Annotated in this window: 50 protein-coding genes, 1 tRNA gene and 1 pseudogene (2 of these 52 cut by a window edge); 7 read left to right on the forward strand and 45 right to left on the reverse strand. The window is 38.2% G+C overall.

Annotated features, from left to right (window positions below; translation table 11 throughout):
* Window positions 1-821: the 5' portion of a non-hydrolyzing UDP-N-acetylglucosamine 2-epimerase gene (gene wecB, locus C2M30_RS06190; RefSeq protein WP_105171035.1), read on the reverse strand. It extends 292 nt beyond the left edge of the window; 821 of the gene's 1113 nt are visible here — the first part of the coding sequence; its start codon is at window positions 819-821; its stop codon lies beyond the left edge, outside the window.
* 9 nt (window positions 822-830) lie between these two features.
* Window positions 831-2069: a UDP-N-acetyl-D-mannosamine dehydrogenase gene (wecC, locus tag C2M30_RS06195; protein ID WP_105171036.1), complete on the reverse strand. Its 1239-nt coding sequence runs from the start codon at window positions 2067-2069 to the stop codon at window positions 831-833.
* A gap of 166 nt (window positions 2070-2235) precedes the next feature.
* Here wecC and C2M30_RS06200 point away from each other — a divergent pair, with 166 nt between their 5' ends.
* The gene (locus C2M30_RS06200; RefSeq protein ID WP_105171037.1) at window positions 2236-2724 is read left to right on the forward strand and encodes a hypothetical protein; all 489 of its coding nucleotides are present in this window, start codon (window positions 2236-2238) and stop codon (window positions 2722-2724) included.
* 26 nt (window positions 2725-2750) lie between these two features.
* Entirely contained in the window at window positions 2751-4688 is a 1938-nt protein-coding gene (locus C2M30_RS06205) for a hypothetical protein (protein ID WP_105171038.1), read from the forward strand.
* Between the two features lie 49 nt (window positions 4689-4737).
* Here C2M30_RS06205 and C2M30_RS06210 read toward each other — a convergent pair whose 3' ends face one another.
* The 12 genes from C2M30_RS06210 to C2M30_RS06265 all read right to left on the reverse strand — a co-directional run bounded on the left by C2M30_RS06210 (window position 4738) and on the right by C2M30_RS06265 (window position 19582).
* Window positions 4738-7149: a BspA family leucine-rich repeat surface protein gene (locus C2M30_RS06210; protein WP_158683335.1), complete on the reverse strand. Its 2412-nt coding sequence runs from the start codon at window positions 7147-7149 to the stop codon at window positions 4738-4740.
* Between the two features lie 176 nt (window positions 7150-7325).
* On the reverse strand, window positions 7326-7610 hold the full coding sequence (locus C2M30_RS06215; RefSeq protein WP_105171040.1) for a hypothetical protein: 285 nt from the start codon (window positions 7608-7610) through the stop codon (window positions 7326-7328).
* A 27-nt stretch (window positions 7611-7637) separates the two neighbouring features.
* Entirely contained in the window at window positions 7638-10034 is a 2397-nt protein-coding gene (locus C2M30_RS06220; RefSeq protein ID WP_105171041.1) for a heparinase II/III domain-containing protein, read from the reverse strand.
* 14 nt (window positions 10035-10048) lie between these two features.
* Complete coding sequence (locus C2M30_RS06225) at window positions 10049-11260, reverse strand: hypothetical protein (protein WP_105171042.1); 1212 nt, start codon at window positions 11258-11260, stop codon at window positions 10049-10051.
* Complete coding sequence (locus C2M30_RS06230) at window positions 11253-12170, reverse strand: GNVR domain-containing protein (RefSeq protein WP_105171043.1); 918 nt, start codon at window positions 12168-12170, stop codon at window positions 11253-11255. Before C2M30_RS06230 ends, C2M30_RS06225 begins: the two co-directional genes overlap by 8 nt.
* Entirely contained in the window at window positions 12170-14230 is a 2061-nt protein-coding gene (locus tag C2M30_RS06235; protein WP_105171044.1) for a glycosyltransferase, read from the reverse strand. Before C2M30_RS06235 ends, C2M30_RS06230 begins: the two co-directional genes overlap by 1 nt.
* A complete protein-coding gene (locus C2M30_RS06240) occupies window positions 14230-15264 on the reverse strand; it encodes a glycosyltransferase family 4 protein (RefSeq protein ID WP_105171045.1) in 1035 nt (344 codons plus the stop codon). The genes C2M30_RS06235 and C2M30_RS06240 overlap by 1 nt, the downstream gene beginning before the upstream one ends.
* Before the next feature lie 2 nt (window positions 15265-15266).
* Complete coding sequence (locus tag C2M30_RS06245) at window positions 15267-15857, reverse strand: sugar transferase (protein ID WP_105171046.1); 591 nt, start codon at window positions 15855-15857, stop codon at window positions 15267-15269.
* On the reverse strand, window positions 15845-16816 hold the full coding sequence (locus C2M30_RS06250) for a Gfo/Idh/MocA family protein (protein WP_100912563.1): 972 nt from the start codon (window positions 16814-16816) through the stop codon (window positions 15845-15847). Before C2M30_RS06250 ends, C2M30_RS06245 begins: the two co-directional genes overlap by 13 nt.
* 10 nt (window positions 16817-16826) lie before the next feature.
* Window positions 16827-17924, reverse strand: a complete 1098-nt coding sequence (locus tag C2M30_RS06255; RefSeq protein ID WP_105171047.1) for a DegT/DnrJ/EryC1/StrS family aminotransferase — start codon at window positions 17922-17924, stop codon at window positions 16827-16829.
* A 19-nt stretch (window positions 17925-17943) separates the two neighbouring features.
* Window positions 17944-18549, reverse strand: coding sequence for an acyltransferase (locus C2M30_RS06260; protein WP_105171048.1), 606 nt, complete (start codon window positions 18547-18549; stop codon window positions 17944-17946).
* A gap of 1 nt (window position 18550) precedes the next feature.
* Window positions 18551-19582, reverse strand: coding sequence for a DUF354 domain-containing protein (locus C2M30_RS06265; RefSeq protein ID WP_105171049.1), 1032 nt, complete (start codon window positions 19580-19582; stop codon window positions 18551-18553).
* Window positions 19583-19695: 113 nt separating this feature from the next.
* Here C2M30_RS06265 and C2M30_RS06270 point away from each other — a divergent pair, with 113 nt between their 5' ends.
* Genes C2M30_RS06270 through C2M30_RS06285 form a run of 4 tightly spaced genes read left to right on the forward strand, consistent with a single transcriptional unit; the run spans window position 19696 to window position 24824 of the window.
* Complete coding sequence (locus tag C2M30_RS06270; protein ID WP_158683336.1) at window positions 19696-20754, forward strand: hypothetical protein; 1059 nt, start codon at window positions 19696-19698, stop codon at window positions 20752-20754.
* Entirely contained in the window at window positions 20754-22073 is a 1320-nt protein-coding gene (locus C2M30_RS06275) for a flippase (protein ID WP_105171051.1), read from the forward strand. Before C2M30_RS06270 ends, C2M30_RS06275 begins: the two co-directional genes overlap by 1 nt.
* Window positions 22066-22950 carry a hypothetical protein gene (locus tag C2M30_RS06280; RefSeq protein WP_105171052.1) on the forward strand — a complete coding sequence of 295 codons (885 nt, stop codon included), beginning with the start codon at window positions 22066-22068 and terminating at the stop codon, window positions 22948-22950. The genes C2M30_RS06275 and C2M30_RS06280 overlap by 8 nt, the downstream gene beginning before the upstream one ends.
* 2 nt (window positions 22951-22952) lie before the next feature.
* The gene (locus tag C2M30_RS06285) at window positions 22953-24824 is read left to right on the forward strand and encodes a tetratricopeptide repeat protein (RefSeq protein ID WP_105171053.1); all 1872 of its coding nucleotides are present in this window, start codon (window positions 22953-22955) and stop codon (window positions 24822-24824) included.
* Window positions 24825-24864: 40 nt separating this feature from the next.
* Here the strand turns inward: C2M30_RS06285 and C2M30_RS06290 are convergent, their stop codons facing one another.
* From C2M30_RS06290 to C2M30_RS06380, 19 genes and pseudogenes are all read right to left on the reverse strand, one after another.
* Entirely contained in the window at window positions 24865-25407 is a 543-nt protein-coding gene (locus tag C2M30_RS06290; RefSeq protein ID WP_105171054.1) for a hypothetical protein, read from the reverse strand.
* A 63-nt stretch (window positions 25408-25470) separates the two neighbouring features.
* On the reverse strand, window positions 25471-26979 hold the full coding sequence (locus tag C2M30_RS06295) for a hypothetical protein (RefSeq protein ID WP_105171055.1): 1509 nt from the start codon (window positions 26977-26979) through the stop codon (window positions 25471-25473).
* A 385-nt stretch (window positions 26980-27364) separates the two neighbouring features.
* Window positions 27365-29422, reverse strand: coding sequence for a secretin N-terminal domain-containing protein (locus C2M30_RS06300; protein ID WP_105171056.1), 2058 nt, complete (start codon window positions 29420-29422; stop codon window positions 27365-27367).
* Window positions 29419-29907, reverse strand: coding sequence for a hypothetical protein (locus C2M30_RS06305; protein WP_105171057.1), 489 nt, complete (start codon window positions 29905-29907; stop codon window positions 29419-29421). Before C2M30_RS06305 ends, C2M30_RS06300 begins: the two co-directional genes overlap by 4 nt.
* Window positions 29904-30461 carry a hypothetical protein gene (locus C2M30_RS06310; protein ID WP_105171058.1) on the reverse strand — a complete coding sequence of 186 codons (558 nt, stop codon included), beginning with the start codon at window positions 30459-30461 and terminating at the stop codon, window positions 29904-29906. The genes C2M30_RS06305 and C2M30_RS06310 overlap by 4 nt, the downstream gene beginning before the upstream one ends.
* A gap of 1 nt (window position 30462) precedes the next feature.
* On the reverse strand, window positions 30463-31548 hold the full coding sequence (locus tag C2M30_RS06315; protein WP_105171059.1) for a hypothetical protein: 1086 nt from the start codon (window positions 31546-31548) through the stop codon (window positions 30463-30465).
* Window positions 31545-32438 carry a general secretion pathway protein GspK gene (locus C2M30_RS06320; RefSeq protein WP_100912549.1) on the reverse strand — a complete coding sequence of 298 codons (894 nt, stop codon included), beginning with the start codon at window positions 32436-32438 and terminating at the stop codon, window positions 31545-31547. The genes C2M30_RS06315 and C2M30_RS06320 overlap by 4 nt, the downstream gene beginning before the upstream one ends.
* Window positions 32435-33148: a PilW family protein gene (locus C2M30_RS06325; protein WP_010561150.1), complete on the reverse strand. Its 714-nt coding sequence runs from the start codon at window positions 33146-33148 to the stop codon at window positions 32435-32437. The genes C2M30_RS06320 and C2M30_RS06325 overlap by 4 nt, the downstream gene beginning before the upstream one ends.
* Window positions 33142-33549, reverse strand: a complete 408-nt coding sequence (locus tag C2M30_RS06330) for a type II secretion system protein (protein WP_100912548.1) — start codon at window positions 33547-33549, stop codon at window positions 33142-33144. Before C2M30_RS06330 ends, C2M30_RS06325 begins: the two co-directional genes overlap by 7 nt.
* Window positions 33536-33946 carry a type II secretion system protein gene (locus tag C2M30_RS06335; protein WP_100912547.1) on the reverse strand — a complete coding sequence of 137 codons (411 nt, stop codon included), beginning with the start codon at window positions 33944-33946 and terminating at the stop codon, window positions 33536-33538. The genes C2M30_RS06330 and C2M30_RS06335 overlap by 14 nt, the downstream gene beginning before the upstream one ends.
* Window positions 33933-35132, reverse strand: coding sequence for a type II secretion system F family protein (locus C2M30_RS06340; protein WP_105171060.1), 1200 nt, complete (start codon window positions 35130-35132; stop codon window positions 33933-33935). The genes C2M30_RS06335 and C2M30_RS06340 overlap by 14 nt, the downstream gene beginning before the upstream one ends.
* Window positions 35132-36787 carry a GspE/PulE family protein gene (locus C2M30_RS06345; protein ID WP_105171061.1) on the reverse strand — a complete coding sequence of 552 codons (1656 nt, stop codon included), beginning with the start codon at window positions 36785-36787 and terminating at the stop codon, window positions 35132-35134. The genes C2M30_RS06340 and C2M30_RS06345 overlap by 1 nt, the downstream gene beginning before the upstream one ends.
* Window positions 36787-37182: a type II secretion system major pseudopilin GspG gene (gene gspG, locus C2M30_RS06350; protein WP_010561155.1), complete on the reverse strand. Its 396-nt coding sequence runs from the start codon at window positions 37180-37182 to the stop codon at window positions 36787-36789. Before gspG ends, C2M30_RS06345 begins: the two co-directional genes overlap by 1 nt.
* Before the next feature lie 61 nt (window positions 37183-37243).
* Window positions 37244-38398, reverse strand: coding sequence for a polysaccharide pyruvyl transferase family protein (locus C2M30_RS06355; protein ID WP_234004691.1), 1155 nt, complete (start codon window positions 38396-38398; stop codon window positions 37244-37246).
* Between the two features lies 1 nt (window position 38399).
* Entirely contained in the window at window positions 38400-39437 is a 1038-nt protein-coding gene (locus tag C2M30_RS06360; protein WP_105171062.1) for a nitroreductase family protein, read from the reverse strand.
* Between the two features lie 53 nt (window positions 39438-39490).
* Window positions 39491-42141, reverse strand: a pseudogene (locus C2M30_RS06365) (SLBB domain-containing protein).
* A gap of 111 nt (window positions 42142-42252) precedes the next feature.
* Window positions 42253-43029: a DUF481 domain-containing protein gene (locus C2M30_RS06370; RefSeq protein ID WP_105171063.1), complete on the reverse strand. Its 777-nt coding sequence runs from the start codon at window positions 43027-43029 to the stop codon at window positions 42253-42255.
* Window positions 43030-43041: 12 nt separating this feature from the next.
* Window positions 43042-43863, reverse strand: a complete 822-nt coding sequence (locus C2M30_RS06375; RefSeq protein ID WP_105171064.1) for a mechanosensitive ion channel domain-containing protein — start codon at window positions 43861-43863, stop codon at window positions 43042-43044.
* A 73-nt stretch (window positions 43864-43936) separates the two neighbouring features.
* Window positions 43937-44347 carry a YbaN family protein gene (locus C2M30_RS06380; RefSeq protein ID WP_105171065.1) on the reverse strand — a complete coding sequence of 137 codons (411 nt, stop codon included), beginning with the start codon at window positions 44345-44347 and terminating at the stop codon, window positions 43937-43939.
* 113 nt (window positions 44348-44460) lie between these two features.
* On the opposite strand from C2M30_RS06380, the gene C2M30_RS06385 reads away from it, so the two are divergent.
* Window positions 44461-44536 (forward strand) — tRNA-His (locus C2M30_RS06385).
* Between the two features lie 351 nt (window positions 44537-44887).
* On the opposite strand, the gene lpxC is transcribed toward C2M30_RS06385, so the two are convergent.
* The 12 genes from lpxC to C2M30_RS06445 all read right to left on the reverse strand — a co-directional run.
* Complete coding sequence (lpxC, locus tag C2M30_RS06390; protein WP_010561162.1) at window positions 44888-45799, reverse strand: UDP-3-O-acyl-N-acetylglucosamine deacetylase; 912 nt, start codon at window positions 45797-45799, stop codon at window positions 44888-44890.
* 91 nt (window positions 45800-45890) lie between these two features.
* Complete coding sequence (gene ftsZ, locus C2M30_RS06395) at window positions 45891-47114, reverse strand: cell division protein FtsZ (RefSeq protein WP_100912539.1); 1224 nt, start codon at window positions 47112-47114, stop codon at window positions 45891-45893.
* Window positions 47115-47162: 48 nt separating this feature from the next.
* Window positions 47163-48395, reverse strand: coding sequence for a cell division protein FtsA (gene ftsA, locus C2M30_RS06400; protein ID WP_010561164.1), 1233 nt, complete (start codon window positions 48393-48395; stop codon window positions 47163-47165).
* 7 nt (window positions 48396-48402) lie between these two features.
* A complete protein-coding gene (locus C2M30_RS06405) occupies window positions 48403-49191 on the reverse strand; it encodes a cell division protein FtsQ/DivIB (protein WP_105171066.1) in 789 nt (262 codons plus the stop codon).
* Window positions 49192-50106: a D-alanine--D-alanine ligase gene (locus C2M30_RS06410; RefSeq protein WP_105171067.1), complete on the reverse strand. Its 915-nt coding sequence runs from the start codon at window positions 50104-50106 to the stop codon at window positions 49192-49194.
* The gene (gene murC / locus C2M30_RS06415) at window positions 50103-51512 is read right to left on the reverse strand and encodes a UDP-N-acetylmuramate--L-alanine ligase (RefSeq protein WP_234004699.1); all 1410 of its coding nucleotides are present in this window, start codon (window positions 51510-51512) and stop codon (window positions 50103-50105) included. The genes C2M30_RS06410 and murC overlap by 4 nt, the downstream gene beginning before the upstream one ends.
* A gap of 34 nt (window positions 51513-51546) precedes the next feature.
* Window positions 51547-52605, reverse strand: a complete 1059-nt coding sequence (gene murG / locus C2M30_RS06420; RefSeq protein ID WP_105171068.1) for an undecaprenyldiphospho-muramoylpentapeptide beta-N-acetylglucosaminyltransferase — start codon at window positions 52603-52605, stop codon at window positions 51547-51549.
* A complete protein-coding gene (ftsW, locus tag C2M30_RS06425) occupies window positions 52602-53774 on the reverse strand; it encodes a cell division protein FtsW (protein ID WP_105171069.1) in 1173 nt (390 codons plus the stop codon). Before ftsW ends, murG begins: the two co-directional genes overlap by 4 nt.
* A complete protein-coding gene (gene murD, locus C2M30_RS06430; protein WP_105171070.1) occupies window positions 53771-55078 on the reverse strand; it encodes a UDP-N-acetylmuramoyl-L-alanine--D-glutamate ligase in 1308 nt (435 codons plus the stop codon). The genes ftsW and murD overlap by 4 nt, the downstream gene beginning before the upstream one ends.
* Window positions 55079-56161, reverse strand: a complete 1083-nt coding sequence (gene mraY / locus C2M30_RS06435; RefSeq protein ID WP_105171071.1) for a phospho-N-acetylmuramoyl-pentapeptide-transferase — start codon at window positions 56159-56161, stop codon at window positions 55079-55081.
* Entirely contained in the window at window positions 56155-57540 is a 1386-nt protein-coding gene (locus C2M30_RS06440) for a UDP-N-acetylmuramoyl-tripeptide--D-alanyl-D-alanine ligase (protein WP_100912533.1), read from the reverse strand. Before C2M30_RS06440 ends, mraY begins: the two co-directional genes overlap by 7 nt.
* On the reverse strand, window positions 57537-57671 hold the 3' portion of the coding sequence (locus tag C2M30_RS06445; RefSeq protein ID WP_105171072.1) for a UDP-N-acetylmuramoyl-L-alanyl-D-glutamate--2,6-diaminopimelate ligase. The gene runs 1326 nt beyond the window's last position; only the last 135 of its 1461 coding nucleotides appear in the window; its start codon lies off the right edge, out of view — the gene reads right to left on this strand; its stop codon occupies window positions 57537-57539. Before C2M30_RS06445 ends, C2M30_RS06440 begins: the two co-directional genes overlap by 4 nt.

Below are 57671 nucleotides of genomic sequence, written 5' to 3' on the forward strand. Positions count from 1 at the left end.
GGTAAATATTCTTGCGGTTCAATCAACATAACATTTGTATGTTCTGCTAAAAGACGATTTACCGGCTCTTGTACATTCGGGTTTAAATGCACTGGATATACAAAGTTATGCTCAGGATATTTATCCGCAAGCGTTGCTATCGCTTGGCAAATGCGCTCAAAACCACCACCGAAACTTTCACGGCGATGACCAGTGATTAACACATAAGGTTTAGCGTTAAAATCTGAGAATTTGGTATCAAACTCAGCTTTGATATCCTCGTTTGTAAGCACATCATTTTTAATTTGTAATAATGCATCAATTACTGTGTTACCTGTAACCACTATATTTTCAGGTTTAACATGTTCACGCAGTAAGTTATTTGCGGACCCTTGTGTTGGTGCAAAGTGTTTTTCTGCAATAACCCCTGTAATTGTGCGGTTTGCCTCTTCAGGCCAAGGGCTATACAAATTACCTGTGCGCAAACCAGCTTCCACATGACCGACTTTTGTTTGTTGATAAAACGCAGCTAACGATGTTGCTAGCGTTGTTGTTGTATCACCATGAACTAATATCCAGTCCGGCTTAAATTCAGCAATAACAGGTTTTAAACCAAGTAAAATCTTACTGGTGATATCAGTAAGGTCTTGCCCCGGCTTCATAATATTCAAGTCATAATCCGGCGTTATTTTAAAAAGCTCAAGTACTTGATCAAGCATTTCACGGTGTTGCGCTGTTACACACACTTTGCTTTCAATTTTTGTTTCGTTTTCAAGTGCTTTAACTAATGGCGCCATTTTTATCGCTTCAGGGCGCGTACCAAATACGGTTAATACTTTCATAATAATTACTTAAACAATACCACGACTATCAATAACCACTTTCGCGGCCCATTTTTCAGAATCTACATTTTTAAACTCTGAGTGATCAACTAAGATAGCCATTACCTTTGCCTCTTCAAATGCTTGCTCTACTGAAACGAGCTTTGCATTAGTACCTTCAAATACATTAGGTAAAGCGTCAATATTTGGCTCTACTACAAGAACCTCAAGACCTTCTTGCTTTGCTAACTTTACAGCAATATCAAGTGCAGGGCTTTCACGTAAATCATCAATATCAGCTTTAAACGCCAAGCCAAAACACGCTACTACTGGGCGTTTAAATTCATCTGCTTCTTTAGTAATTTGGTTAAAAACGTATTCAGGTTTAGCATCGTTTACTAAACGCGCCTGCTTGATAAGCTTTGCTTCATCTGGCGCAGAGCTCACAATAAACCAAGGGTCTACTGCAATGCAGTGGCCGCCCACACCTGGGCCTGGATTCAAAATATTTACACGCGGATGACGATTAGCAAGCTTGATTAGCTCCCACACATTAATATCTAACTTGTCACAAATAAGCGAAAGCTCGTTTGCAAATGCAATATTGACATCACGGAATGAATTTTCAGTTAGCTTTGCCATTTCTGCGGTGCGAGCATTAGTGATTAAACACTCACCTTTAACAAACGTCTTATAAAGAGCAACCGCTTTTTCAGAACACGCAGGCGACATACCACCAATTACACGATCATTCTCAACGAGCTCGCGAAGTACATGACCTGGTAAAACACGCTCAGGGCAATGGGCAATATTAATATCAGGGTTACTTGCGTTTTGCTGCGGGAAAGACAAATCAGGACGCGCTTCAGCTAACCATTTAGCCATTTCTTCAGTCGCACCAACTGGCGAGGTTGATTCAAGAATAACGAGGTTACCCTTTTCTAATACTGGCGCAATAGTTTTAGCCGCTGATTCAATATACGAAAGATCCGCTTTATAATCATCTTTAAAAGGCGTTGGTACTGCCACCATAAATGCATCCGCTTTTTCGGCGGTTAAAGTGGCTTTTAAATTACCGCTATTTACAACAGAACGTACAACAATATCTAAGTCAGGCTCTACAATATGAACATTACCTTCGTTAATTGTTTTAACAGCATGCTCACTCACATCTAAACCGATAACTTTTAAACCACGCGAAGCAATTACTGCTGCAGTTGGCAAACCAATATAACCTAAGCCAACTACCGATATTGTTTTGAATTCCACTATAACTAATCCTGTAAAAATAATGAGGAGAGTTTACACGATTCTTCGTAGCGAATAAAACAGTGCTAGCAAGTGATATTGGATTTGTTTAAAAAAATTTTTATGGAAGAATAAAAACGACTTAAATATTACACTAAATCAAGGATGGTTTATGAAAGCCTGATTATTGATACTTCTTTTCTATTGCCTAAATACCTTTGCAAACTCATCTATCAATATTGAGCACACAGCTTCAATTATTGATGATGGTTCTATTGCTAAAAGTATCGCTGGTTTTGATGACGTAATTGCGCTAAAAAACAATTTAGTGATTGCTCATAACATCGCTACATCTTCTCTTTTTCTTGTCCATAGAAATAACAACCAATGGCAAGTCAAAGAACAAATACCTGGACTTTTTGACTACTATGAGGCTGCAAAATTACAAAAATTCACTGATGATAAAGTGGGTTTAATCACGCGAAATGGAATCTTTCACACCTTATCTTACGATGGTAATAATCAATTAAAAACTGAGCAATTTGACCTAAGCACTCTGATTTCTGACAACGCTAACTCACCAATATCTGTCGCTGACTTTCGCATTACACAAAGTCATATCTATTTGCTATCAATGCGTGGCACCTTAATTGATAAACTCTACATTTTTCGATAGTTCCAAACACCCTCAACATTTCAGCAGTGCTCGATTGGAAAATTCCTATTGAATACGGTTTTGTTTCTAACTTAGCCGTTGTTAACAACAATGTATGGCTTGCCGCTGATAATACCCTTGTTGAGCTCACCTTTATAGATAACCAAGTTTCGCAAAAGCAGTTATTTTCGCTAAATAACGATGAGCAAGCTCACAAAATTACTGCTACAGAAAACTTAGTTTTGGCATCAAGAATAAAAAATCATAACCAATCAGGCTATTTTTATATTGATTTAAAGGCAAATACCCCTAAGCTGTTACGCAATGACAACCCTCAATTCAATAGCCCTAATCAAAATGACTTTATTAGTTTCAATCACTTATACAAGTGTAACTTTCTTGCGGTTTATTACAACGCACTAATTCACATTGATTTTAGCGATATTCACTCTCCACTATCGACTGCCGCTTACAAAACACCTGAAAGTAAATTTAGCAACATATCATTTGATGATAACCGAATTTACGCAGCTGAAATGAAACAGGGTTTTAGCGTCTACACACCAGACTCACTCGAAACGGGCCCAATTGAAACCATTGATTTTCCGAGTGTCACATTTAGAAATATTAACGTTACCGGAAACCATATGTTTTTGAATAAGGTATCACCATCCGAAAACAATTCGGTTGTTGTTAATTTAAGCGAACTCACAAATTTGAATGAGTCACAAAAAGATGCTCTTGAAGGTCTAACACAGCTATATCAATCAAATAGCTGTATTGCAAAGGATGACAAGCACTACTATTCAGTTGAAAATCAAAGTATTAATGTTACAAGCATCAATAACCTTTCGAATTCCGCAAGCTACCCCTTTTTCTTTACTGACGCTGTACAATTCGGACATCAAAATCATAATACATGCTTAATTACAGATGATTTTCTTGTGGTTGTTGACTGGCGAAGTCGAGTGACTTTTTTCGAACTTTCACAATTTGATTTAAGTAAAGAAACAACTTATTCAGCTAGCAAGCTTATTTTCCTGCCTAGTGAGCAAATTACATTACTTGCATTTAGCGGGGAATATTTAGTTGCAGCTTCTCGTCGAGGAACCGTTTTTGTATTAACTAGAGGTTCAGACCGCTGGCAAGCGTATACAGAATTAGACCTGTCTGACTATCACGCAGCAACTAACGACTTTTTCGTTCTTAATGATATTGATATTTATGACAACAAGTTACTGCTAACTGATAATGGGCATGGCAATGTTTTAATTTTCTCGCTAACGGATAACTTTAAATATGAAGGCTATTTATCAGGCAAAACGTTTAACGAACAAAGTACATCTGCCCACAGTACAACAACATGGAAAGATTACATAATCACTTCTGGATACAGAGGATTTTCAATTCATAAAAAGACCAATAGTGGATTTGAAAAAGTAAAAGAAATTACCTTTACTACATCTGTATTGGATATTGTGAGTGCTGAAGATACTCTATTTGGCATTGATGATTCATCATCGTTACAAGTATTTAAACTATCGGAAGCCGATGACAATGACGCTGACGGCCTAACAAATAGAGAAGACCTTGATGATGATAATGATCGCTTTATTGATATTCGTGATGCTTTCCCTTTAGATAGCTCCGAGCACCAAGACAGCGATAATGATGGCATTGGTAATAATGCTGATACTGATGATGATAACGACGGTGTTACCGATGATAATGATGCTTTCCCACTAGATACATTAGAACATACCGATACCGACAACGATGGTATTGGTAATAATGCTGATACGGATGATGACAATGACGGTGTATTAGATGTAAACGATGCTTACCCGTTAGATGTGACAAAATGGCACCTAGAAACGGCACCAACTCTTTCTGAAAAATCATCAGGCATCCTTTTTATATCGTTATTACTTATGACTTTTCTTACTATAATTAAACGGCTTAACTTAAACATAGTAAACTCATAGATTGTCGTTAAAAAATAAAAGCGTGGCTTACTCATCCACGCTTTTTATTTTACTGTGCTGGCTTTTTACCCTTATCGACAATTTTCCACAAGAAATATTCAACTAATTTTTGCCTACCTGATTCACCAGCTTGTGTATAAAACTGCGGAATATCCAATGTTACTTCGTTACGTAAACCTAACTGGCTCCACTCTTGAAGAAGGCGATCATAATTTTCAACTGAGAAAAACGTATTCTCAGATAAAAAACCACGCATATCCCTTACATAAGTTACGTCCCAATTACTAATATCTTGGTTAAACTGCGAACCTTTAAACATGTATCCTAGATAATGCGCTTGGCCTAAATGCCAACTATCTAAAGGTTGATTAAAAGACGCTCCTTCGAACATAGAGCTTAGATATTTCAAATTTTCAGTGTTCCAGCTATTAAGCGGTTGATTAAATTTGCTTCCTTTGAACATACCGTGCATGGTATAAACTTTCGCGACATTCCATTGTGATATATCATTATTAAACTGACTATTAGCAAATGTGTGTATCATTTCAGTTACGTTCGAAACATCCCAAGCATTTAAGCTTTGTGAAAACTCTGAATTGTAAAAAGTGTTTTTAAGTGATTCAACACTCGATACATCCCAACTCCCGATGGGTTGATTGAATTTTGAAAATGCAAACGTCGACTCCAATGATGTAACTTTAGACACATTCCAAGAGCTTATTGATTGATTAAACTGACTTTTGAAAAACATAAAGCGTATATCTTTGAGACTAGCTGTATTCCAGGTATCAATAACTTGATTAAATCTACTACTTTCAAACATATGCTTCATCGACTCTACACGACTCACATCCCAACCGCTAATATCTTGATCAAATTCACTGCCTTTAAATAAGTTTTCCATTGTAATGACATTGCTAGTGTTCCAGTCGCCGATGTACTGATTAAAGTTACTACCCTCGAACACTCCCTTCATGGATACGACATTCCCGACGTCCCATCTACTAATATCTTGATTAAAGTCACTATTTTTGAAGAGTTCGTCCATATTGGATACACTTGATACATCCCATAAGCTCAAATCAGTCGTAACTTTTGTGCCGCTAAACAAACCTTTCATATTGACAATATTTGACACATTCCAATTACTTAAATCAGGAGTGCTATCATTGCCAGCAAACATGTAAGATATATCAGTCAAACTTGTCAACTGCCAATAAGTTAACAATTCACCTGCTGAAAGCTTGCTTCTACTAAACATTCCGGACATATTCGCTACACTCGACACATCCCAATTTGTAATTGGCTGATTAAAAGCTGCTTCTCTAAACATATCCCTCATACTGACGACACGAGATACATCCCATTGATCAATTTCAGTATTAAACTGACTTTTGGCAAACATACCAGTCATATCCGTAACACTTTGGGTACTCCACTTTGCAATATCTTGATTAAACTTACTCCCAAAGAACATATAAGACATATCCTCAACACTCGACACATCCCAATTTTCCAGTGATGAATTAAACTCACTACCTAAAAACATACCCCTCATATTCATGACAGCGCCAACGTTCCAAGTAGATAGTCCATAATTAAATGCACTGTCAGAAAACATAAATGCCATCGAGACTACTGAGCGCACATCCCATGAAGATATATTATGGTTGAAAGCAGCACCACTAAACATTCCATTCATATTTGTAACACTTGATACGTCCCATCCGGATAAGTCTTGATTAAACTTATTTGATTTTTTTGACAGTAAACCTGTAATGTAAATATCGGTTCTTTCACCTGAAAACATAAATGACATGTCATTTACTTGAGATACATCCCAATTGCCAATAGGTTGATTAAACTGTGAATGGAAAAACATATAAGACATGTTAGTAACATTAGATACGTCCCAATCACTTATATCTTGATTAAAGACTGACAGATCAAAACCATATTTACCACCAGCAAACATGTGTGACATTGTTGTCACATTAGAAACATTCCACTTACTGATATCATTGTTAAACTGACTAGTAGAAAACATGTAAGCCATGTTGGTTACATTTGATACATCCCAAGAATTTAAAGGCTGATTGAACTCACTCGCTTCAAACATGCCTTCCATATTTGTTACTCTGGAGACATCCCAACTTACAATATCTTGATTAAATTTTGTCTTGGCATGGCCTATTCCTTCATATTGCGGGCGAGTTCCGGCAAACATAAACGCCATATTTTTCACATTACTGACATCCCAATCTGCGATATTTCTGTTAAAAGCACTACTGTTAAACATGTACGACATATCTTCAATAGAAGACATATTCCAATGATTAATATCTATCTGAGCTTGCGATCCAATAAACATTTTACTTGTACTTTTTACACTCGATAAGTTTGGAGTATCTGTAGCAATAATTTTAAAATTTGAACTCGTATGCCAGAAAGACTCTGTCATATCACGCCATTCAATATCCCCCCATTGATCGACGCTCTGGATTTGATTACAGGCAACACAATATGGGCCAACCATACCGCTTAGATGCTCATACTTTAATTTAAAGTGAGGGAACGTACCATAAATAGATACTTCATAGGTACCCGCAGACTTATATACATGGCGAATTGTCTGACTTACATTTTTATCTGTAGTGCCATCCCCCCAATCAATATCATATAAATATTCATACTCTGGGTTAGTTTCAATTTCAATGTATAATTCCCCACTTTCGGTATTTCTATGAGACTCTTGTAACTGCCAAGTAGTTTAAAAGGACTCGTCGTTCTATCAATATCCCCCCCAGTATCCACAGCTCCTTGAGCCGGTGTAGAGGTTTCAGTTCCGCTTCCACACGCCACTAAAAACATCACAAAAAAAAGCACTACAAGGTAGTGCTTTTTATTATTTACAATATTCATATCACCTCAAATCCATTTGTATAATTTTCATTCAACAATATTAACTTTTTGATTAATCTTGTCAACTTGGTAAATCGTATTATTTACTCTCATATTTACATATTCTGATTCATTTTCAACAACACTAAAATGCTCTATCTTTCCTTTTTGCGAAAATAAATTTGCTTTTTGGTAATAAGTACCAAGGCTTTCACAACGTTTTACATATGCAGGCTCAGCTGTATTGTAAGACTCAGAAACCCAACCTAACTTTGGAATATTGTTTTCATCAAAACTTCCCTTTACAAGCTTACACGTTTTTGTATTAGGCAATGTTAAATGTGTAAACTCTTTTGCTCCAACCTTGATAAGAGATCCGTTAGCTGATGAAATCTCAGCATGCTTGTTATAATGCCAATACTCCTCAACACGAAAAGAGGCATCTTGCGACTCCACCCAATCAAGTACTAACACCCATTCCTCAGGATAAGTCGAAAATATGACTGTACGTTTATGGTTCACCTCATCAGGGTTGGGTTGTACCCCTGAGAAATAGTAATAACCGTCCATTTTCTCAACCTGCGTTAGTATTGCATCAAACTCATTCGATTCTAAGCGATTAATAACGAGTGAGTTATGAGCTGAAATAGACCAGAAATTTCGCCGACCTGAATTTCCATAATTAAAAGGCCCTCCAGAATCAACTAGCAGTTGCGTGCCCGCAAGCTGCACTAAAAGATTTAAATTATCGAAATGCCCATGAACAATTCTCTTTGGTCCCGCATCAAAAAAAACTTTATTCAACTCACCTGAATTATTTCTACTCTTAGCAATCACTAAGCCTTCATTATCAGAAACAAACAGGTTATCTAGCGCATCTTGTCCATACTCTTTAAACTGTTCAAAAGTTTCATTTAATTCATTAAACAGCTCATAATATCGATTAACATATCCACGCCAATACTTATTTGAATATGAATCCCCAATTGCTGGTGTATATCCTTCATCATTTAATAAATATGCGGAAAATAAAATAGCTTTATCTAACGTTTCGATTAAGGTTTGAGAAGGTTCAATTTTAAGATTGTTTAACTGCAGCTTTGCTTCAAGCAACATAGAAATACCTATAAAATGATATTCAGAAGCCTGCTCAACATTCTGGCCACTACGTGCATCAAACATCAGCACAGAAGCTTTATTGACCCGTGACAAACTACTTTCACCGATCTTTTTAAATTTGTCTTTATATGAAAAAACTGAGTATAAATTTAGGCCCGACTTGGCTTGAATTAAACCGTGATTATCATCGTCATAAGTAGGATCATCTAAATACTGCTGGAGCATAACGGCATCTTTGTCGAACAATGAATTTAACGCATTATTAGCATCAACTGATAAATACTCGCGCATTTCTAAATATAGGTAAAGAAGGTGATTAACTCTTAAAGCGACAGCATCTTCACGATATGCGGTTTTTAAATCTAACGCACCGAGAGCAAACTTTTGATCATAGCTGATAATTACTTCATTTAGTTTGTCAAGCAGCTCAGTATCACCCGTCTCTTTATACAATTGCGCAATTGGCGTTAGCCAACCCAAACTATGATAAAAAAGCTTCCAACTTACATTGTGATACGGATCTTCTTCCCACGTATGAGTTTCAGGTAATTTCCACTTACCCAGATTTAGCCAATGAAAATCTATGATTCCCTGTTGTGCGTTATCCAGATATTCTTGTCTTGTAAATATAGAACGTTGTGGCCAATTCAGTTGTGCCATTTTAGGCTTAGAATAAAAACGTGTCTCAAATTGCAAAGGTTTTTCGGAGCCTAGTAAGTTGACTTTGACTATTGCTTTTTCATTGCGATAAAAACTAGTGTTTTCAGCAACATTAAAAGTGATTTTATAAACGCCCGAGAGGTACTCTACTCCCAATAAATTAAGCTCAACTGATTGTTCAACATCGCTCAGGGCTAGCTCTGCTTTTAGAGATTCAATCAATTCGCTTTTGTCTACAATAGCGTTAAACCCTAACCCTACTTCAACTGATTCACCCGCTATAATTATGCTAGGTGGATTGAGAATTTCTTGAATCGCCAGGCTTTCAATCTCAAGCTTGACTGAAGCAACTTGCTTTTTATCCGCATAAAGTACACAATAGTCGAATTCATCATGGCCGCTAAAATCCTCGTTCAGCGAAACTGCAATTTGGTTATTTTCAATAGTTAAATCGAATCCATTTAGAGTTGAATTTTCGGGTAAGCACAATTGGAACTCGCTAACCTCCAAAACATCATTTTCAAGTACATCCAAAAGAACCTTGGCGTTTGTTGAAACAACATTAAAAAGATCATCGTTAATAACAGTTTTATCATTAAAACTCTTGTCACCACATCCACATAAAAATAAAAATAAAAATAATATTAAAATCTTAAACCTTTGCACCGAATAATATCCCTCTAAGCTTGCTTAAATATAACTTGCCCTAAATGATTAGCTAATAATACGACGGCATATATTACTAATGTGTATATAACTATTGGATCAAGCATACCCGTATGAATTGAAATTAAAAACAATGAAAAAACAATCAGAAATGGCGCCCCCGAAAAAATAGAGCTCCTGGTTAAGAAGCGATGACTGCCTAACGCTATCAGAAAGCCACTAATAAAACTAAGTATGTAGGCACCTAAAGCCCCAAATTCTAAGTAATACTGCCCTATGATTGATGATGTGGTGGTTGATTCTTGCCAATTAGTTCTTCCCAGCCAAAAGGATAAAAGTGTACGACTATGTGTTTGCTCTCCTGGTAGCATGGTCGAGAAACCAGCCCATGTAAATTGGCCATATTGCAGGCCGACATCCGGTGAAATCATTGTAATTCCTTTTACAACACTCGCACCTTCAGCAAAAACTAATACTGATGGCGCTAAAATAAACCATTCAGGAGGTAAATCAAGATTTCCTAACAATCTAACAATAGCTTCGGGATCCTCTTGAAACCTTAGAAGTGGATAGATGGTTACAATACTGGCCATTAATAAAACTGCGAACAGCTTCGCGGAGTTTGACAGCTTAAAACGATTAAACTTCCAATTTAATATAAAGAACATGAGTAGGGTAAGCACTAATGGTGTCCGATAGCCCATAGTTAACATCATTAGTAGTACGAAAAAAGTAACGATTAACAGATATCGTTTAGGTACACGATAAAAAATAAAAGGGTATAAGATCCAAACCAAACCAATTAGATATGTAAAAACACCTGAAACTTCTGTTCGCTCAGAAATATTTAATACAGGTAGGCCATGCATAGCAATTAACAAAAGATAACTAGCAAATGCAATAGATAGTAGCAATACGAGTACTAAGTTAGTTAATGGGTTAAATTTCCCACCACTTTCTTGTATGTGAAACTTAGTGGCTGCTAAGCGACGCTCACTGTCAATAACCTTACAAATTAAGTTGGCTAAAACCACACCACTCAGTAATAGAAGCACACACAAATTATACATTGTTAGCTGAAACAAGGTCATGTTTCGAGCAAACACCCATCCAATATAAAAATAAGCTATAAATGCAGCTACATAGATTCGTACCAAAGGGTTAGAAAATTTCAGTACGAAACATGCGCCTAGAATTAACAATAAGCAAATAGTTTGCTCAAGCATTTTTAACTATACCGATAAACTTTCTGATGAATACAAAAGCAATGCTCAAAACAAAAGCAAAGAAAGTCGACACAATAACAATAATCGCACGTTTAGGAGAAGCTTTCTCTTCTGGCATGTATGCACTATCTCTAATTTCATAGCCATAAATACTTTTAACATTTGCCAGCATCAATTTTTGATGTTGCTCTCTCAATAGCTCAGCAAACACTACTCGCAGTTCGGAGATAGCTATCTCTTTTCTATTATTGGATAAATAGTCTAAGCTTTTTTGAGCTTCGAGTTTATCTTGCTCTCTTAGGTACTCACTTAAGTGCTCTAGTAATTTTTCTAGCCATAGTTTCGATATTTCTGGCGAATAAAAGGTTAAAGAAACCGTTAATAAATCAGTCTTTTTATTTCTAGCAACATTAATCATTTCGGAGAACTTAGTGTAAGTTTCTTCTAATGATGGTTCTGATTGCCTCAACCCCTCAGGCTTTCTGACCCATTTTTTGCTATCTATATCGTATATTTCAGGGTTAAACAGTAACTCATTGCTACTCATATCCCACCCCTCTACTGCGAAAATTTCAACTTTAATATCTTCTTTTTCTATAAACGACTTTAAAAAGTTGCGAGACTTAAGTGTATCCATAAGCAGGTTAACATCACTCTTCCCCCCAAGAGATATACCAGCCATATTCGCTAAGCCACCAAATTGTCCGGCTATAGCTCCAAGCCCCCCTTTGTTGTCTTCTGTAGAAGCGACAATTTTTGCATCTGATTTATATTTATTAGGGATCTGCAAAGATAGAAAAATTGAAAGAGCAGCCCCTATAAACGTAATAATTACGATGCTTTTATAACTATCAATCAAAATTGTGACAAACTTTGCTAAATCACTAGAAACTGTTTTCTTGTTATCCATTAGCTGTTATGTACCTTGTTAAACCTATCTAAAGCAATTCTTTTTGCTCTAAAATTCCTAAAAATAAAGCCACCACAAATTGCTGGTAGCACCCAATATAAATTAGAATTATCTATAATGTGCAAAGAAAGCAGCATTAGAACCACAACCGAAATTGTCAAAACGAATAAGTTCAACTGTGCAACGGTTGCTTCTTCACCGTGTAAACTTAACGAGGTTAAATTTGCAAATCCATATTGCGAGCAGATAAATACAAACATGATCATCACTGGAATCGAAACAGCCATTTGCCAACTAATTCCAAGAATAATCAAATAAAGAGCTGTAAAGGCTAACCCACCAATGCAACTTAACCAGATAATCTTGCTGTAGGCTTTATTAATTTTTGCCAGTTGTACCCAATTAAGCTGGTCATTTGCCATGATTTTCATTGATTTGTTTGCATAAGTTCTTGGAATTAACATAGCAATCGAAAAACACGAAATAGCTAAAGCAACATAAGAAGCAGTTTCAGGTTCAAAAATTTCTTTTGAGATAAATGGAAAGCAAAAAACGGCAAAAATGCTAGCTGTTGTTGAAACAGCAATATTTGCGACGCTTCTTAATGGAATATGTTTTCTTTCCATACTACTTGAAGCATTGTCCAGTATCATCACTGTTACTAAGCCAATCAAACAAGCAACAACATAAACAAAATAAGGTGCATTTGGATGTTCAAAACCGTTTAAACTCATAAGCAACGGTATAGCAAGGCAAGCTAAAGCAATTAAACATTCTGAAATTGCCAAAATAACAAAACCATGATTGGCGATGCGTTTAAAGCGATAGATATAATAAAAGTGCAATATCCAGACTAGCATTAGTGTGAAATAGATATTTGCAATTATTCCAGCAAAAAACAGACAGACTAAAATTGCACTTGAGCTAAACAGCCCTAACATGGACTGTTTTAAAACGCTTTTAAAACTTCCCAAGTACTCTTGCTTTAATACAAAAAAGCCAAAACTCTGACTAAACGCTGTATTAAGCAGCATTAAAATAAAGAAGTCGCTGCCAAATGACGCAGTATTCCCAGCGCCTAAAAAGAAAATACACGAAGAAAGTAAAATAACTCTTGAAGCACCAGGTCCACCTGTTGCGAGCAGCGGTGCAAAAATAGTCAAAAGCCAGTTAAGCTTGGCATTTTCTACTTTGCCATGCGCCATATACTGCAATCGATGTTTAGAAAGAGATTCTAATGATTGTGAAAAAGCATGACGCATTTTCAAATTAGATAAGCCGTATTTACTTGATGTAAGGAGTTCTAAAAACGAAATTTTATCGCCTTTTATTTTCTTACGATAAAAAGAGAAGTTCTCCCTATTTCGTTTCGACATTATCGCGTAATGTTTATTTTCAAACAAATCAATCGCTCGCAACTTATTTTGCACGGACGATATACGCTCTAAACCGCGATCATCATTTACAATGTAGAGTTCTTTACCCAAGCGGTACGCATCACCAAATTTTGCAATCAAACGCACCCATAGATCATGATCTTGTAGTGCAGGTAAGTTAGCATCAAAGCCATTAACCGATATAACACGTTCTCTTTTTACTAGAATTTGATTAGAGCATTGATTTAAATCTAACGCATTAGATAGCGATATTACTTTGCTTTTCGCAAACAATGACTTTTTATGGGTGCCATAATCCCAAAAGTAACCACTGCAAACAAAAGCATACTTATCGTCATACACGTTAAGTAAATCTTCTAAACGACTTGGCAAAAACACATCATCATCATCTAAGCCTGTTACTAAGTCGGTATCAAGGCTTTCAATTGCTTTATTACGAGAAGCACAAGCACCAATAGACTGCTCATTTCGAATAAAAGAGATTTTAGGGTTGTTTAAATTACTTAAATATTCGAAAGTACCATCGGTTGATCCATCATCAACAACACAAATCTTAAAATTCTGATAGCTTTGCAACAACACAGAATCTATCGCCTTTTTCAAAAGCTCTAGGCGATTCTTTGACGGTATATAGATGCCCACACTTAGCAATTTATGAGTCATTATTTAGCCACCAAATTGCGATATATTGCTTCTATCTCAAAGCAAATCGATTCTAATCTGTATTTATTTGAAATAGCTAAAGCATTCTCAGACAGCTTTTGATACTCATGCGACTCAGCCGATAATACCGAATTAAGTGCCTTTATAAACGCTGAAATTAACTCTGATTCACTACTTTGTTCAATTAAATAAGCAGAACCTTTCAACTGCTCTTCCGACCCATGGGTTTTAGTTGCAATTACCGGAGTCCCACACGCCATAGCCTCTGTCATAACAAGGCCAAATGATTCATTACGCGATAAACTTATGAGTAAGCGACTTTGGGTCAAGTGCTTTGCAACTTCATCTGCGGGTAGTGCCCCCGTTACATTGAGGTTTTTATAAGTCTTGCTGAGTGTTAAAAAGCGCGTTAAATGAGGCCCCATACCAATCACAATAAAGCTTTTTTCGGGGCATGCTTTGACCAATGCTTCTAATCGATCGGTTCCTTTGTTGTGATCCAAACAACCAACAAAAGCAACGTCATATTGCTTTGCGATATCTGTTTTTTGAAAATAAATAGACTCATCAAAGCCTGCGCTTAAAATAGAGTAAGAAATATTTTGAGCATAAAAGCTTTGCTGCAAGCGCTTTGAGGTGAATATCCAGTGATCGACAATACCAATCAGCTTTTTATAAGTTTGACTTGGGCTTTGATAACAATAAATATCTCCACCATGACAAGTTACGACCACTTTAACGTGTTTATTACGTAACAACTTATACAACCATGCAGATAAGATGGTTGGGTAATAATAATGGATATGGATTAAATCGATTTTTTTAGGGTTTAAAACAACACTAATAAAAAAGCTAAAGAAAAAAAATGGATATTTAAATAATCGGTGAAAAAACGAGTCACCATTCCAACGCATATAAAAATAGTCGAGATTACTAATATCATGCTTAAGGCGTTTTACTTGATTATTAACAAATAAACCCAAAACAGGGGCACTTTTTTTCGGCCCCATATTTGATACAACTAACACATTCATATTTAATAAACGTTTTTCATTTTAAATGTGTAGGTAACGGTTTTAAAAATAAGTGAAATATAATGCTTAATAGTCTGCTTATTTACCCAAAGTACATCATTTGCAACGATTTCATCCATAGGTAAGTCGCTACGACCATTAATTTGTGCAAGCCCTGTAATTCCAGGTTTAGCATCTAACCTTTTAAACCACTCCTTTGGTAATTTCTCATACTCTTCAGGCACCCAAGGTCGAGGCCCGACAATTGACATATCACCAACAAGCACGTTCCATAATTGGGGTAACTCGTCTAAGCTAGTTTTTCGTAAAAACGAACCAAGTGGTGTAATCCTTGGGGCATTCTTATACTTGATAGTAAACTCATTGACCTTTTCAAGCTCACTATCATCAACTACTACTTCATTAAGCATACTGCGAAACTTGTAGATAGTTATAACTTTACCACCAAGACCAAGTCTTTTTTGTGCAAAAAAAACAGGTCGCCCCATTTTAATTGCAACCAGCATTGCTAAAACTAGAAGTACTGGAAAAAACAACGATAAAGCTAAAAAAGCAAAGATTATGTCACATAATCGAATTGCTAATTTTTGCATTGCGCCTGCACTCCAATTGCAATTTTTAATGCTTCAATTCCATCCTGTGCAGTCACTCTTGGTGCTCTACCAAAAAGAATTGCTTCAGCAAAATCGGTATGCTCAGCCATTAGCGGCTCAACATTCGGAACAAAAACACGTTCAACTAAGCTTTCTTGCTTATATTTAATATCGCTATTGGAAGACACGTATGCACCTTGAGCATAACGATTCACTTCAATCTCTTTGCGTAGAAAGTCGACATTAATAAAACAGTTTTCACAAGAAATTAAGATTGTGCGCTGCTTTGTCTGTGACGCTTTACTAGCTGTGATATCACAAACAACCCCATTTGCACCTTTAAAAATTGCAGTAACATAGTCTGAGTTGTTAGTATAGAAATTGCCGCCAACGGCACCAACTAACTCTAACTGACCGGGCACAAGGCAATTCACATTATCAATGTCGTGGATCATTAAATCTAAAACAACATCAACATCATTGGCACGACTTGTATTATAAGATAAACGATTAGCTTTAATCGCTAAAATTTCTTTATCTTCAAGGATTTTTTGTAACTCAGGATAAACTGGGTTGTAGCGTTCCACGTGCCCCACAGCTAAGGTTAAATGACGCTCTTCCGCAATAGCTTTTAACTCTTCTGCTTCGGAAACCTCGACAGTTATTGGCTTTTCAATTAAGCAGTGTTTATCTTGCAAAAGAATTTGCTTAGCAAGTTCAAAGTGCAAAGTTGTAGGTGCTGCTAAAACAACAGCATCAACTTGCTCTAGAAAGGTTTGGAAATCATTAAAATATTTACAACCAAATTCTTTCGCAACGTTACTGCCTTGTTGCTCATTCGGATCATATAAACCAATACATTCAACAAGAGGATTCGCTACCGCTACCCGCACATGATTACGGCCCATTGAACCCGCACCAGCAACACCAATGCGAACTGTTTTTTTAGGTGAATTCATTTTCTTATACCTATTTTGCTAGGGTATTTAATACACTACAAACTTTTAAGACATTTTCTTCTGTAAGTGCAGGGTGAACAGGTAATGATAAGACTTTTCTTGATAAAGCGCGAGCGTTTTCGTCACCGACATTAACGCTTTTATCATTGTAGAATACTTGCTCAGTGATACTAAATGGATAAACAATTGCTGAGCCAATTTGATTTTCCGCTAATAAAGCCTGTACTTCAGCACGTTCAACACCTTCAATTACAACTGTATACTGATGATATACATGCTTAAATCCATTTGGCTCTATTGGCGTTTTAATATACGGGTTACCTGAGAGTTCTTTATCGTAAATAGCTGCATTTCGGCGACGCACATCATTCATACCATCCAGCTTTTTAAGCTGCTCCAAACCAATGGCAGCTGCAATATTGGTCATACGATAGTTGTACCCTAAAACATCATGCTCATATTGATCAACTCGACCGTGATTTAAATACTTACGACCAAGTGCAGCAACTGACTCATCTTTAAATAACGTAATGCCACCTTCCGAAGTAGTCATATTCTTTGTTGGGTAAAAACTAAAACATGATGCATCACCAAAGCTACCAGCTTTTTGTTCATTAACTAACGCACCATGGCTTTGTGCGCAATCTTCAATAACTTTTAAACTGTATTTCTTAGCAATTTGTTGCAGGCGGTTCATATCACATGCTAAACCAAAGATATGGACAACCATAATAGCTTTAATTGATTCGTCATAATTAGACTCCAGATACGCTTCTAACTTATCCAAATCTAACGTAAAGGTTTGCGGATCAATATCGACAAAAACAGGAACTGAACGATTAAATAAAATTGAGTTACTTGACGCAATAAAGGTAAACGGGGTTGTTAAAACTTTATCACCCTCACCAATACCAAGTGCTAAAAGCGCAATATGTAGTGCGGTTGTACCATTACATGAAGCTGCGCCAAAAGGCATGCCAATGTAATCTGCAAATTTTTGTTCAAAATCGGCTACTACTGCACCTGTTGCAATCATCCCCGATTTCATTACATCAACAACGGCATTAATTTCTTCTTCACCCATTTCAGGCTTAGCCATATTAATCATAAAAAACTCACTTAATAATTTAAAAAACTGGTAAAACTTTAATAACGCTTAAAGGAAGAGATAAAACTTCTTGCGTTGATGGCTCGATAAACTCAATACATTGCTTTTCTTTATCAACGTTAGATATGTGTTCTGACAACACTCGCTCGCCATTTTTATAAACAAAGCCAACTACTTTGGCCGGATTGCCCACAACTAAGGCATGTGCAGGAATAGTTTTATTAACCACAGCACCAGAGCCAATCATGGCGTACTCACCGACCTCAATGCCACACACCAAAGTCGCACCTGCACCAATCGACGCACCTTTTTTAATTAATGTTGGTGTCACTTTCCAATCAGGGTTTACTGCACGCGGTCGAAAGTCATTGGTAAAAATTGCTGAAGGGCCAACAAATACATCATCTTCAATAGTAACGCCATTATAAACAGAAACGTTGTTTTGAATTTTAACGTTTGCACCTATCGAAACTTCAAAATCAATATAAACGTTTTTAGACAGAATCGTGTTTTCACCTATTTGCGCATTTTCACGAACTTGCACTAAGTTCCAAACCTTTACATTGTCTGCCAACTGCGCTTTTGGACTTACCTCAGCAGTTTGGTGAATAAAAGCTGTTGTCATTTTATCCTGCCTGTTTTAATTCATTGATATGTGACATAAAGTCAGAAATTGCCTGTTGATTTGCAGCGTTTCTAACGGTTTCTTTTTTCTTTATATCTAAATTTTTAATCTGTAATTCATTATTTAACGCAATCAACAGCCCTTCTTTTTCAAGCTGTTTGTCTACGTTTGGTAATTCACCCGAAAACAAAGTATAGGCTGGCGTATTTAAACAAGCGGCTTCTCTGTTCATGCTGCCTCCACCACTAATAACGGCGTCAGCACAATTAACTAACTGAAGACCATCTAGTACGCGTTGCGAAAACTTAAAATTAGGGAATTTGCTTTCTAAAGCTACTTTTTGCGATTCTACACGAGGCAACACCAACACTGTCACATCTATTTCACATAAGCGTGTTAAACATAAATCAAAAAATGATTCATCGTTATTATGATAAAGCGCAAGAGTTGGTGGCGGTCTTACAACAACAAGCGGCTTACGCATTTCATTTTCTGAAAGAGCAAACGCCTCTTGAATAACTGAAGAATAATTTGCTGTTTTTTGAAAGTCAGCTAAACAAATATCTTCTTTTAGACCGCTGTAACGGCGAATTTGCTTAGCACCGAACTTTAATGCATTTTGCTGTGGAAACGCAGTAGGTAAACTTACAATACTGGCGAGTCGAAACGCGATATGATTTGCTGGCTGGCCTTCAAAATCCATGCTTGTTAGGCTAGGAATACCAAGTAGTTTGGCTGCTGCTAATTGAAAATAAGAGTTATGAGAAAGAGCAACATCGAACTTTTTGTTTTTAGCATAGCGAAAAAGAGCCGCTGTTCTGGCAATTAGACTAAACACTTTAGCTAGTTTATTTTTACCACCATGTCCATCAATTAAGGTAGCGTCTAAGTTATGCTTCTTTACAAGCTGTGCTGTTTGCGCAAAATTCCTATAAGTGACCTCTACCTCAACGCCTTCTTGTTTAAGCCTTTTAATTATTGGTAAAAAGAAAACAACATGTGGCGAGTTTACAAGATCAATCCAAACTCTCATACATACCTTTAATAGCGCTTAAAATCATTACAAATCGGCGCAAAGTATACACGCTTATGTAACATATAAGCAATAATACATAGGCTCTAAAGAATAAAGCTAATGCAGAAAGATTGTGGTACATCAAAGCTTTCTGTAATAAGAAAATAAGGTTAAAATTTGATTTTAATTCTAAACCAATCACAATTCCGGGTTACAAATTGAAACAATTTTATCAATACCTCCCTAAAAGAATAAAAAAATGTTTATCTGTAACTAAACTTTTTATTAAATCTCCCTCATTAACCCTAAGAGTAAAAAAACAATACCAGTGTTCTTCCCCTATTTATTTACTTTCGTTTCCACGTTCAGGCTCTAGCTGGGTAGGTTCAATCATAGGGCATGGCAAATATACTAGATACCTTAGAGAGCCGATAACAACTGCGTTTTATTATCATAAATCAATGAGCGCTTCCGTGTTCAGCAGAAATAAGTGTGAAAATTGGCCTTTGTATTACAGTTTACTAAAAAAAGCTTTTTCAACCGAACTAACATTTTTGAACTCCGCTGTACCAGAGCCAAGCCAGTGGACAAGTAATAATGTAAAACTCCCTATTATCATAAAAGAAGTTAATCCTTTGATCATCGATGAGCTTGCTCAACTCGATATTAAGCTTGTCTACCTTACGCGACACCCTTTTTCAATTGCCAAAAGTTATGAAGCACTTGGCTGGGATAAACCAAACCAATTCGAAACCCGGTTCACCGATAATGAGATATCTAATTTGTTAACCCTAGAACCCGACTTAGTCAAACAGGATTTTTTCTACCAAATTGGTTTTTTACAAGGGTTCATAGAAAAAAAGTTTCATGAATTAGCATTAGGAGAGGCTATTGTATATGAAGAACTTTTAGCATCTCCATTAAATCAGTTTAAACGTATATTTGACACGTTAGATCTGAAGTTTAGCAGCGAAGTAGAGTTCAATCTAATGACGTCTATATCCGGAAAAGAGCAAAGCCAAGCAGGTCAATTCGATCTCGTTAGAAATATAGAAAATATCAAAAGAATATCAATAAAACCCGAACTGTTAAGCAGTTACAATTCAACAATGGCAGGTTATTGCTCAGCATTAAAAGGTATGGAGAAGAAAGCTATTTATTCTAACAACAAATATGTTGAGTTTGATTAATGAGTGATCTCAAAAAAAGTATAACTAATACAATATTGCTTTTTTGTGAAAAGTGGCTCTTACTGGCCTTAAATTTTATAACAGTTATTTTGTTGACGCGTTATTTAGCTATAGAACTGGTAGGTACATATTCATCTGTCCTTGCCTTCGCAAGCCTTTTATTACCCTTCACCACGTTAGGGCTGAACAATTTATCTTCAAAATACTTTATAAAGTACCCGAATTCTAAACACTTTTATTTTTGTGCTGCATTACGGATACGGCTTTTTGGTGCCATATTCGCAGCACTTGTTGGTATCGTGCTTGGCTTTTTTGTCTATGGGGCGTCCTATGAGCTTCAATTGGTTTCAATTTTATTGTTTTTCCAGATGTTCAACATCTTTAACCTTGTCGAGTATTTATTCATGTCACAACAGCAGGTATGGAAAACAATGCCATATCGAGTGGCTATTAGGATAACTATTAAGTTTATGTTTTTAATCGCGCTTATTTATAAGTACAGTTTAACATCACTTATCTTTATTTTAGGTAGTGAATACCTACTTATAGCGTTAGCATACTGGCTCATTTATACAAACAACAACATAGACCAAGAACAAAACTTCAGAACAACGTATACGCCAACAATCAAACGATTTTTTCATAAATCAAAGTGGTTGTTTTTAAGCTCATTTGCAATGATCTTATACTTAAAGATAGACCAAGTAATGCTCAGTCAAATGATTGGTATGGAGCAAACAGCTCAATATGCAGTAGCAGCTAAGCTGTCTGAATTTTGGTATATTTTCCCCGTATTGCTTGCTAATGCGTTTAACCCTTTACTGACAAATAACTACACAAAGCAAAGGGCTACATATGACAAACATTGTAAATTGCTGCTTTCAGCACTATTTTTAAGTGCTATTGTCATCGCATCAACCACTACTTTAGTTGCAGAACCACTCATTGAGTTTTTGTTTGGTGAAAGTTACAAACAAAGCGCATCAATATTAACGATTCATATCTGGGCTTGTATTTTCGTATTCCAAAGAGCGATATTTAGTAAGTGGTTAATCTTATCCAATAATTATAAATATAGCCTTTGGACACACTTTATAGGTGCAGCCATAAACATCTTATTGAATCTACTGCTTATCCCAACCTTAGGTGGTGTCGGAGCGGCAATCGCAAGTGTTACGAGCTACACGTTTGCAGGATTCATTTCATTATTCATATTTAGGCAAACACGCCCATTTGCTTACTTGATGACAGCAGCAATGATAAACTGCGTGCCAAATTGCATTTCATTACTCTCAATAAAAAACAAACCTTATGCGTAATTTATTAAAAAGCAGCATTTTAAAAGTAGCACACAGTGCTGGGTACGAACTCAAAATAAGTAGGATTACTAAATCACAGCAGCAAAATCGCATTGCATTTATCCACCTTGCCAAGTGTGGTGGTATCTCTATAGACAACGCTATGCGTTCAAAATTCGCACAACCCGGTGAAAGAAAAATTATCCGCTCACCTTTAATTGCAACGAGCTTATATAAGTTTGAACGTTCAATCTCTAACTTAACTGATGCTTGCGATTTTAGCGAATTGCACATAGATACACTACAAGACGCATTACTTTACCATTTAAATCAAGATTGGAATTATGTGAGTGGCCACCTTGCAGTGAATAGCAAGTTGTTAAAACACTATTCAAAAAAGTATGATTTTATAACTGTACTGCGCAACCCAAAAGCGCGTTTTAAATCTAATTACATATTCAACAAAATGACTAATCATTTATCTGCAATGCCTCCATATGCTAATTCAATGCAAGATGTAATCAACGAAGCAAATGAAATAGTGTTTGGACGTAGAGGCTGGCAAATGGCCAATATGCAGACATCATACATAACTGGTTACTTTCCTAAAGATGAACACGACGCAGCGTCTCAACAAATACTTTTTAGGGAAAATATTGACCAATTTAAAGTTGTGGGCATACTGGAAGAGTTATACAAGTTTAAACAAGCTTGTTTTGAACGATATAAGGTCAAGCTTGACATTAAAAAACGTAATCAAACAGACTCAAACCTGACAAAAGAACAGTCCTCAATAAAGATGACACTTGAAGATTATTTCTCATCTTCAAAAGTCGAAAGTAAACTTGATAGTTTGTGTCAATTTGAAATGGAAAATTACAACTATGTGAAAGAGTAAATATGGATAATAAATTACAAAAAGCGATACAACTTTTTCAATCGAAGAAATATACTAAGAGCCTATCAGTATTAAAAAAAATCAATGCAAGCAAACCAACATACACCTCATTAGAACTAGAGGGTGTGTGTTTGATCGAACTCAAAAGCATAAAGCTTGCCACAATAAAGTTTGAGAAAAGCTTATCGCTTTCATCAAACTTAGCAGAAAAAACAAATGCAATTAACAACCTTGCCGCGGCTTACCTCAGACTACAAAACTGGGCATTAGCTGCAAAATATCTCGAAGAAGTCATCGCGTTAGAACATGCTAGCTCAGCTTTCGAAGCGCGATTTAATTTGGTTAAGTGCTACTACAACCTAAGCAATTATGAACGTCTACACTTTCATGCTGATAAATTAAAAACAGTATCCGGCTTTGATACAGAAGCATATTGCTTTAAGGTGATCGCCCTACTCTGTTTAGGCCTTTACCAAGAAACAATTGATACATTAAACTTTATGTATCAGCACATTACAAATTACCCTATCGAAAAACTAATACTCATCACTCAATTGGTCAAAGAAAATTTAACTTCGACAGAATTAGATAGGCACATTTCTATCATCGAACAAGCTTTTGGCAATCAAACTTGGGTTAAAAAGTTAAAGCAACCAAGTTCTACAACAAAACAAAAATCAATCGACTACCAATTTCCACATATAAAGACCTCATCTCCAGAAATACATAGCGTACTAACTAATATATGCGAAAAAACGATCGCGTTAGGTGGAAAATTCGTTAAAGGCCTAACTCTAATAGAAAACAGTGGTCAACTTAGTATCGAGTTACAAAATTCGGATAAATTGCAACAAGAGGCTATAGCAATCTCAGTTCCTTTAACTTCCATTCCACTGCTAGATGATTTTATTTTTACTCTAAACGGAGATAACCTAAATGCATCTCCAAAAGCCCTACAATTAAACCCACACGCCAATGAGCTAATGCAGCTATTCATTTCCCTTTACAATTTAACAGATAAAATAGCTCACTGGAGGCAGACCAACCCGTTAATTAATCTGAACCTATCAGATCCAATTATTAATTTGTTCACTTTACCTATTAGTAAAAGTCACGCTATTCAACATTTATCAAAATTAAGTGGCGATGAACTTACAATCAAAACTTTTTTTGGTTCAAGAGAGTTTAACTATGAGCAAAAACACTTAGAAGGCGCAAAAATAAAGGTTAGTGAGAATAGACAGGGGCTTTTAGGCATAATTGACCTTTTAAATCATAATGCCAACGCACCGGGTTATAAGCCTTCCTATAATGAGCGTGCAATACAAGTAAAGAGCTTCACTGATAATAATAATCAACTATGTGTTAAGTATAATAGCAACGACCCGCTCACTACCTATTTTGTCTATGGATACATTGACCAGTCATCGATGAAAGCGATTTCAATCCCTTTGACGGCTACGCTCTCCAATGGATACAAAATATTCATTGATAACTTACCAAAAATGAATGATAGCAATAAATTAGATGACAATATCAAAGATTTAGAAGAGCTCTACCCTGAGTATATTGAATCTAATAATAGTAATTTAGCTCTATCTCGTGTTGTGTTTCCTGATTACAATAACAGAAACTCACTTACTCGGGTTTTAACTCACATACTCAATAAGTATATAAATAGAGATACTTCGGAATATAATATTAAGCAGATTGATGATTTGGTAAATCAACTAATTTCACATATAAAGATAGCAAATCTCGCACATTGGCAAGAAGTAAAGAATTTACTAATTCACAGTCAAAAGAAATTAAAACAATATGATGAGTTATTAAAACTATGCGAAATGAATATAACGTTGTATGAAAGCTATTAATCAATAGGGCAATTTAAATAATGGGCAATACGCCCATTATTTAAATTGGAAACTGAACTGACTTTTTAAGTCTTGAAAATTCTTCTTCAATTTCTTTTTTAGCGTTCTCATGACCGCTAACAGCAAAAACATACAGAGTATTTTGTGTTTTATTTAACACCGCAAGATTATAAATCAGCTGTTTGTTACCAGCTCTCTCTCCTGAAAAGCGATACTCTAATGATTGATGTTTGCCATCAAATAGCTCATTGTCATTTGGAAATACTGTAATCTTTAAATCTTTATGTCCTGTAGCTAACAAGCCTTTCCTAGCAGTACCAATGAAATTATTCCACTCCTGTTCACTACCAGTGTATTCAGTACCAATAAGCTTCTGACAGGTAACATTGGTTGCAACTTTGATGTTACCAAATGTTTGTACATCTAATTGCTGAGACATCTCAAGAGATATATTCTCATTTAATTTATGAGTTTCATGTTTTACTTGAGGCGGATTCGCAAACTCAACATTAACTAAGCATGCATTTGCCAACACATTAAAAGAAAATAAAGCGCTAATTGTGGTAGCAAGTATTTTTTTCATATTATCTCCCAAAAAATAAACCCGGCACTAGGCCGGGTTTATATTAGCAATATTAATTAAAAATTAAAGTGCTGTTTTAGACTTAACGATTTTACCGTCAACTTTGTACTGAGAGTTAGAAACCTCAGAACGACCTTGGCTGTTTTGCGAGAACGCGTAAGCAGCAACGTCTTGAGCGTATGCATCAATGTTGAAAGTAACGCTTAGCTTAAGAACTGTAGTGTCGTCAATACCTAGCGCATCTTTGATTTGCTTAGGCTTAACTTTAGTTACAGTGTTACCAGCTAGGTCGATACCTAGGTCAACTGGACCGTACTCGTTACCCTTGTCATCGATAGCTGAGATGATTACGTCTGCAACTTCATCAGCTTCGTTAGCCATGTGGATGTTAGACTGAGTATCAGCGTGGTTAACTACGTAGTAAGGAACGTTGATGATAGTTGCATCAATCTTCCATTCACCACCAGCAACGTCTTTGAAGATAACGTCGTTAAATTCTGCAGCTGGAACACCAATGTTAGAAGCGTCGATAGTTACAGAAACGTTAGTTGGAGTAGTTACCGGAATAGCGTCTGTAGAAGCAGCAGGGCGAGTAAAGTCAATTTTACCTGTGTAAGATTGCTTAGTGCTATCTTCTAAAGTTGTATCTAGAAGTAGTTGGCCTAAACCTACAGCAACAGGTGAAGTACCTGTAGACATTTCAACGTATGCAGGGAAAGAACCGTATACACCAGTACCGATAGCTAGTTCAGAAGCTGCAACTTCACCAGTAGTAACTGTTTTGAAGTTACCTGAGTATAGAACGTCTGCGCTAGTAAGCATAAGAGCAGCACCTAGAGTCTCGTCGTTCACGAAAGTCCATACTGACTGGTCTGTAGAACCATCAACAAAAGTTGTTAGGTCGTCACGGTCGATGATGCCATCGAACTTTTTGCTTACTTCAAATGCGAACTGGCTAACTTCAGTAGCGATTTTGCCCATACCGTCTTCGATAGGAGTTTCAAGATCAGCTTGAACTGAAGAGTAAGTTACATAAGACTCACCTAATACAGTAGCTAGAGTAGCTGTAGTTGCACCAGCTTCTTCTGTAGAACCGATAATTACGCGGAATGCTGAGTCAGCAACTAGTGGGTTACCTAGGTTAACGTCAAAAGAGATAGCGTCAACTAAACCTTTTTTGTCATCACGTACTTGAACAGCAACGTTATCGAACGTGAATGAACCTGTACCATAGTCGAACTGTAGCGCGTAGTGTGATGCGTCTGCTGCATCTGTACCTACAAAGCCACATAAACCGTTACCAGTTGACGGGTCAGTAGCTACTGGACCTGTACAAGTTGATAAATCACCTAGTGATACAGCTTTATCGAAAGATAAAGTGATACGTGATGCAGCTGGGTGGTTCTTGTCAACGATAACGTCGAAAGAAAGTTGAGTAGCACCAGCAGTAACTTTAGCTGCAATACCTTCTTTAGAAAGTTTAAGCACGTTTGTCGTGCTGATAGATGCAGCGCTAGCGCCGAATGAAGTAGCGATAGCAGTAGCTAGTAACGCCTTTTTGTAAAATTTCATTATTTCCATTCTCCAAGTTTCATGAAACTGGTCTAAAGCGGAGTTGCTTCAAACCAAGAACTTTTAAGGATTCGGCAAGGAGTTTACCGAATCCTTGCAATTTAAGGGCTCAAACCCACATTGTCAAGTCATAGAGTTATTATTTTAATGATTTAACGTATTATTTTTACACAAAATATATTATGTCTCATCATTTCTACTGACTTGTTCTACTTACGCATTGTTATTTTTAGAAAAATAGTTTATTACAACTTTAATTCCATTTTATACCGCGATTATGACAAGTTTGTTAACAGAGCACAATCACGAAAATCTAATAAACTAGTAAGCCTGCAAAAGTTAACCCGACTTTGATACTTTTTCAAGTATTTATGTAGATTTTTTGTTAAAAACTAACATTCTCTAAACCACTCAAGAAAGATGACTTTACGCGATTCCAATCTTCTAAGTTATGTACAATTTTTGGCGTCACTAAAACCACCAACTCTGTTTTATCTTGATTATTCGAATCTGTTCTGAATAAGTGCCCTAAAACAGGAATACTGCCCAACAAAGGAACCGCATTTGAGTTAGTAGAATTATTTTCACTAATCAAACCACCAAGTATCACAGTTTGCCCGTCACCAGCCACAACTTCTGTAGATATTTTTCTTTCAAAAATTGACGGACTTCCGTTTATACTTGAGCCATCAGGCGATTCATTAGAAATATCCTGTTGAATCTCCATAATTATTGTACCTTGCGCATTCACCGTTGGTACTACCGTTAAATTAACACCTGTTTTTCGATATTCTATTTGTGTTGTTTCTCTATCACCACTAATTGGGTCACTGGTAGTACTGCCAATGGTCGGGATATTATCACCCACACTAATATTTGCAGATACGCCATCACGTACCAATAGCGTAGGGCGAGATAAAACATTAACTAATCCATCTTTTTGATTGAGGTTAACAGCAAAATTACCGTTTAAACCAACAATTGAATATGAAAAGCCGCTTTCTCCACTAAAAGAAACTGTATTTGTCCTATTTCCGGAAGAACTGTTTTTAATAGCGTACTCTACCCCTTTTGAAAAGCTCCCTGTCAGCTTTACCTCGGCAATAATAACTTCTAGCATTACTTGCTTTGGCATAATATCTAGCTGCTTAATAATTGGTTGCAATTCTTGATAAAAGCGGCCTTCACCATAAAAAATTAAGGAGTTCGTTCTGTCATCAACTACCAAGCGGATATTATCACCTTCTATTGATGTCGTTTTACTCGGAACCTTGCTTGAAGTTTTAGTTTGACCTCTATCACTTGCTGATGTTCTCTCTTCCCTAGTTGCACCAGCCGGAGCTGCCCCCCCAATTAAAGGTGCTAAGCTCGCACCTAAGTCCATAGCTCGTGCAAATTTTGGATGATAAATAAAGAAGCTTTGATCGGTACCTGTTGCGGGTTTGTCTAAGGTATTTCTCCAATAAGCAACTCTATCAACAATCTCGTCAGAGTTTGCAAACACTGCAACTTTACCTAAGTGCTCTATCGGTACAAATGCTACATTTTTGCTTGCGCGTAGCCCTTCCCCAACCTCAATACCTTCTTCCGAAAGGATCGCTTTTGCTTTCTCAATAAATGTTTTGCTATCGATGTATTGGAATGTCAATAACGCCGAGGATTTGTTGTAAATCATAGAGCTATCAAACATAACCAGCAAAGAAAGTGCACGTTGCACTTTTTCTTTGTCACCTTTTAATGTAACTAGTGATTGCCCTCGATCATGAAAAACTTCAACACCTGTCAAATCTTGAATTACTTTTCGTAACGACGTGCTCAGGTCAAAATCCAGTTTGACCAACTGCAACACATGACCTGATACGTTGGGAACACTGCTTTGTGTTCGGCCAAAACCAAACGCCGTGTTACTTTGCGCACCATCAGCAAGCATATGTAAATAATAAATACCATCTCGAAACGACACGTCTATTTTAGTTTGAGATAAAATCTGTTGTGTCAATGAAAATAGCTTTGCGCCCGTTACTTGCTCATTTAGATTTAACGTCACTGGTGAAGTTAACGCTTTTACTTGAGGCTCAACTAAATAAGATACGTTTAATGTTTCGCCAAAAACATAATTGATAAAATCATTTACAGGTAATGCATTTGCTGAAATATGAAATTTCTTTTCTTCCCCAAAACGAGCTGCTAAGTCTATACCTAACGTTATGTCTTTATCATTTTCACTTAATCGGTTTAAAACCTCTGTACCACCTAACTTCTCCACAGATTCAGTAGTGATAACATCTTTAGTATTTTCTACATTACTTGATTCTAAATACGATTTTCCAATTTCAGTTTTTTCTTGTTGCAACCCTGCATTGGGATTAGTTAATGCACACCCTGATAATGCTAATAACACAGATAGTGATACTAAGCTTTTTTTAACTGAAACTGGATTCATGATTTTTTACGCTCAAATAATTTAAATTCTTTCACACTATCTCCCACTGCAACAAGGATGCGGTCATTATACACTTCTTTTAATTTCACACTTGGTGCAATATCCATATTTAATTCAACCTTTTTAAGTGGATGACTCGGAGACTTAAGTAGTATATACGGACTCTTCCCCGCATTTACCACAGCAAGCAAACTATATTCAATTCCATTTATATTTAAGGTTGGCACCTTGGTTTTAGGCTTACTTACTGTTGGTTTAGCTTGTGGTTTGGGGTTTCTTCTTTCTTCAAGCTCTTTATCGAACTTTTTTTTAGCCTCTTTCCAAGACCTTTCTAGCGCTAACTCTTCTGGCAAAGACGCTAACTTACCAAGCCCAGTATCAAAAGAAACTTCTCGAGCTTCTTCTTTAACAGCATCTTCAGGCAAAATATCATTAATTGCGATAAAACAAGATACAAGAGTCACGATCAGAGTAAAGATCTTCATAAAACTACCTTTGACTGCCACAGTTTCAATTCTAGAGTACCTCTCAACTGTTCATTTGGTCGTGAGTTTATTTTTTTACCACCATAGACATAATCACCAATACGAATAACAGGAGTAGCTGCTTCAATATTTCTAGTAGCACTAATGATACAACTTGGGTTAGCGTTGTATCTTACTTCAATTCGCCATTCAGTAATCTCTTCATTCAGCGGTTGATTACCTTTCCAAGTAATAGCACTAAACTCACATCCTGATTGCGCTAATATTGATTCGATTTTTTCCTGTGCCAGTAGTTTTAGTTGTGATTCAGACTCAGCTTTAAAGAAAAGTGCTTCGGCCTTTTTCTTTGCTACCATCACCTTAACTTCATTCATCTCGATTGCATTTGTTTGAGCAATCACAGCCTCTGTTTTTGCGACGCGCTTAGTTGTAAGAAATAGTTTCTGTTGCTCAACTGTTATCGCTTCATACAATGGAACTGTAATTTCATTTGCAACAAGTAGAGCAACCAAAACAATGAGATAATGTTTATATTTTTTTAATACTTCTTGCATTTCAGCTTTTTAACCTAACATGAATCACACTATAATCTCGTTGACGCGACTTACGTACAGTACCAAAAAACTCTGCGCTTTCAACATACTCTAAACTGCTTACATGCTTTAATACATTCGAAGCATTATCAGACATGCCTCGTAACGTTACAATGCCGTCTCTCTTTGAAAATTGCTGCAAATCCATTCCTGCATTAATTGCTTCATGCACTAAGCTCCAGTCAGGATGAACTAACGGAGCAGAAACAATACGCTTGTTGACTACATCAATAAATTCGCTGTTAAAGTCAATCGCTGCTTTTCGGTTTAGTAATGAAGAAACATCGTCACCATAACTTTTAACTTGTTGCTCTAACTGGTCAACCTTAAACAGTGTGTAGCCGTAAATTACACTATACAACAGCGTAACTGCTACTAATGGCGCTATGTACAACGCATGTAATTGCGCAAGAGGAATATGTTTTTTAACTTCGAAGTGACATATTTTTGTTAATTTATCAAATGGTATTGTAAGTAATGTATTAAAAATAAACGGCAAGTAGTCACTACCTACAATGTCAGTTTGTACATTCTCATTACTAACGCCAACACTCAAACAAAATAATTCAGGTGTAGACATTAAACTCGTTTTATAAGCATAAAATGGACGGTCTACATTCAAGAAGAACATCTCACCTACAGGCGTGGCTAAGTTGTACAAACCTTTTGTATCCGCGTTTGCTAATATTTCTGCTTCGGGAATTAAACATAATGCGGAGTTTTGAACTTCGCTATCAATTACCCTAATCTCAGTCCGGCGCACATCAAAGCCTTCCTGCTCACTGTTTTTCATTACGACATGAATGACTGCATGCGCCGAACTTTCACGATCTAACTTTAAAATATCAAGCAGTTCTTTCTTACCTATCGCTGGGTAAGTAATCGTTTGAACATCACAGTACTTATTGCTGACAATAATCAGCTTTGGTTTAAAACTATTTAAATCAACCTGATCAGATAAAGGCGCTATACTACCCGCATAGTAACCTATCGATTTAACAAGGCGTTTTTTAATTGCCTCTGATTTAATCACTGCACCTATATTCACAACTTATTCCATACTAAATCGGTAATCGTTACGGGGTTATTAATATCACGACGTTTGAGCTCGATTATAAAGCTTTTTTGTAACATAATTCCATTTTCACTTGCTGTTAAAGCAACTTTGAATTTGAATCCATTCGCAAATGAAACAAAACCCTCTTGCTCTATCCCAGACATTTCCTCAAATTGTCGCCTACTTAAATTTCCTTCTCGCCTTTGTTTAATTATTCGGTTGGCTCCACTTTCGTCATAAGCAATCGCTTTAATTATTGCTTCGGGAGAATTCATTGGATTAAAAAAAGGCGTAGGCTCCACGGTAAAATACTTATTCCATTGCTCAACAGTTAAGATATCACTCTCTCTAACATGCTGAAGTTCATTAACTGATTGCAGATAACCATTTCTAGGGCCTACTTTTGATAAGCCTTGATAGTATTCTTTTTCAGCGCCATAAGGTTTAAGGCTATCATCTTTATCTGTCCAATCTAGCAGGCTATCAATAAATATATTTATTCTATTCTCAGCAACTCCAAGCTGTTGAAATAGTTTTGTTAGATGATTACTGTCAAATGTATTTAAACTATATAGCCCACTCACATCTTGAATTTGAACAGTTATACCCTCAACTTCAAACGGCTCAAAATAAAAATTCCATATTCTTGCAAGGTCATTGTCACTTTTCTTGTTTTGATAGTTAAAGTTAGATAACAACGCGTTAAAAACCAAAGCTTCAGCCGTCTCTAATTTCAGTCTCAACTGATGTACTTTTTGAACATCTCTTGCAACATTAATTTGTGCCTTAAGTGTTTGTCCAATAAACACGCTGAGCATAATTAAAATAACCGAAATTATTAGCACTTGAACTAACGCGATTCCGCAATTCCGTCTCATCATGCATCCTCTCGCAAATACCTAAACAATTTACGATGGGCGTGTTCAGGCAAAGCAATCTCAAAATTCGAAAGTACACCTTCGTCATGTTCAATGATGACTGCTAGCTTTAAAGGAAGTGTACGAACAACTTCTAGTTTGTGAGATTCATACCATTCGGGTGATACTTTTGTGTTTTCTAAATTTGTTGCATCAGCTAGTGGGTCATCATAGTAGCCTGCCGCTTTACTAAGTAAATCAAAACCGAAGTATTTAAATTGACCACTTTTTAAATTATCTAAAAGAATTACCCTATGTTGCCAATCCATAGTATCGGACTGTTTTAACAATAATTGGTTAGCTAAATTTTTCTCTCTGTACGTTAATGCGAGCACCCCGTTTATTGTTTCAAATGAAAGCATTACGACCGATTTTGTATCCGAAAAAATCGGAGACTCAGTAACAAACATCGCAAAGTCACGTTGTGCATGAAAATAGATTGCGGGCTGATTATTGTCGCTTTCGATCACGTAAGGGCTTATCGACTCAAGCATGCGTGCTAGTGAATTAAATGCTAAGCCTTTTTGAGTTTGCTGCCAAAATAAGTCTGTTCGTTTTTGCCAACTAGAAGTATACAAACTATAACCAAAATACCCCGAGTACATAACAAGCATCAGTAAGCTACTCGCTATCATTAACTCAATTAATGTAAACCCTTTGTTGTGCTTCACCATGTTGCAGCCTTAAATGTGAAGTCTTGGATTTTATCCCCAAGCTTTGCTTCAACTGTTACATCGTATATCCCATAAACATTTGGATATTCTGCGCCAGAAATCGAATCGGGTGGCGGGCTATTAAATACAACTCGCTGCGCTTGCCAGTTGTACTCAACCCCGAAAATAATAATTTGACCATTTGCATCAGCAGCTTTAGTTACCTTAACTTTATCTTTTAACTGACTCTTAATGGCACTTATTGCAGTAGGATGAACTTGGTACATTCGAGCTGTTTCAGAAGCTTTGTTTGCAAGTAATGTTGAGCCTTTAAATATATCCGCAATTATCGCCAATGAAGTAAATAGTATAATTGCCGCTATCAGTACCTCTATGAGCGTAAAACCCTTAACGCATTTCATCAGTGTTGAACGTCTCAAATAAAGATGTTAATAAAATATTCCCACGCTCACCTTCTAGCAAAACGTTATTCGGTGTAATAATCGCCGTTGTACTGACTTGGTAATTTTGTTTCACAAATGAAAGCTGCTCAAAATTGATCACTTTAGTGCTGTCATTGCTTAAAATTTTCAATTGCTTGTCCAATGCATGAATAGTAATTGGTTGGCCTCGATAGTACGCCTGGTAGCTTAACGACTTAAAAACTTGTCTAACTTTTTGAGTTTCAACTAAGCGCTCTTGTTGATCTACATTTTTAACCACCAGGCCGCCAGTTAATGCCAATAATGTTGCCACAATCGCCATTACCACCATTAACTCGATTAATGAGAAGCCTTTGTGCAAACTAAAATGCCACATCGTTTATTGATACCATGCTCATTAACATCGTTATTACTATCCCTCCAACGAAGCCCCCCATGAACATCAGCATCAAAGGCTCAAGCAAAGTCGTAAACTTTTTAATGGCTTGTTCCAAATCTTGACGTGAACGACTAGCGACCTCTGAAAAAACCCGTGGCAGTCTGCCCGTTTCTTCACCAACTTTTATAATGGATAAAAAGAAGTCTGAAAATATACGTGTCTTAGCTAGTACTTGGCTTAACTGTTTTCCTGATTTTAATTGCTTACTCGCTAGCCGTGCATCCCTAATTAATTCGGGATGTTTAAGCGTTCCAGTCGAAAGAGATAATGTAGCATCCAGTTGAAGTCCTGCTTCCAACATCATAGCCATAGACTGAGAAAAACGAATTCGCTCGGATGTTAGAATTATGCTTTTCACTCCAGGAATTTTACTACCCGTTAAATAAAACCACTCTTTCACTTCTGGTTTTTTTAGTCCGTAAACAAGAGCAATCAAACTTGCTACAACTCCGCCTACGATAAAAAGCTGATAATCAATAAAAAAGTTACTAACGTTTATGATCATTTGGGTATACCAAGGTGCCTGCTCAAGATCTGTGAAAATCCCTGACATTTTTGGAACAATAAACGTCAGCACAAAATAAACAGCCATTATACAGACAAAGAAGATAACGCTTGGATACGTGAGAGCAGTCACAATTTGAGAGCGAAGATCTTTTTGAAATTTTAAATCAGCTGATAGTCTTGCTAAAACCTGCGCCAAGTTGCCTGATGACTCACCAATGCGAATTAAAGAAACATACAGCGGACCAAACAATTCTTCATGCTGAGCAAACGCTTCACTTAAAGAAGTACCTTTTTTGAGTGATGTGGCTATTTGATTCAATAGCCGAGTAAGTGCTGGGTGCACATTAGATTGACGTATAATATCGATCCCTTTGTCCACTCGTACACCGCTTTCCAATAACAAAGATAATTCACTTGTAAAAAACTCAAGTTGATCCAAAGATACTTTGTTACCGAAAAGAGACTCTAATGATAAGCCTTCAGAGACCTCTTTGATAGAAATTGGTGTAAGGCCATCTTTTGCTAATTTTTTTTGAGCTTCTAACTTTGACGTTGCACTAATAACACCTTGGTGACGACTTCCCGATTTATCTATCGCGCTGTAATCAAACTCCATTAACCTGCAACCCTTAAGACTTCGTCAATTGTCGTCACACCAGTCACTACTTTGTAAAAACCATCTTCAAGCAAATTCCTACGTTTCAAGTGGGAGTTGTGAGCCTGTGCTTTAGGTATAAACTGCTCATCTTTCGAAATTGCTTTAATTTCATCATCACAGCGAAGGTATTCATTAATTGCAATACGGCCTTTGTATCCAGTATTGTTACAATGCTCGCACCCAATCGCCTTTTTGATGTTTAGCTCTGTAATGCCAGCATTTGAGGCTACTTGAACTAAAGGGTAATTTTCCATTAGTTCTGTTTGATTATCATCAGGTGCAGCACAATGCGGGCACAGTCGTCTTGCCAGACGTTGTGCAACTACTGAAACAAGCGCTGCATTTAATAAAAATTCTTCTACTCCGAGGTCTAATAAGCGCGTGTACGCACTTGCAGCATCATTAGTATGTACAGTGCTAAAAACAAGGTGACCAGTCAATGCTGATTGAAGTGCTATTTGAGCAGTCTCTTTATCTCGAATTTCACCAACCATTATTATGTCAGGGTCTTGACGAACAATTGAGCGCAACCCTGCAGCAAAATCAAAACCAATTTCGCTATTCACCTGAACTTGGTTTACCCCCTCGAGTTGATATTCAACAGGGTCTTCTAAAGTTATAATTTTAACATCTTCATTGTTAAGTTCATTTAAAAACGTATACAAGGTTGTGGTTTTACCTGAACCTGTAGGACCGGTAAGTAAAATTACACCTGTCGTCTTTTTCAAATCTTGTCCAATCAACTTCTGCGTGTCCGCTGACAACCCTAAAACTGACATATCGTACCGAATAGAGTCTTTACGTAGAAAACGAAGTACAACACTTTCCCCTTCATTTAGAGGAAGAGCAGATACGCGTATATCAAGCTCTTGATTCGCAACGCGCATCTCAATCTTTCCATCTTGTGGACGGCGCTTTTCCGCGATATCCATACCCGAAAGGATTTTTAAACGTGTCGTGATCGGTAGTTGCATTTTTGGCGCAAGTGACTCAACTTCATGCAATACACCATCTATACGGTATCTTACTCTCAAGCGACCTTTATGAGGCTCTAAATGCATATCTGAGGCATTTCGAGCAAGGGCTTTTGTAATAAGTGAATTTAGTAAATTAACGGTAGGCGCTTCAGATGCAAGCTCCCTAAGACGCGCTTCTTCATCACCACTAAGCTCTTCCTCTTCTTGCGAAATGTTTGACGCATTTTGAATTTCGAAAAAGAATCTTTGTAACTGCGCTTCGGTTGCTACAAATAGTTCAACCTCTTTCGCCGAATCATTTAATAAGCTAATTAGGGATAAAGATAGTGGATCTTTACAAGCAACGGTCCAGTTATTCTCAAGTGTCGACAACAATACACAATCAAGCTCTTTTAATTTCTCATGTATCGAAAATTCAATATCCGGAATTGTCCAATCACCCCAAATCGTCTCGTCAAATTTCTGATAATTTAGAAGTTTTGCATAAAAAGGACATAAATCATCTTCTGTTAAACTTCCCATACTAACAAGAATTTGCTCTAGTCTTCCTGGATAACGCTTTTGGTAGGACTTCGCCTTTTCAATGTCAGACGAACTAATTGAAAAATCCTCAATTAAAATTTCCACTGAGTTCATCATTGGTGAATAACATCCTCATTTTCGTCAGTTCCACCTTCTTGCCCATCTAAACCATAACTTTTAATACTATAGGGATTACCATTTGAGCCTGGTACATCATATACATAAGGATTACCCCACGGGTCCATTGGGATTGCTTTAGGTAAATAAGGACCGTCCCATCCTCTTTTTGCACTTGCACGTAATTCTTCTAAATTTGCAGGAATTGAACCGACATCTAAACGATAAGTATCTATTGCGGCCTCAAACATTTGCATCTGAGCTACAGCTGCTTTCTTCTTTGATGAGCCCACTTTAGAAAATAACTTTGGAGCAACTAAAGAGCCTAGTAAACCCAAAATAATCAAAACAATCATTAGCTCCATCAAGCTAAAACCACGCATTTTTTTCATTTCAATACTCCCATAAATTCGACTTGGCAGTTTATCAAGGCACATAGCCTATGTCGATAAATCACGATTTGATGATTGCAACAACTTGTTGCCACATTTTTTTATTCTGTTCTTTCACTTGCTCTGCATGCAATAAACAAACATTTGTTTGATTAGTCAAATCATTTAAAAAGTGGTTCAGTTTATTTGTTAACTCTTGCCTTTCAAGTCCGAAGTCAATGACATTTTCGGATAGCCCATATTCCCCATAGAGCATTTCGTATTTATGACTCCAACTAGTAGCCAAACATGGAACACCCTGACAAAGAGCGCTTACACAGCCATGAAACCGACTACTTACGACAGCATCACAACTTCCTATTAGGGCTTTAATTTCGGTTGAGTTTAAACCGTCTATCAAAGCAATTTGTTCACTGTTGACAGCTTCTAATATTGCGTTGCAAATATCCCTATCTTCTTTGCCCTCATGGTTTAGTACTTTGACAAAAAAGCCGTTATCGATAAAAAAATTTGCCGTATCAATCCAAAAATCATAATACGATTTCTTTTGCTGTTCTGCATTCGCGTGATTAAATTTAGACACCACTTTATTATTAGGAATTAAACAAACAGTCTGCTGCTCTGTTGTATTAAATTGTTGCACTTCAAGCAGTGCTGTAAAGTCAGGACTTTGAAACAATTTATTGCTTTTATTTAATTTTTCACATTCAGCAAAAGAAGTATCGTCTCTTGCAAAAGTAAGGGCTGTATCATTTATCAGCACCTCAGCAAATTCTTTTAACTCTTCACGCTGAAAAGGCCCTAATGCTTGAGGTAATACAATATAAGGCTTGCCAAGTGCTTTAAATCGTTTAATTTCTTTAGCAGTATTTCGAAGATCTGCCATTGGCCACTGGTCGCCATAGGCAAAACCACTGGCATTAAGAATAACATCCACATCGGCCTCTGTTACGATGCCATAGCGCTTCAGAAAATTACGAATTTTCGTTGGTAACTTTGCAAAAATACCTGTCAAATCTAATTTGCCACGTCGAAAGCTAAGCTTTTGCCACGCCCCTAACTTGGCTCGTTTAACGTACGGCAAATTACGACCTGGCGAAAGCGTTAGATGGTATTCACCAAGGTGAACATCGAGCTGCTGTAATATTGCCTCTAGCATTAATTCAGCACCTTTATTAGAGAACTGAACACCTTTAATCTCAATATTTAACAACAACTTATTCCTTTATATATTTTATTAAGTGTTCTGCTGATTTCTTTTCTGAGAACGGAATTCCACCCGAAGGCTTTGCATAACCTACCGCAATAAACATAACTACACGTTTATATTGCGGAAGCTTCAGTAATTTGCAGATTTTTTTGTCCGACTTTTCGAGTTCAGGCCAATTAATTGCGCATGATGATAAACCAAGTGTCTCAGCTGCGAGCATTAATTGCATGCTGGCTAATCCCGAGTCAATGTAAATAACATGTCTATCACGATCCATTGGATAATAGGATTGATCACCGACAACAGCAATTAAGCAGGGAATGTTATCTGAAAAACCAACTGTTCCCCCAGGCAATTTTGCAACTTGCTTTCTAAATTTGTCACCTTCAATAACTAAAAACTCAAACGGTTGTCGATTACACGCACTAGGAGCTTGAGAAGCGATTGCAACCATCTTCGTTAATTTTTCTTTTTCAACTGAAGCATTTAGAAACCATCTAGTGGAACGACGAGCTTTCGAAAGGTTTAAAAACTCATCATAACCAACAGTGTGATGCTGACGCTTTTCACTTGTATATGGCTTACAAACAGCGCTATTTCGTATCTCAATAGAATTAAATCGGCAACTTGCACTGGCGACTATTTTGTTCGTTACCGAAACTACTTCAAAGTACTCAGACAAGACTGAATATGCCCAATTTAATTCACTTTTTGAGAACGTTTTGCGTTGGCAAGCTACCAGATATGCTTCAACTGTCTCCGCTATATATTCAAGTGCAAATATCTCACGGCGAGGCTCCATAATTAAGCCTTTTTCCAACCGATGAATATTTCGACGAAGTAGCGAACTTGTTTCTTGCTGCACCCCTTTATTACTAAAATATTGAATTTTGGCTTTTAATAATGCTTGCTGCTCAAAACCAAAAGCGGAGTCAAAAAAACAATAATATAATCGTGATAAGAGAGGGGATTTTGAAGCCAAAGGCCAAAGCAATTTTTGATTTATCAAAATAGCTTGCTTCACAATTTTCTTAATTGCTTTCAAGAATAAACTCCGATAACCAATAGAGCTCAGGCATAACCTGAGCCCTTTTTAAGTTATAATGCTGAGATAGCTGCCGCAGCAAGACCTAACTGATAAACAATTTGAGATGCCGTACTCCAAAGGGTTAGCTGATTCATGTATTCCGCATCTAGTGGCACAACAATAGTATCACCTGGCTCTAGTTTATTCTTATTATTGTTAACTGCAAACCAGCTCGAGCCACTAGGTATATAAACCGAACCATTGGCTTTTATAACATAAATACGATCATCATCAGCTCTTTGTTTTAAACCACCACTATACTCAAGATAATCATCAACCGATAAATTATCGCTATATAAGTGAGATGTAGACACGTTTACTTCACCAATCACACTTACCGTACTTTGTTTAGCAGGAATATATAGTGCATCACCATTTTCTAACTCTAAAGCAACTGTTCCAGATTGAACTTTCGGTAAATCAATAACTAAACGCCCTAACGCTTGAACTTTAGCAAGATCCTTTAATAACTTATCGGTATCATCATAACTTAGAGACGCATCCGTAACTGAGTTAGAGAAACTCTTTGATGCAATTTCACGACGTAAGTCATCTGATAATTTTTGTAGTTGAGCACGCTCTTTTGTACGTATTGACTCACGAGTGAAGATAGCACCATTTTCAGCGGCAAAATCAGTTAGTCCACCTGCTCGCTGTAATACATTCTCTAGTGTTTCGCCGCGCTTAATTGAATATGTACCAGGGAAGCGCACTTCTCCATATAGACTAACCGTTCTCTCTCAGACCAATTTGGCGTAGGGAAAATATTAAGTGAATCTTTGCTTTGTAATGTGAACCTTTCTGGTTTGTCTATAGCCTCAGATAAATTAACAGCGATGTGCTCAACACTTGTATTCTCACCTTTAACAACACGCGTAACCTCTGCATTTTGCATATATGCTGATTCAAGCAAGCCACCTGCAGCATTTACTGCAAGCTTAACTGAGGCGTTTGATACTAATGGATAAACCCCTGGATAACGAACACGACCATTAACAGCAATTAATGCAGTATCTTCAAATGCTGACGCTTGTTTTTGTAGCTTTAAAACTACTGGTGCGAGCAATTTCTTTCGACTAAATACTGAATACTCATCGTCTTCCAACTCTTCAGTTTGGCCAGTCAATAGTTTAGTTAAGTTATCTAATTGCGTTGCTTCCTCTTCCTCAAGCTCTTCGGTTTCTTCGCCAATAAACTCCAAAAATTTGCGATTTTCGAATTTTTGCCATTGCTCTACTTTTGCTTGATGTGCGATCTCTTTCTCACTCAAAGCGAGTTCAGTTAACAACCGCTTTTCTTCGGCTTTTTCTTCAAAGCGACTGAATACAATAATAATATCACGCGGATTTAACTCAAAATTGCTCTGGTTATTCTCTAACGCATCAACTAATGAGAATTGAAGTAATTCGATATCACCACGAATGTTCTTCTCTCTTACGATTAACGAGTAATCAAAATCAGCAATAGGTAAAACATCAGATTTCAAAGATGTAATTAAGTCAGAAACTCGGTTACCTTGTGTCCATTGATAATTACCAGGATGAGAAACTGCTCCCATAATAGTCACAGCATTTTCTAATTGCTCGCTTGAGCCTTGCACTTTAATAACATCACCATCATGCGGTTGATAATTAATTTCAGTGTTTGAGAAATCCTTTGTTAATACAGTTTTAAAACTATTACCCGCATAACGTTCGATGACTGTTTTTTGTGGAAATGCTTCAGCCTTAAAACCACCGGCTAAACGAATTAAGTCTTTTGCTGTTTCGTTTTGTTTTAGTTCAAAAATAGCGGGGCGCTTTACTAAACCAGAAACAGTTACTTGCTTACCAACTGATGGGATAAAAACAACGTCACCAGATTGTAGTATGATATCATTTGAGCTATCACCTTTCGTAAGAAGATCATATAAATCCAATGCGGCCACAACCTTACCGCGACGCTTCACTTGAATATTACGAAGAGAACCAATTTCGGTAATACCACCACTAACAAATAATGCATGAGTTACTGATGCAAGGGAAGAAACACTGTAAGATCCTGGCTTGTACGCTTCACCTAAAACAAGAATGCGCATAGAGCGTAAGCGCCCCATTGAAACAAACGCTTGAACGCCAATAATTTCTTGTTCAATTTTAGCTTTTACTAGCTTCTTAACTTCAGAGAACTGCAAGCCAGCTACGTTAACAGGGCTAAGCTTTGGAATTGTTAAACGTCCTTCACGGTCGACTTCTACTTCAAAACTATCACTATCTTTGCCATAAAAGTTAATTTGAAATTCGTCACCGGGACCAACAATGTAGGAATCAGGTATCGCCGCATTTTCACTTGGCATAAATGACATAGGTTCGCCCGCAAACAACTCATAACCAAATGGCTTTAATTCTTCCATTTGCGGCTTGAATTTTTCTTCCTCTGTTTTTTCTTCTTCCTCAGAACGAGGTTGTACTAACAAGCTTTCATCTTGCAGCGCCTCTTCGACTTCTTTACTTGATTTATCAAGTTGTTTTAAATCGATCCCATATTGCTTAGCAAGTGCTTTTTGTTGCGATTTTGGCAGCTTTTTAAATTGCTCAATTTGCTGCGGTGACGGAGTCATAGCATATGACGGCTGGCTAAATGATACGACTAACAAGCAAAGAAATAGCTTTAGATAACGCACAGGATCCCTTTAAAAATTTCAGTTCAAATACAACCCTTAATTCTACCTGAGTTCATACACAAAAAAAAAGAGCGTTAAACGCTCTTTTACAATTTAGTTTAAGCCTACAACTTAAAAGCTATACACCAAGGTCAATACTGTCTCAGTGTCTGTATTTACTTTATCAGCATCAACTTCTGAGTTGTGAGTTACGTTAAAGCCAACTTTCATTTGCAATGAGCCGTTGATTTTAGTCAGTAATGCCGTTTCAGAAATGCTTTTGGTATTGGTACTACCTGATTCAACTTTAACGCGTTGGGTAAACTTAGCGTTATCGCTGATCGTCCAGCTAAAGTCAGCTTTCGCTAGTGCAATCCATTCATCATCGCGCTCACCTGCTTTAGGGCGACCATCTTTGAAAAGCTCTTGGTTTTTCTCTGAATACTGGAAATATTTGTAACCCGGACCAAAGTCAAAACCAAGTGTCATATTTGACTCATCAATCAAACGAAAACCATAACCGCCTGAAAGCACTGTTTCGTGACGATATGCACCAAAGTAATCGCTATCGTGCGTTAAGCCAACGAATAAATGAGAGTGTTTTTCACCAAGATTGTAGTTACCTTGAACCGCTGCGCCGTATTTTTCGTTAGTACGTTGTGTATCTTTTAAACCACTATCAAGCGTCACTTCATCTTCTTTATAAAGTGCGTTTAACTTGTATTCATTTGTCCATTTACCAATATCATGTTTTGCATTTGCACCGAACTTAAACGTGGTCGTTTCGGTATTACCACTGGTAATAATGGCACCAAGCTCGCTACTTGCTTCCCATGTTTTATCTTCGTCAGCAATCGCTTGATTCGTAAATGCAATTGCTACAACTGACGCTAAATATCTTAATTTCATTATCTCAGCCTATTACTCGCTAATTTTATTTAAATGAACATCCATTTGAGGGAAAGGAATAGAAATACCCGCTTCATCTAATGCAAGCTTGAAGTTTTCTTGAAGGTAAAAATAAACTGCCCAATAATCTTCAGTTTTTGCCCAAGAGCGCGTTACAAAGTTAACGCTTGAATCACCTAAAGTATGAACACCGATGAAAAATGCAGGATCTTTAAGTACTTTATCATTTGATTTGATTACTTTTTCAAGCACTTCACGCGTTTGCTTTAGACATGAGTCGTAGCTAACACCAACCATAATATCAACACGGCGCGTTGCTTGACGGCTGTAGTTTACAATAGCGCCACCCATAATTGCCGAGTTTGGTACTATGATTGTTTTATTATCAGGTGTTAACAGTTCTGTTGAAAAAATCTCGATTTTAGAAACACTACCTGAATGACCCGCAGCATCAATAAACTCACCTGATTTAAATGGACGCAGAATAATAATAAGCACGCCTGATGCAAAGTTTGAAAGAGAGCCTTGTAACGCTAAACCAACCGCTAAACCCGCTGCACCCAAAATTGCAATAAACGATGTTGTTTCAATACCAACTTGAGAAAGTGCCATTAGTACTGTCGCCGCAAATACAAGTGCGTACACAATATTTGCTAAAAACGAACCAACCGCTTTATCTACTTTTTTCTTTTCGATCGCTTTTTTGGTTAATTTTTCACATACTTTTGCTACGCGAATGCCCACGAGTAAAATGACAATCGCGACTACAGTTTGTAAGCCGTAATGTAAAAGTAAATCAGAGTTTTCGTTCAACCATTTAGCTGCAGAATCCATGAGTATTCCTTTTGTCGTTGATTTAGGTAATTTTAAGAATTATAAAGATTTTTGAAATTTACGTCACTTCTTTTCACAGTTTAAGCGGATCTTTAACTTGATTGTCACCTGGTTTTGAAGGTCTACTCCAAATAAACAACAAAACGCTTACAATACTGATCACAACAATCGCTTTGAGCCATATTGGGAAGGCAAGAAAGTGCAATGGGTAGGAAACGAGCAACAACATGGAGCTAGTCGCGATTACTTTAATTTTTGTTCTTATTACACCATGCGCTTCCCAATCCGTTATTAATTGACCGAATATTCGATGATTCAATAGCCATGAATGCATTCGCGTTGACGATTTAGAAAAGCAAAATGCCGATAACAATACAAAAGGAGTGGTCGGTAGTAACGGAAGAAAAACCCCAAGCACTCCCAGCAATAAACTGACCAAACCTATTACTAACCAAACTGAACGAATAACAGTCTTTTTTAACACTACAAAATCGCAAACTAAATTTATTTAGCTAAAAGCATAACATAAGTCTTCACACGGGCATGTTTTTTATGTATTATGCGCGCCACACGAAATAAGGTGTTTCAAATTTTGTGGCGGCTGTAGCTCAGTTGGTAGAGCCCTGGATTGTGATTCCGGTTGTCGCGAGTTCAAGTCTCGTCAGTCGCCCCACTTCTTCTTAAAAATTCCTTTTTAACTTCAAAAATATAACAACTAGCTATACAAAATGTATGTGCTTAGCAAGTTACCTTCTTTCGTTTCTAATTAAATTAGTTAATACACGATAAGTTTGTCTCGAACGTTCACTTTTGAAGCCTAACGCCAACGTCATTAGCATTATAAAGATTGATATCTTCAGCATAGAAAAAGCATATTTGCTCATTGTTTATTAGCGGCTTTTAACAAATTAACAGCGTTTTGCGTACTAGAATGCACACACATGACGAGACTAGAAAACATTATTTTAGGCAATAAAAAACGCGACTTAAGTCGCGTTTTATAATTTGATTAATTTTGAAAAAACTAAGCTGTTGCAGTTTCTAAACCTGGCGCAGCCATAGTGACAGACTCTTCAAATGTTGCCCATTCCCAAGCTGATTCAGTCGCCATCAACTTACGAAGTAGCTTATTATTCAGATCATGGCCTGATTTATATGCAGTTACTTTACCAAGTAAGTTATGACCCGTCATAAACAAGTCACCAACACAATCTAAAATCTTGTGTTTTACAAACTCATCAGGGTAGCGCAATCCATCAGGGTTAAGAACTTTAAAGTCATCAAGTACAACAGCATTATCCATGCTGCCACCAAGTGCTAAGTTGTTAGCGTGCATGTATTCGATATCACGCATAAAGCCAAATGTACGTGCTCGGCTAATTTGCTCGATAAAGTTCTTAGCTGTAATGTCTAAACCAATACGTTGGCGACTTTCATTAATTGCTGGGTGGTTAAACGCAATTTCAAAGTCGATATGAAAACCATCATATGGTTCAATCTCAGCCCACTTATCACCGTCTTCAACACGAACTGTTTCGGTAATGCGAATAAAACGTTTAGCTGCATTTTGTTCTTCGATGCCAGCCTTTTGAATAAGGTAAATAAATGGTAATGAACTACCATCCATAATTGGCACTTCAGGGCTATCTAATTCTACAATCAGATTGTCTAAGCCTAATGCTGCAATTGCAGCGATTAAATGCTCAGTAGTCGATAAGCGAACGCCATCTTTGTTAATTAAGCATGTACATAATTGAGTATCGCCCACGGCCTCAGGTGTTGTTTCAAAATCAACAACAGGATCAAGGTCTACCCGGCGAAATACAATACCCGTATTCGCACTAGCAGGTCGGAGAGTGATAGAAACCTTTTCACCCTTATGCAATCCAACACCTACGGCACTGACTTTTTCAGTTATGGTACGCTGCTTAATCATAGGCTATCCACTTATTCGTTAAAATCGGCCGGCTATCTTACCACAGATAAGACCAGCTTGCCAAATTATGTCTATTTTTCAAACAATCTTATTAATCAGCTTGATTACGTAAGAAAGTTGGTACGTCAAAATAATCTGCTTTGTCTTGCTTTTTGTCTAATGGCGCGCTTTCTTTGACTTCGTTTTGAACACTTGGTTCAACAGTCTCAGGCGTTTCTACACTGCCCGACTGTGCAAAACTTGGTACAAATACACCTGGTGTTGCAGTTGCGTTGCTCGGAGCGCTTGTTGCTTGCGCGGTATCAGAGCCAGACACTTTTTTGATATCTGCACCTACAATCCCAAACTGAGGCTTGCGTTCACCGCCAAGGCCAGTCGCAACAACAGTCACACGTAACTCTTCAGACATATCAGGGTCGATAACCGCACCCACAACAACCGTCGCATTTTCTGATGCTAATGCCTTAACGTGGTTACCAACTGTTTCAAATTCTTCAATCGCAATGTCCATACCCGCGGTAATGTTAACAAGAATGCCTTTCGCACCTGTTAAATCAACATCTTCAAGTAACGGGCTTGAAATTGCAGCTTCTGCAGCTTCTTGCGCACGATCAGGGCCTTTCGCTGACGCTGTGCCCATCATTGCAGTTCCCATCGCAGACATAACAGTACGTACGTCGGCGAAATCCACATTGATCAGACCTGAGCGAGTAATCAACTCAGCGATACCTTGTACGGCACCAAATAACACATCGTTCGCTTTAGCGAATGCGTCTAATAATGTCGTACCTTTGCCTAAAACTTTAAGCAATTTATTGTTAGGAATTGTAATAAGTGAATCAACGTGTTGAGACAACTCATTAATGCCATCTTCTGCTGCCGATGCACGCTTTTTACCTTCAAATTCAAAAGGTCGTGTTACTACTGCAACAGTTAAAATGCCCATTTCTTTAGCAATACGCGCCACAACAGGTGCAGCACCTGTACCTGTACCACCGCCCATACCGGCAGCAATAAAGATCATATCAGCGCCTTCAAGGCCGTTACGAATCGTTTCTGCATCTTCTTCTGCAGAATCACGACCCACCTCAGGGTTTGCCCCAGCACCTAAACCTTGCGTAATTTGCGTACCTAGCTGCACTGTTACATCAGCTGATGATTTACGCAGTGCTTGCGCATCGGTATTGGCCGCAATAAATTTTACGCCTTCAATTTGCTTTTTAACCATGTGCTCAACAGCGTTACCACCGCCACCGCCGACACCGATTACTTTAATTACGGCTTCTTCACCGTGCTGTTCCATTAAATCAAACATGTTTAACTCTCCGACTAACTACCTTATGAAAATTCACAAGGCAAAAGCTTAAAACTCCCCTTGAAACCATTTTGTTAAACGGTTCCACCAATTTCCATTACCAGATTCTGTGGTGCGGCTGCTCTGGCTATGCTGCATAGTTCGACCATACTGCAACAACCCAACTGACGTTGCGAATGACGGATCATTCACATAATCAGTAAGTCCAGCTATCCCTACTGGTTGACCAACGCGCACTGGCATTTGGAAAATTTCTTCTGCTACTTCAACAACACCTTGCATCTTGGCGGTACCGCCTGTCAGCACGATGCCTGCAGCTATTTGTTCTTCTAAACCTGAGCGACGAATCTCTTTCATCGCCAACTCAAAAATCTCTCTCATGCGCGGCTCTACAACTTCAGAAAGTGTGTGGCGCGACATAATACGTGCAGGTCTACCACCTACACTTGGTACTTCAATACTGTCTTCTTGACTTGCTAAGCGACTTAGTGCGCTGGCATATTGTACTTTAATTGCTTCAGCATGCGAGATAGGCGTGCGAAATATTTTCGCAATATCGCCAGTTACTTGATTTCCCGCAACTGGTAGCACCGCCGAGTGGCGCAAAGAGCCTTGCGTGTATATGGTAATGTCCATAGTGCCACCACCAATATCAACCACAGCAACACCAAGCTCACGCTCATCTTCAGTTAAAACTGAATCGCCCGACGCCAGCGCCGAGAAAATAAATTGATCAACACGTAGGCCACAACGCTCAACACATTTTTCTATGTTTTTCGCCATATCGTTTGAGCACGTAATAATATGCGCTCGCGCTTCCATACGTACACCACTCATACCAAGAGGATTACGAATGCCTTCTTGCATATCAACGGTGTATTCTTGTGGTAACGCGTGCAGCATCTTGCGTTCAGCTGAAATAGGGACGGATTTAGCGATATGAATAACATTATCGATGTCGTCATGGGTGATTTCAGCGTTGTTAATCGCCACTACACCATTTTCATTTTGACACTGAATATGTTTTCCAGAGATGCCTAGGTACACCGAGCTAATGCGACAATCCGCCATTAATTCAGCTTCATCTAAAGCGCGCTGAATCGACTCAGACACTAAATTAAGATCGTTAACACCACCTTTATCCATGCCTTTCGCGTTTTGACTGCCAACGCCTACAATGCTCAGCTGATTATCAGGTGTTACCTCACCGACAACAGCAACAACTTTAGACGTTCCTACGTCTAAGCCGATAATGAGATTACGTTCAACTGCCTTGGTCATACCCTAGTTATACCTTATTATTTTTAGTTTGCTCTTGCACTGGCTGAAGCCAGCTCACAGCTAATCCCGTATCATACCTTAAATCTATCGACTCTACCTCTTTATCCGACGAGTTTTTTATCTCTGGATATAAATCGATAAACCGCTGCACTCTAAGCGCAATATCTTTGCGTCCTAGGTTTAATTTAACACCACTATTTAGCCATAATTTCCATGAAAAACGCTCTGACAGCGCAAGGCTACTTAACCCGATTTCATGTAGCGCTAATAATTCTTTAAATGTTTTAAAGGTTTTCCACGCTTCATTTTCACTGCCTTCAGGCCCATACAACATAGGTAACTTGTTAAAAAACTGCTCTGCCGGTGCCTGAAAGATGTCGCCATGGGTATTTAGCAATAAATCTTGATTCCAAATTGCAACAGCCTGATGCTCAGTAACATAGACACGTAGTGTGTCTGGCCACTGTTTACGTACCGATACACTTGCTACCCAAGGCAGTTCCAATAACTTCTCTTGCACTTGGTTTACATCTACATCAAAAAACGTTTTAACTTTTAATAACTTAATCTTATCAACAATTGCTTGCTCACTTGTATAAACAGGGTCGCCATGTACCAATACTTTGCTCAACTTACTATTTTGTTCCGTTGCTAAGTAATCGGTTAAGGCATTCACCCCTTGCCACGTAATAAACAAGGTCAAAACAAAAAAGCTTACTCCCATTAGCAAAGACCAATTAGTTGCAGCAACTAATCGCTTTGTTAAATTTGCTAATGTAAGTAGTGTTTCTTTCATTTACAGTGTCGAATCTAAAATTTCTAAAACTAACTGAGCAAAATCTCTACCTGAGTCTTTTGCAGCCATAGGTACCAATGACTTTTCTGTCATGCCCGGCACAGTATTCACTTCTAACAAATAGAATTCACCGCTTTGGTCACGCATCGCGTCCACTCGGCCCCAATCTTTAGCACCAACAAGCGCAAATGCCTGTGTTGCGATCATTTGTAAATACGCAGTATCGGCGTTTGATAAATCAGCTGGGCAATGATAACTCGTAGTAGATGACTTATATTTCGCCTCGTAGTCATAAAAACCACGTGGTGTTTTCATTTCAATCACCGATAGCGGCTGGTTATTAAGCATGCTAACGGTATATTCGGTGCCTGTGATCCACTGCTCAAGCAATACTTCATCATCAAATTTAAAGGCATTTTCAAGCGCACTTTTTAGTTCTTCACTCGTGCTTGCTTTAGCCATACCGATACTCGAACCTTCGTGGCTAGGCTTAACCATTACCGCGCCAAATTCGTTAATAATCGATTCAATACTAAAGCTTTCACCTTTTTTAACCGTGGTAAATTTAGCGGTGGGCAAGTTACTAGCAACAAATAATTGCTTACAACGTACTTTATCCATAGCTAACGCACTGCCTAACACGCCGCTGCCGGTATAAGGCAAGCCCATAAATTCAAGTGCACCTTGAATTGTACCGTCTTCACCACCGCGGCCATGCAACGCGATAAACACGCGATCGATTCCTAATGTTTTAAGCTCAGCAAGCTCTCGTTCTTTTGGATCAAATGCAATCGCATCAACACCATTGGTAATCAGGGCGTTTAATATGGCACTTCCTGAATTGAGTGACACCTCACGCTCAGCCGAATTACCACCTAATAAAACGGCGACTTTACCATACTGCTTTTGGCTCATTGTGCTACCTGCTTTAGCTTAGTTACATTCATTTCTGTTTCAGCAATTTGTTTTACCAATTGACCTATATTGCCCGCACCTTGCGTTAACACTAAGTCATTATCTTTTACCGCGTCAGCCAATGCTGTGAATAGCTCATTCGGCGTGGCGATATATCTCGGCTCTTTACCACGTTGTCTTAAGCTACGACATAAACTCTTGCTGTCTGCGCCAACGATAGGTTCTTCACCTGCAGCGTACACTTCCAACAACAATAATTCGTCTACCTGACTTAACACATCTACAAATTCTTCGTAAAGGTCACGCGTGCGCGTAAAGCGGTGAGGTTGATACGCCATTACTAAACGCTTATCAGGCCAACCTTGCTTTGCCGCTTTAATTGTTGCGGCGACTTCAGATGGGTGATGACCATAATCATCAACCAACATCACGTTGCCCACTTCGTTATTGAACTCGCCATAATGTTGAAAACGACGACCAATACCTTCAAATTCTTTTAGTGCTGCTTTTATTGCGCTTTCACTTACGCCTTCTTCAAACGCCACCGCAATTGCCGCTGTTGCATTTAAGGCATTGTGCTTGCCCGGTAAATTCAGGGTAATCGCCAGTATTTCACCATTTGGCAACACAACTTCAAAGGCACTGCAGCTAGCTGATTGTGAGAAATTAATGAGACGGTAATCTGCGTCTTGCGATTCACCATAAGACACATATTTACGGCTAAAGCGCGGCAATAACTCGCGAACTACTGAGTCATCTATACAAGCTACGGCTAACCCGTAAAAAGGAAGGTTATGGATAAATTCAATATAGGTGTCTTTCATATTTTCAAAGTCACCTTGATACGTATCCATATGATCCGCTTCAATATTTGTAATAATGCTGATCATTGGGTTTAAGTGTAAGAAGCTTGCGTCACTTTCATCTGCTTCAGCAATGAGATATTGACCACTACCTAACTTCGCATTGGTACCCGCACTATTTAATAAGCCACCAATCACAAAGGTGGGATCAAGTTCAGCTTTGGCAAAAATACTTGCTACTAAACTCGTTGTTGTGGTTTTACCATGCGTACCAGCAACTGCAATACCCTGCCTAAAGCGCATTAACTCAGCCAGCATTTCCGCACGGCGTACAATTGGAATGTGTTTTTCTTTCGCGCAAATGATTTCAGGGTTACTTTCGTCAATAGCACTTGAAACAACTACTACGTCTGCTTGCTCAACATTTTCTTCTCGATGCCCGATAAAAACGTTCGCGCCCGCTTTACTCAAACGCTCTGTCATTGCGCCTTTGTTTATATCTGAGCCGGTAATTTGATAGCCTAAATGTAATAGTACTTCTGCAATTCCGCCCATACCTGCACCACCAATACCAATAAAGTGGATAGTGTTGATTCGTCTCATTGCAGGTAAATTATCTTTTTTCAATGTTCTACTCTTACTTACTAAATTCGATACATAAATTTGCAACATCGCGTGTTGCATCTAATTTGGCTGCCGCTTTTGCTTTTTCAGCCATTTTTAATACCCGTGACTTATCTTGAACATAGGGTTTTAACAAGGCAACTAGGTCGTCTTGCGTCATATCTTTTTGCTGAATGAGTAACGCTGCTTGTTGCGCTACAAGGTAATTGGCGTTTGCAGTTTGGTGATCATCGACGGCATGTGGAAATGGCACAAATACAGCCATTTTCCCCGCGGCAGCAACTTCGCTTACCGTTAACGCGCCTGCGCGACATACAACAATATCAGCCCACGCATAAGCTTTATCCATATCATGAATAAATTCGTTCACCTGTGCGTTAAGCGCCATTTTTTCATAACGTTTGGTTACTTCCGCCAAGTGACCTTTACCAGTTTGATGGAAAATAGCCAATTTACTTTCTTGTGCCAGCGTTTTAAACACATCGGGTAATTGATCATTAAATACTTTTGCGCCTAACGAGCCGCCAACCACCAAAATATTGCAGCATTCGCTGTCTTTCTCTACTTGAGCTGTTACAACACTGCTGCGAACGGGATTACCAATGATTTTGCATTTTGCACTATCAAATGCCGAAGGAAACGCCGCCATCACTTGATTTGCAATTTTGGCAAGCAACTTGTTACTAAGCCCTGCAACCGCATTTTGCTCATGAATTAGTACCGGAATGCCTAGTAACTTTGCTGCTACACCAGCAGGCCCTGTAACATAACCACCCATGCCAAGTAATACATTTGGCTTTTCTTGTTTCATCACTTTACGTGCTTGCAATATCGCTTTAGCCACCATAAAGGGCGCTTTTAGCAAACGCATAATGCCATTACCGCGCACTCCTTTAACATCAATGTAGCGAATATCAATGCCGTGACGAGGTACAACATCCGCTTCCATCCGGTCAGAGGTGCCTAACCACACTACTTGCCAACCTTGCTCTTGCAGATAATTTGCTACGGCGATCCCGGGGAAAATATGCCCCCCTGTGCCACCAGCGACAATCATTATTTTCTTACTCATGATTTTCGCCCTCTTACAGTGGCTTGTTTCGTCGCCATTTTCACCTCAAAATCAACACGCAATAAAATGCCGGCTGCAACCGTCATTACCAATAAACTTGAACCACCATACGATACGAACGGCAAAGTCAGGCCTTTGGTAGGTAAAATACCCGCGCTTGCCCCAACGTTAACCATACTTTGAAAAGCAAACCAAATTGCGATACCTAGCGCCAAATAACCTTCATAGTCTTTACCAGCTTTAAGGGCATTAAAGCCAATATTCAGCGCTCTAAAAATCAGCACAAATAACACAGTTAAAACGCTAAATACGCCGATAAACCCGGTCTCTTCGGCTAAAATCGCAAAAATAAAGTCGGTGTGCGCTTCAGGCAGATATTGTAATTTTTGCACACTATTACCTAACCCTTGACCAAACCAATCACCACGGCTGTATGCCATTAAAGACTGAACCAATTGATAACCCTTACCAAACGGGTCATCCCAAGGATCCATAAAGCCAGTAATACGTGCACGCCGATAAGGTGAACTAGCGATCAGCAATACCACTAGGCCAACACCTGCCATCATCAAAGCAAAGAATTGCCACAAACGTGCGCCCGCTAAGAACAGCAAACCCACAGTTGTAACAAACATTACTACTACCGTACCTAAATCGGGTTGCATCAAAATCAAAAATGCATAAACCGTAAATACAGCTAGTGGTTTAATAAAGCCTTTTAAGTTTTCTTGCACTTCAGATTTTTTGCGAACCAAGTAACCAGCGAGATAACAAAAGAAAAATAACTTAGCAACTTCAGATACTTGAATATTAATCGGCCCTAAACCAATCCAGCGCGTTGAACCGTTTACTTCACGACCGATAACCAGTACCGCGATTAACATAGGTACACCTGCCAGCAACAGCGGTAAATTGGCCTTTTTCCAAAAACTCATCGGTAAGCTGGTTGAGATCATCAACAAACTCATACTCAACACTAAATACACCACGTGGCGAATGGTGAAATGGAAGGGGTTATCAAACATACGAATTGCAGTAGGCATCGACGCGCTGGTTACCATAATAAAACCAACACCAACCAAAATAACCATGCAATAAATAAGTGGAATATCGTAAAGTGTATTTGAGCGCACATGAAATTGCGCTTTTAAAAACTCAAGCACCTTCATGATTGCACCGCCTTGTTAACCAACTCAACAAATACATCGCCGCGATGTTCAAAGCTGTTAAACATATCAAAACTCGCGCACGCAGGCGCAAGTAATACGATATCACCCGAAACAGCGATGCCCTTCGCCTGTACTACGGCATCTTCAAGTGAATTTGTCTGGATTGCGTTTTCACATAACGCTGCTATCTGAGCTTTATCTTTACCAAAGGTTATAAGCTGTTTAACGGTCGTTTCAATATCAACTTTTAATGGTGAAAAATCAGCACCTTTGCCAACACCGCCCGCTAATAAAATAATATTTTTACCTTTAGCTAAGCTTGTTAATGCAGCTTGTGTTGCACCAACATTCGTCGCTTTGGAGTCATTAACATAAAGTACGCCGTTATCTTCACATACTAATTGGCAGCGATGAGCAAGCCCTGAAAACTGATTAAACGCCGTTTTAAACACATTAACTGGCAGTTTAAGATTTTCTAACAGCGCCATAACTGCGAGCGCGTTTAATTGGTTGTGTAATCCAATCACTTTTAGCTCGTCAGTACTCAACATTTGTTTGCCGTGTACATTAAAGTATTGCTGCGAAATCGTATAATCACCTTGTTGCGCACCAAAACTAACACCTGGCGTTTGCTCACAATGAGTTAATGCATCATCAAAATTAACAACCACATGTTTACTATGTAAATGAATGCGCTGTTTAGCGTAAGCATAATCACCAAGGCTGTCGTAACGATCCATATGATCTTCACTAATATTTAGCACGCAACTTGCTTCACACACTAACGAATGCGTTGTCTCTAATTGAAAGCTCGATAGCTCCAATACATAGCAATCGTAATCTTGGTCAATAACATCCAGTACCGGTGTACCAATGTTGCCCGCAAGCGCCACTTTATAACCCGCTTGCTTTAATACATCGCGCGTTAGTGTAACTACAGACGACTTGCCGTTAGAGCCTGTTACCGCATACACAGCTTTGGTATTAATCCGAGCAAATAGCTCAACATCGCCAATCACCTCTACACCACGGGTTATTGCATCTTGTATATACATGTTAAAAAGCGCAATACCTGGGCTAATAACGATTAAATCAACGTTTTTAAACAACGTATCATTAAGGGCACCAAAATGTGTATCTGTTGCAAGCTGTGCAGCAATATCAGCGTTAGGTGGCAAATCACGGCTATCCACAACGCTAAACGCAATATTTTTACGAGCGAAAAAACGCATTGTGCTCAGACCGGATACACCCAGCCCAAGCACAATAATTTTTTTGTTTTTAAGTTCGTCTAAATAATTCATTTATCTCAGCTTTAATGTTGCTAAACCGGCTAAAACTAAAACCACCGAAATAATCCAAAAACGTACAATTACCCGTGGTTCTGGCCAACCTTTTAATTCATAGTGATGGTGTATGGGTGCCATGCGAAATATACGTTGGCCGCGTAATTTGTATGAGCCCACCTGCAAAATAACCGATAGTGCTTCCATTACAAAAACACCACCCATAATCACGAGTACCAATTCTTGTCGTACTAATACCGCGATAATGCCAAGTGCACCACCTAGCGCAAGCGAACCTACATCGCCCATAAATACTTGCGCTGGATATGTGTTAAACCATAAGAAACCTAAACCCGCCCCCACAATCGCAGTACAAAGAACAACTAGTTCACTCGCTTCTGGGATATAAGGAATATGTAGGTAGTTGGCAAAATTAACGTTACTGGTTACGTACGCAATAAATGCAAATGCGCCGGCAACTAAAATCGTAGGTACAATAGCTAGACCGTCTAATCCATCGGTTAAGTTAACGGCGTTTGATGTACCAACAATTACAAAGTAAGCCATTACAATGTAAAACAAGCCAAGCTGTGGCATTACTTCTTTAAAGAAAGGTACAACAAGCGCAGTTTCTTGTGGTAACGCAGCACTGTAAAACAAAAATGCACCGGCAGTTAAGGCGATTACCGACTGCCAAAAGTATTTCCAACGGGCAATCAGGCCGTCAGTGTTTTTGCGTACTACTTTACGGTAGTCATCAATAAAACCCACAACACCAAGTGAGCCGATAACAAATAATGTGACTAATACATAACGGTTACTTAAGTCAGCCCATAACAATGTACTGGCAAAAATAGAACCTAAAATCAAAATGCCGCCCATTGTTGGCGTGCCTGATTTAGAAAAATGCGATTCTGGACCGTCATCACGTACAGTTTGGCCAATTTGCATTAGCTGCAAACGACGAATCAATTTTGGACCAAAATAAAGCGACAGCATAAGTGCGGTTAACACACCTAGAATAGAGCGAAACGTTAAGTACGAAAAAACGTTAAAGCCTGAGTAAAATTGTGTTAAATATTCAGCCAACCACATTAACATGACTGTTCACCTTTCTTATTATTGAGCTCGTCTACAAGTAGTTCCATTCGAGAACTACGCGAACCCTTTATCAAAATTGTTGTACGTTCATTGCCGCTAGCTGCATCGTTAAGTAACGCCTGCTTTAACGCATCGACAAGTTTTTCGCGGGTTGAGAAGTGGCGACCAGGTTGTTCAAACACATCACTCGCCGATTGACTAAGCACACCTAATGTATATACATGGTCTATGCCTTTGTCTCTGGCGTATTCACCTACTTCTTGGTGATAGACACGTGCATCTTCACCAAGTTCAGCCATATCACCTAAAACCAGTATTTTTTTGCCGTTAATACCGCTTAACAGGTCAATTGCTGCACGAACCGAGCCTGGATTAGCATTGTAGCTATCATCGATAAGAGTCAGTTTTTGCGAGACCTCAATAATATTCACGCGCCCTTTTACCTGCGGCATATTACTTAAGCCCGAAGCGACTTGTTTTAAACTAACGCCCAGCGGAAGTACCAGCGCTGAAGCAACTAAACTGTTAGTGACATTGTGTGAACCTGGGATCGGCAAATCAACTCGTACCGCTTCACCTTTATAAACAAGGTCAAAGCTTGCACGACCAAAATCATCTAATATTATGTTTTCAGCCCAAATATCTTTGTGCTGTGTTGCTGAGAACTGAGTTACCTGTTTGTCTTCAAGGCGTGCTAACCAATAGTCAATAAACTCACTATCGGCATTAACCACTGCCACACCATTTTCAGGTAAGCCTAAGAAAATTTCGCCTTTTGCACGCGCTACACCAAATAGATCGCCAAAACCTTCTAAATGCGCTTCCGCCACATTGGTAATCGCCGCTACATGCGGTTTTACTAAATCAGTGGTATAGGCAATTTCACCTAGGTGATTTGCACCCAGCTCAATCACTGCATACTGGTGCTTTTCTTCTAATCGCAACAGCGTAAGTGGTACACCAATATCGTTATTAAAATTGCCATCGGTCGCCAGTACTTCACCAAGCTGCGATAAAATCGCTGCGGTCATTTCTTTAACTGTGGTTTTACCTACACTTCCCGTCATCGCAACAGTTTTAGGGCTTACTTTAGCCATCACAGCTGCGCCTAATTTGCCTAATGCAAGACGAGAGTTTTCAACGATAAACTGAGGGATATCGACATCTTGTTCTACTTCAACAATCAGCGCTTTAGCACCTAACTCTTGTGCTGTTTGGGCGAATTTATGGCCATCAAAGTTTGGTCCTTTAAGTGCTAAAAACACTTCGCCTGCTTGTAATTTTCTTGAATCGGTTACAATTGTTGAAAATGCTACATTTTCGCCGCGGTATGACACACCTAAGACGTCTGCAATCCAGTTTAGATCAGCCGTAATCATGCGCTTTCCCCTTTTAAAATCTGCTGTGCAACTAAGCTATCACTAAAGTGCAGCGTGTTAGTGCCTATTATTTGGTAGTCTTCGTGGCCTTTGCCAGCAATTAAAACAATGCCATCAGCAGAGGTGGTGGC

This window comes from Pseudoalteromonas sp. T1lg24 (assembly GCF_002964745.1).
GTDB lineage: Bacteria > Pseudomonadota > Gammaproteobacteria > Enterobacterales > Alteromonadaceae > Pseudoalteromonas > Pseudoalteromonas spongiae.

Bases quoted from the DNA above. Each gene is read 5' to 3' on its own strand.
- C2M30_RS06210 (WP_158683335.1), bottom strand. From the start codon at position 7,149: ATGACAGAGTCTTTCTGGCATACGAGTTCAAATTTTAAAATTATTGCT.
- C2M30_RS06215 (WP_105171040.1), bottom strand. From the start codon at position 7,610: ATGAATATTGTAAATAATAAAAAGCACTACCTTGTAGTGCTTTTTTTT.
- C2M30_RS06225 (WP_105171042.1), bottom strand. From the start codon at position 11,260: ATGCTTGAGCAAACTATTTGCTTATTGTTAATTCTAGGCGCATGTTTC.
- C2M30_RS06230 (WP_105171043.1), bottom strand. From the start codon at position 12,170: ATGGATAACAAGAAAACAGTTTCTAGTGATTTAGCAAAGTTTGTCACA.
- C2M30_RS06235 (WP_105171044.1), bottom strand. From the start codon at position 14,230: ATGACTCATAAATTGCTAAGTGTGGGCATCTATATACCGTCAAAGAAT.
- C2M30_RS06240 (WP_105171045.1), bottom strand. From the start codon at position 15,264: ATGAATGTGTTAGTTGTATCAAATATGGGGCCGAAAAAAAGTGCCCCT.
- C2M30_RS06245 (WP_105171046.1), bottom strand. From the start codon at position 15,857: ATGCAAAAATTAGCAATTCGATTATGTGACATAATCTTTGCTTTTTTA.
- C2M30_RS06250 (WP_100912563.1), bottom strand. From the start codon at position 16,816: ATGAATTCACCTAAAAAAACAGTTCGCATTGGTGTTGCTGGTGCGGGT.
- C2M30_RS06255 (WP_105171047.1), bottom strand. From the start codon at position 17,924: ATGATTAATATGGCTAAGCCTGAAATGGGTGAAGAAGAAATTAATGCC.
- C2M30_RS06260 (WP_105171048.1), bottom strand. From the start codon at position 18,549: ATGACAACAGCTTTTATTCACCAAACTGCTGAGGTAAGTCCAAAAGCG.
- C2M30_RS06265 (WP_105171049.1), bottom strand. From the start codon at position 19,582: ATGAGAGTTTGGATTGATCTTGTAAACTCGCCACATGTTGTTTTCTTT.
- C2M30_RS06275 (WP_105171051.1), top strand. From the start codon at position 20,754: ATGAGTGATCTCAAAAAAAGTATAACTAATACAATATTGCTTTTTTGT.
- C2M30_RS06280 (WP_105171052.1), top strand. From the start codon at position 22,066: ATGCGTAATTTATTAAAAAGCAGCATTTTAAAAGTAGCACACAGTGCT.
- C2M30_RS06285 (WP_105171053.1), top strand. From the start codon at position 22,953: ATGGATAATAAATTACAAAAAGCGATACAACTTTTTCAATCGAAGAAA.
- C2M30_RS06290 (WP_105171054.1), bottom strand. From the start codon at position 25,407: ATGAAAAAAATACTTGCTACCACAATTAGCGCTTTATTTTCTTTTAAT.
- C2M30_RS06295 (WP_105171055.1), bottom strand. From the start codon at position 26,979: ATGAAATTTTACAAAAAGGCGTTACTAGCTACTGCTATCGCTACTTCA.
- C2M30_RS06300 (WP_105171056.1), bottom strand. From the start codon at position 29,422: ATGAATCCAGTTTCAGTTAAAAAAAGCTTAGTATCACTATCTGTGTTA.
- C2M30_RS06305 (WP_105171057.1), bottom strand. From the start codon at position 29,907: ATGAAGATCTTTACTCTGATCGTGACTCTTGTATCTTGTTTTATCGCA.
- C2M30_RS06310 (WP_105171058.1), bottom strand. From the start codon at position 30,461: ATGCAAGAAGTATTAAAAAAATATAAACATTATCTCATTGTTTTGGTT.
- C2M30_RS06320 (WP_100912549.1), bottom strand. From the start codon at position 32,438: ATGATGAGACGGAATTGCGGAATCGCGTTAGTTCAAGTGCTAATAATT.
- C2M30_RS06325 (WP_010561150.1), bottom strand. From the start codon at position 33,148: ATGGTGAAGCACAACAAAGGGTTTACATTAATTGAGTTAATGATAGCG.
- C2M30_RS06330 (WP_100912548.1), bottom strand. From the start codon at position 33,549: ATGAAATGCGTTAAGGGTTTTACGCTCATAGAGGTACTGATAGCGGCA.
- C2M30_RS06335 (WP_100912547.1), bottom strand. From the start codon at position 33,946: ATGTGGCATTTTAGTTTGCACAAAGGCTTCTCATTAATCGAGTTAATG.
- C2M30_RS06340 (WP_105171060.1), bottom strand. From the start codon at position 35,132: ATGGAGTTTGATTACAGCGCGATAGATAAATCGGGAAGTCGTCACCAA.
- C2M30_RS06345 (WP_105171061.1), bottom strand. From the start codon at position 36,787: ATGAACTCAGTGGAAATTTTAATTGAGGATTTTTCAATTAGTTCGTCT.
- gspG (WP_010561155.1), bottom strand. From the start codon at position 37,182: ATGAAAAAAATGCGTGGTTTTAGCTTGATGGAGCTAATGATTGTTTTG.
- C2M30_RS06370 (WP_105171063.1), bottom strand. From the start codon at position 43,029: ATGAAATTAAGATATTTAGCGTCAGTTGTAGCAATTGCATTTACGAAT.
- C2M30_RS06375 (WP_105171064.1), bottom strand. From the start codon at position 43,863: ATGGATTCTGCAGCTAAATGGTTGAACGAAAACTCTGATTTACTTTTA.
- lpxC (WP_010561162.1), bottom strand. From the start codon at position 45,799: ATGATTAAGCAGCGTACCATAACTGAAAAAGTCAGTGCCGTAGGTGTT.
- ftsZ (WP_100912539.1), bottom strand. From the start codon at position 47,114: ATGTTTGATTTAATGGAACAGCACGGTGAAGAAGCCGTAATTAAAGTA.
- ftsA (WP_010561164.1), bottom strand. From the start codon at position 48,395: ATGACCAAGGCAGTTGAACGTAATCTCATTATCGGCTTAGACGTAGGA.
- C2M30_RS06405 (WP_105171066.1), bottom strand. From the start codon at position 49,191: ATGAAAGAAACACTACTTACATTAGCAAATTTAACAAAGCGATTAGTT.
- C2M30_RS06410 (WP_105171067.1), bottom strand. From the start codon at position 50,106: ATGAGCCAAAAGCAGTATGGTAAAGTCGCCGTTTTATTAGGTGGTAAT.
- murC (WP_234004699.1), bottom strand. From the start codon at position 51,512: ATGAGACGAATCAACACTATCCACTTTATTGGTATTGGTGGTGCAGGT.
- murG (WP_105171068.1), bottom strand. From the start codon at position 52,605: ATGAGTAAGAAAATAATGATTGTCGCTGGTGGCACAGGGGGGCATATT.
- ftsW (WP_105171069.1), bottom strand. From the start codon at position 53,774: ATGAAGGTGCTTGAGTTTTTAAAAGCGCAATTTCATGTGCGCTCAAAT.
- murD (WP_105171070.1), bottom strand. From the start codon at position 55,078: ATGAATTATTTAGACGAACTTAAAAACAAAAAAATTATTGTGCTTGGG.
- mraY (WP_105171071.1), bottom strand. From the start codon at position 56,161: ATGTTAATGTGGTTGGCTGAATATTTAACACAATTTTACTCAGGCTTT.
- C2M30_RS06440 (WP_100912533.1), bottom strand. From the start codon at position 57,540: ATGATTACGGCTGATCTAAACTGGATTGCAGACGTCTTAGGTGTGTCA.